50 protein-coding genes and 1 tRNA gene (1 of these 51 only partly in view) are annotated in these 55,117 nt (G+C 33.5%); 31 read left to right on the top strand and 20 right to left on the bottom strand.

The features are described 5' to 3' along the window. On the top strand, positions 1 to 688 hold a 688-nt coding region (locus tag V7P59_RS04685; RefSeq protein ID WP_333808997.1), incomplete at its 5' end, for an OmpA family protein. 54 nt (positions 689 to 742) lie between these two features. Here the strand turns inward: V7P59_RS04685 and V7P59_RS04680 are convergent. Next, the gene (locus V7P59_RS04680; RefSeq protein ID WP_333808996.1) at positions 743 to 1,942 is read right to left on the bottom strand and encodes an ABC transporter permease; all 1,200 of its coding nucleotides are present in this window, start codon (positions 1,940 to 1,942) and stop codon (positions 743 to 745) included. Between the two features lies 1 nt (position 1,943). Further along, positions 1,944 to 2,336, bottom strand: coding sequence for a 30S ribosome-binding factor RbfA (gene rbfA / locus V7P59_RS04675; protein WP_333808995.1), 393 nt, complete (start codon positions 2,334 to 2,336; stop codon positions 1,944 to 1,946). Positions 2,337 to 2,454: 118 nt separating this feature from the next. Between rbfA and mce the strand changes: the two genes are divergently transcribed. The 3 genes from mce (at position 2,455) to V7P59_RS04660 (ending at position 3,409) form a co-directional block, all read left to right on the top strand. Then, entirely contained in the window at positions 2,455 to 2,856 is a 402-nt protein-coding gene (gene mce / locus V7P59_RS04670) for a methylmalonyl-CoA epimerase (protein WP_333808994.1), read from the top strand. Between the two features lie 59 nt (positions 2,857 to 2,915). Next, positions 2,916 to 2,989 (top strand) — tRNA-Ile (locus V7P59_RS04665). Positions 2,990 to 3,205: 216 nt separating this feature from the next. Beyond that, positions 3,206 to 3,409: a hypothetical protein gene (locus V7P59_RS04660; protein ID WP_333808993.1), complete on the top strand. Its 204-nt coding sequence runs from the start codon at positions 3,206 to 3,208 to the stop codon at positions 3,407 to 3,409. 10 nt (positions 3,410 to 3,419) lie between these two features. Here V7P59_RS04660 and V7P59_RS04655 read toward each other — a convergent pair whose 3' ends face one another. Next, positions 3,420 to 4,010, bottom strand: a complete 591-nt coding sequence (locus V7P59_RS04655; RefSeq protein ID WP_333808992.1) for a riboflavin synthase — start codon at positions 4,008 to 4,010, stop codon at positions 3,420 to 3,422. 58 nt (positions 4,011 to 4,068) lie between these two features. On the opposite strand from V7P59_RS04655, the gene pdxA reads away from it, so the two are divergent. From pdxA to V7P59_RS04620, 7 genes are all read left to right on the top strand, one after another. Further along, the gene (gene pdxA, locus V7P59_RS04650; RefSeq protein WP_333808991.1) at positions 4,069 to 5,118 is read left to right on the top strand and encodes a 4-hydroxythreonine-4-phosphate dehydrogenase PdxA; all 1,050 of its coding nucleotides are present in this window, start codon (positions 4,069 to 4,071) and stop codon (positions 5,116 to 5,118) included. 81 nt (positions 5,119 to 5,199) lie between these two features. Beyond that, positions 5,200 to 5,739 carry a YceD family protein gene (locus V7P59_RS04645; protein WP_291253001.1) on the top strand — a complete coding sequence of 180 codons (540 nt, stop codon included), beginning with the start codon at positions 5,200 to 5,202 and terminating at the stop codon, positions 5,737 to 5,739. Positions 5,740 to 5,748: 9 nt separating this feature from the next. Continuing rightward, positions 5,749 to 5,943, top strand: coding sequence for a 50S ribosomal protein L32 (gene rpmF / locus V7P59_RS04640; RefSeq protein WP_231842507.1), 195 nt, complete (start codon positions 5,749 to 5,751; stop codon positions 5,941 to 5,943). 165 nt (positions 5,944 to 6,108) lie between these two features. Beyond that, a complete protein-coding gene (locus V7P59_RS04635; RefSeq protein ID WP_333808990.1) occupies positions 6,109 to 7,104 on the top strand; it encodes a beta-ketoacyl-ACP synthase III in 996 nt (331 codons plus the stop codon). Positions 7,105 to 7,131: 27 nt separating this feature from the next. Further along, complete coding sequence (accB, locus tag V7P59_RS04630) at positions 7,132 to 7,623, top strand: acetyl-CoA carboxylase biotin carboxyl carrier protein (protein WP_333808989.1); 492 nt, start codon at positions 7,132 to 7,134, stop codon at positions 7,621 to 7,623. Between the two features lie 88 nt (positions 7,624 to 7,711). Further along, entirely contained in the window at positions 7,712 to 9,061 is a 1,350-nt protein-coding gene (gene accC, locus V7P59_RS04625) for an acetyl-CoA carboxylase biotin carboxylase subunit (RefSeq protein WP_333808988.1), read from the top strand. A 143-nt stretch (positions 9,062 to 9,204) separates the two neighbouring features. Beyond that, positions 9,205 to 10,578, top strand: coding sequence for a T9SS type A sorting domain-containing protein (locus V7P59_RS04620; RefSeq protein WP_333808987.1), 1,374 nt, complete (start codon positions 9,205 to 9,207; stop codon positions 10,576 to 10,578). A gap of 119 nt (positions 10,579 to 10,697) precedes the next feature. Here the strand turns inward: V7P59_RS04620 and V7P59_RS04615 are convergent, their stop codons facing one another. After that, positions 10,698 to 12,602, bottom strand: a complete 1,905-nt coding sequence (locus tag V7P59_RS04615; RefSeq protein WP_333808986.1) for a S9 family peptidase — start codon at positions 12,600 to 12,602, stop codon at positions 10,698 to 10,700. Positions 12,603 to 12,695: 93 nt separating this feature from the next. Then, positions 12,696 to 15,911 carry a reprolysin-like metallopeptidase gene (locus V7P59_RS04610; RefSeq protein ID WP_333808985.1) on the bottom strand — a complete coding sequence of 1,072 codons (3,216 nt, stop codon included), beginning with the start codon at positions 15,909 to 15,911 and terminating at the stop codon, positions 12,696 to 12,698. A 263-nt stretch (positions 15,912 to 16,174) separates the two neighbouring features. Between V7P59_RS04610 and V7P59_RS04605 the strand changes: the two genes are divergently transcribed. The 5 genes from V7P59_RS04605 to V7P59_RS04585 all read left to right on the top strand — a co-directional run bounded on the left by V7P59_RS04605 (position 16,175) and on the right by V7P59_RS04585 (position 20,899). Then, on the top strand, positions 16,175 to 17,437 hold the full coding sequence (locus tag V7P59_RS04605) for a dicarboxylate/amino acid:cation symporter (RefSeq protein WP_333808984.1): 1,263 nt from the start codon (positions 16,175 to 16,177) through the stop codon (positions 17,435 to 17,437). A 1-nt stretch (position 17,438) separates the two neighbouring features. Next, positions 17,439 to 18,131, top strand: coding sequence for a DedA family protein (locus V7P59_RS04600; protein ID WP_333808983.1), 693 nt, complete (start codon positions 17,439 to 17,441; stop codon positions 18,129 to 18,131). After that, complete coding sequence (locus V7P59_RS04595; protein ID WP_333808982.1) at positions 18,131 to 19,243, top strand: NAD(P)/FAD-dependent oxidoreductase; 1,113 nt, start codon at positions 18,131 to 18,133, stop codon at positions 19,241 to 19,243. Before V7P59_RS04600 ends, V7P59_RS04595 begins: the two co-directional genes overlap by 1 nt. Position 19,244: 1 nt before the next feature. Continuing rightward, the gene (mtgA, locus tag V7P59_RS04590) at positions 19,245 to 19,985 is read left to right on the top strand and encodes a monofunctional biosynthetic peptidoglycan transglycosylase (RefSeq protein WP_333808981.1); all 741 of its coding nucleotides are present in this window, start codon (positions 19,245 to 19,247) and stop codon (positions 19,983 to 19,985) included. 110 nt (positions 19,986 to 20,095) lie between these two features. Next, complete coding sequence (locus V7P59_RS04585; protein ID WP_333808980.1) at positions 20,096 to 20,899, top strand: TIGR00266 family protein; 804 nt, start codon at positions 20,096 to 20,098, stop codon at positions 20,897 to 20,899. Positions 20,900 to 20,930: 31 nt separating this feature from the next. Here V7P59_RS04585 and V7P59_RS04580 read toward each other — a convergent pair whose 3' ends face one another. From V7P59_RS04580 to V7P59_RS04550, 7 genes are all read right to left on the bottom strand, one after another. Continuing rightward, a complete protein-coding gene (locus tag V7P59_RS04580) occupies positions 20,931 to 21,383 on the bottom strand; it encodes a 6-pyruvoyl trahydropterin synthase family protein (RefSeq protein WP_333808979.1) in 453 nt (150 codons plus the stop codon). Between the two features lie 6 nt (positions 21,384 to 21,389). Further along, positions 21,390 to 21,569 (bottom strand): hypothetical protein, encoded by a 180-nt coding sequence (locus tag V7P59_RS04575; RefSeq protein ID WP_333808978.1) that lies wholly within the window; start codon positions 21,567 to 21,569, stop codon positions 21,390 to 21,392. Continuing rightward, entirely contained in the window at positions 21,566 to 22,321 is a 756-nt protein-coding gene (locus V7P59_RS04570; protein WP_333808977.1) for an enoyl-CoA hydratase/isomerase family protein, read from the bottom strand. The genes V7P59_RS04575 and V7P59_RS04570 overlap by 4 nt, the downstream gene beginning before the upstream one ends. A 1-nt stretch (position 22,322) precedes the next feature. Then, positions 22,323 to 25,754: a T9SS type B sorting domain-containing protein gene (locus V7P59_RS04565; protein ID WP_333808976.1), complete on the bottom strand. Its 3,432-nt coding sequence runs from the start codon at positions 25,752 to 25,754 to the stop codon at positions 22,323 to 22,325. 67 nt (positions 25,755 to 25,821) lie between these two features. Then, complete coding sequence (locus V7P59_RS04560) at positions 25,822 to 29,226, bottom strand: hypothetical protein (protein WP_333808975.1); 3,405 nt, start codon at positions 29,224 to 29,226, stop codon at positions 25,822 to 25,824. Between the two features lie 129 nt (positions 29,227 to 29,355). Next, entirely contained in the window at positions 29,356 to 30,609 is a 1,254-nt protein-coding gene (locus V7P59_RS04555; RefSeq protein WP_333808974.1) for an aspartate kinase, read from the bottom strand. An 81-nt stretch (positions 30,610 to 30,690) separates the two neighbouring features. Next, on the bottom strand, positions 30,691 to 31,161 hold the full coding sequence (locus V7P59_RS04550; RefSeq protein WP_333808973.1) for a GNAT family N-acetyltransferase: 471 nt from the start codon (positions 31,159 to 31,161) through the stop codon (positions 30,691 to 30,693). Between the two features lie 114 nt (positions 31,162 to 31,275). Here V7P59_RS04550 and fbp point away from each other — a divergent pair, with 114 nt between their 5' ends. Next, a complete protein-coding gene (fbp, locus tag V7P59_RS04545; protein ID WP_333808972.1) occupies positions 31,276 to 32,283 on the top strand; it encodes a class 1 fructose-bisphosphatase in 1,008 nt (335 codons plus the stop codon). A 74-nt stretch (positions 32,284 to 32,357) separates the two neighbouring features. On the opposite strand, the gene V7P59_RS04540 is transcribed toward fbp, so the two are convergent. Next, positions 32,358 to 32,789: a tellurite resistance TerB family protein gene (locus V7P59_RS04540; protein WP_333808971.1), complete on the bottom strand. Its 432-nt coding sequence runs from the start codon at positions 32,787 to 32,789 to the stop codon at positions 32,358 to 32,360. 140 nt (positions 32,790 to 32,929) lie between these two features. Between V7P59_RS04540 and V7P59_RS04535 the strand changes: the two genes are divergently transcribed. The 4 genes from V7P59_RS04535 to V7P59_RS04520 are packed head-to-tail and all read left to right on the top strand — an operon-like array spanning position 32,930 to position 36,049. After that, positions 32,930 to 33,523 carry a HupE/UreJ family protein gene (locus V7P59_RS04535; RefSeq protein ID WP_333808970.1) on the top strand — a complete coding sequence of 198 codons (594 nt, stop codon included), beginning with the start codon at positions 32,930 to 32,932 and terminating at the stop codon, positions 33,521 to 33,523. Next, positions 33,523 to 33,951, top strand: a complete 429-nt coding sequence (locus V7P59_RS04530) for a deoxycytidylate deaminase (protein WP_333808969.1) — start codon at positions 33,523 to 33,525, stop codon at positions 33,949 to 33,951. Before V7P59_RS04535 ends, V7P59_RS04530 begins: the two co-directional genes overlap by 1 nt. Position 33,952: 1 nt before the next feature. Beyond that, positions 33,953 to 35,521 (top strand): S41 family peptidase, encoded by a 1,569-nt coding sequence (locus V7P59_RS04525; protein ID WP_333808968.1) that lies wholly within the window; start codon positions 33,953 to 33,955, stop codon positions 35,519 to 35,521. A 12-nt stretch (positions 35,522 to 35,533) separates the two neighbouring features. Then, the gene (locus tag V7P59_RS04520) at positions 35,534 to 36,049 is read left to right on the top strand and encodes a hypothetical protein (protein WP_297869211.1); all 516 of its coding nucleotides are present in this window, start codon (positions 35,534 to 35,536) and stop codon (positions 36,047 to 36,049) included. A gap of 3 nt (positions 36,050 to 36,052) precedes the next feature. Here the strand turns inward: V7P59_RS04520 and V7P59_RS04515 are convergent, their stop codons facing one another. From V7P59_RS04515 to V7P59_RS04505, 3 genes are read right to left on the bottom strand one after another with little or no spacing between them, the layout of a single operon-like run. Further along, positions 36,053 to 36,661 (bottom strand): FAD-dependent oxidoreductase, encoded by a 609-nt coding sequence (locus V7P59_RS04515; protein WP_333808967.1) that lies wholly within the window; start codon positions 36,659 to 36,661, stop codon positions 36,053 to 36,055. After that, on the bottom strand, positions 36,662 to 36,859 hold the full coding sequence (locus V7P59_RS04510) for a hypothetical protein (protein ID WP_231842459.1): 198 nt from the start codon (positions 36,857 to 36,859) through the stop codon (positions 36,662 to 36,664). 12 nt (positions 36,860 to 36,871) lie between these two features. Beyond that, complete coding sequence (locus tag V7P59_RS04505) at positions 36,872 to 37,453, bottom strand: MarC family protein (RefSeq protein WP_297869209.1); 582 nt, start codon at positions 37,451 to 37,453, stop codon at positions 36,872 to 36,874. A 370-nt stretch (positions 37,454 to 37,823) separates the two neighbouring features. On the opposite strand from V7P59_RS04505, the gene V7P59_RS04500 reads away from it, so the two are divergent. The 7 genes from V7P59_RS04500 (at position 37,824) to V7P59_RS04470 (ending at position 47,658) form a co-directional block, all read left to right on the top strand. Further along, on the top strand, positions 37,824 to 38,390 hold the full coding sequence (locus V7P59_RS04500) for a DUF3109 family protein (RefSeq protein WP_300095948.1): 567 nt from the start codon (positions 37,824 to 37,826) through the stop codon (positions 38,388 to 38,390). A gap of 267 nt (positions 38,391 to 38,657) precedes the next feature. Next, positions 38,658 to 39,635: a ribonucleotide-diphosphate reductase subunit beta gene (locus V7P59_RS04495; protein WP_333808966.1), complete on the top strand. Its 978-nt coding sequence runs from the start codon at positions 38,658 to 38,660 to the stop codon at positions 39,633 to 39,635. A gap of 108 nt (positions 39,636 to 39,743) precedes the next feature. After that, the gene (locus tag V7P59_RS04490) at positions 39,744 to 42,179 is read left to right on the top strand and encodes a ribonucleoside-diphosphate reductase subunit alpha (RefSeq protein WP_333808965.1); all 2,436 of its coding nucleotides are present in this window, start codon (positions 39,744 to 39,746) and stop codon (positions 42,177 to 42,179) included. 77 nt (positions 42,180 to 42,256) lie between these two features. After that, a complete protein-coding gene (locus V7P59_RS04485) occupies positions 42,257 to 42,547 on the top strand; it encodes a hypothetical protein (RefSeq protein WP_333808964.1) in 291 nt (96 codons plus the stop codon). Positions 42,548 to 42,659: 112 nt separating this feature from the next. After that, entirely contained in the window at positions 42,660 to 42,884 is a 225-nt protein-coding gene (locus V7P59_RS04480; RefSeq protein WP_250582198.1) for a hypothetical protein, read from the top strand. A gap of 42 nt (positions 42,885 to 42,926) precedes the next feature. Continuing rightward, positions 42,927 to 44,267: a dGTP triphosphohydrolase gene (gene dgt, locus V7P59_RS04475; RefSeq protein WP_333808998.1), complete on the top strand. Its 1,341-nt coding sequence runs from the start codon at positions 42,927 to 42,929 to the stop codon at positions 44,265 to 44,267. A gap of 91 nt (positions 44,268 to 44,358) precedes the next feature. Further along, entirely contained in the window at positions 44,359 to 47,658 is a 3,300-nt protein-coding gene (locus tag V7P59_RS04470) for a PA domain-containing protein (protein ID WP_333808963.1), read from the top strand. A 175-nt stretch (positions 47,659 to 47,833) separates the two neighbouring features. Here the strand turns inward: V7P59_RS04470 and V7P59_RS04465 are convergent, their stop codons facing one another. Together V7P59_RS04465 and V7P59_RS04460 are read right to left on the bottom strand one after the other, a co-directional pair. After that, positions 47,834 to 48,778, bottom strand: coding sequence for a DUF3078 domain-containing protein (locus V7P59_RS04465; RefSeq protein ID WP_333808962.1), 945 nt, complete (start codon positions 48,776 to 48,778; stop codon positions 47,834 to 47,836). A 1-nt stretch (position 48,779) separates the two neighbouring features. Continuing rightward, positions 48,780 to 50,546, bottom strand: coding sequence for a 1-deoxy-D-xylulose-5-phosphate synthase (locus V7P59_RS04460; protein WP_442902413.1), 1,767 nt, complete (start codon positions 50,544 to 50,546; stop codon positions 48,780 to 48,782). A gap of 42 nt (positions 50,547 to 50,588) precedes the next feature. Between V7P59_RS04460 and V7P59_RS04455 the strand changes: the two genes are divergently transcribed. Together V7P59_RS04455 and V7P59_RS04450 are read left to right on the top strand one after the other, a co-directional pair. Further along, on the top strand, positions 50,589 to 51,029 hold the full coding sequence (locus tag V7P59_RS04455) for a nucleoside deaminase (protein WP_333808960.1): 441 nt from the start codon (positions 50,589 to 50,591) through the stop codon (positions 51,027 to 51,029). A gap of 81 nt (positions 51,030 to 51,110) precedes the next feature. Continuing rightward, positions 51,111 to 51,872 carry an SIMPL domain-containing protein gene (locus V7P59_RS04450; protein ID WP_333808959.1) on the top strand — a complete coding sequence of 254 codons (762 nt, stop codon included), beginning with the start codon at positions 51,111 to 51,113 and terminating at the stop codon, positions 51,870 to 51,872. A gap of 57 nt (positions 51,873 to 51,929) precedes the next feature. Here V7P59_RS04450 and V7P59_RS04445 read toward each other — a convergent pair whose 3' ends face one another. Further along, the gene (locus V7P59_RS04445) at positions 51,930 to 53,471 is read right to left on the bottom strand and encodes a ribonuclease E/G (protein WP_333808958.1); all 1,542 of its coding nucleotides are present in this window, start codon (positions 53,469 to 53,471) and stop codon (positions 51,930 to 51,932) included. Positions 53,472 to 53,797: 326 nt separating this feature from the next. Further along, positions 53,798 to 54,091, bottom strand: a complete 294-nt coding sequence (locus tag V7P59_RS04440; RefSeq protein WP_231842446.1) for an HU family DNA-binding protein — start codon at positions 54,089 to 54,091, stop codon at positions 53,798 to 53,800. Between the two features lie 132 nt (positions 54,092 to 54,223). Here V7P59_RS04440 and mutY point away from each other — a divergent pair, with 132 nt between their 5' ends. Next, positions 54,224 to 55,117: the 5' portion of an A/G-specific adenine glycosylase gene (mutY, locus tag V7P59_RS04435; RefSeq protein ID WP_333808957.1), read on the top strand. Its footprint extends 156 nt past the window's final position; the window shows 894 of its 1,050 coding nt (coding positions 1-894); the start codon lies at positions 54,224 to 54,226; its stop codon lies off the right edge, out of view.

The following is a 55,117-nucleotide window of genomic DNA, read 5'->3' as shown; positions in this document are numbered from 1 at the left end:
CTCAAGTAATAGAGATGGGGTGGACAACATCTACAAAGCAGATCCAGTATGTAATTTTAGAGCAGTTACAATTGTCAGAGATGAAATAACAGGGAAAGAAATTGAAGGCGCTTTAGTTGTTTTAACCGATGAAAAACAAAATATCCTTTCAAGTTTTACAACTAATAGTTCAGGCAGAACAGAAACAATATTAAAATGCCTTCCTGCTTATATTAGTTATGCAACTAAATCAGGTTATGAAAATAGTAATGTTTATAAGGTTGATATTCCAGAAAAAGAGTTTGGAATTGATATGAAAGTTGATATGACTCTAAAACCAATTACTCCAATTATCACAGAAAGAGAAGTTATTTTGCAACCTATTTACTTTGAGTTCAACAAGAGCAATATTACGGCAGAAGGAGCAGCAGAGTTGAATAAGTTGGTTGCTGTTATGAACGAATATCCAAACATGGTTATCTTCGCAAAATCACATACAGATAATAGAGGAAGCGATAAATTCAACATGAACTTATCTGACAGAAGAGCGAAATCGACGGTTCAATACTTAATCAGCAAAGGAATATCGAAAGATAGAATTTCTGGACAAGGATTTGGAGAAAGCGAACTAAAAATAGCTTGTGCCAAATGTACCGAAGAAGAACATGCACAAAACAGGAGAAGTGAATTCTTAATTGTGAAGAAATAATAATTTATTATGAGATTAAAGCAAAGAAAGCAACTCTTATGAGTTGCTTTCTTGTTAATTGAATAATTTTTTATTAACTGTTCCAGAAGCAATCCAAGAGGAAATTAAACCAAGTATTACAATTGTCATTACTACTATTATCATGTTTTCCCATTCAAAAAGAACAGGATAGGGCATAGTGGGTGTAATCATGATGAATGAAAAATGCTGTTGAAGTAAAATAATTCCACTTGCTAAACCTAATCCAATTGTTAAGCCAAATAATGTAATAATGATTCCTTGAGTAAAAAAAATACTTCGAATAGCCGTTTGAGTTACTCCAATATTATATAGTGTTTTCAGATTGTCTCTTTTGTCTATAATAATCATTACAATCGCTCCCGCTAGGCAAAATAAAGTTAGGATTACAACTAAGGTGCTAAATAAGTAAATAAACAAATTCTCGGATTGTAACATTTTATAAAGCGAATCGTTGAGTTGCGCTCTATTTTTGATTTTAATTGCGTTTCCTAGAATAGAAATGAGCTCATTTCTAACTTCATTTTCGTTTGCGCTTGGTGTCAGTTTGATTTCAATGTTGGTAATTTCATTGTTTTTTAATCCTAAAAAATGTTGCGCTAAATCAATAGAGCAAAAAACATACTTCCCATCTAATTCTTCGTTAATAGAATAAATTCCAGTGGGAAACAATAAAATTTTATTAAAAGCTTCATTTGGATTTTCGATATTCCCTTTTCCCGGTTTTGGTACGTAAGCTTTTAGTGCATTATTATAATCGAATAATCCTAAGCCTAATTTTCTGCTGATTTCTGCACCTACAACAACATTTTCAGATGAATTTTCTATCCATTTTCCAGCATAGAGATTCTTATCAAAATCCGTTACTTGTATAAATTTATTGTCTATTCCTTTTATGTGAGCCACCAATTCTTTGTTGTCGTACATAAAATAAACACGTTCTTCAATAATTTTGCTATAAGAAGCAATGGCTTTGTTTTTTTTAAGTAATCCTTCTTGCTTTGAGCTAATGAATAATGTTTTACCAGATGTGGTTTCTATTCTTAAATCGGGATCAGAAGCATTGGCAAAATTTAAGCTAAATTCTTTCAATCCGCTGAAAACAGACAAGAAAACGAAAAGCGCCATTGTGCTAGCTATAATGCCAACAGAAGCAATTCCCGTGATAATGTTAATTGCTTTATTTTTACTGAAACTTACAGCATAACGTTTGGCTATGTAAAAGGAAAGGTTCAAATTATGATTTCTTTCTTTTTTCTAGTAAATCGGGATTTTCAATTGGATTTTCTTCTCCAGCTAAAGCCTTATCGATTTTCTCAATATAATCTAAACTATCATCAATATAAAAAATCAAATTTGGAACTTTGCGTAACTGATTTTTTACACGTAGCGCCAAATCGTGCTTGATAAGTGGAGTGTTACTTTTTACTGCTGCTAAAATTTCAGCCGCTTTTTCGGTTGGAAAAACACTTAAATGTACTTTTGCAATGGATAAATCGGAAGTTACATTTACTTTTGAAACCGAAATCACTAAATTATTGATGTTATTTTTACGGATTTCACCCTGCAAAATCGAAACTAAATCGTTTTGCAAAAGTGCACCTATTTTTTTTTGTCTATTTGTTTCCATGATGCAAAAATACATAAAAATTAATCAAGCCGTATTGTTTTATAAGGATATGTAAAAGTATATATTTACTCCCTAATGCTTTTTTGTTAACTTTGAACGCGATTAAAATTACAAAAAAATGAGAAAAATTGAACATATAGGAATAGCTGTAAAGAGTTTGGAAACTTCAAATGTTTTGTTTGAAAAATTATTTGGGCAACCACCTTATAAAGAGGAAGAAGTAGTAAGTGAAGGGGTTAAAACTTCTTTTTTTATGAATGGACCAAATAAAATCGAATTACTAGAAGCCACCAATCCAGATAGTCCAATTGCTAAATTTATAGAAAAAAAAGGAGAAGGAATTCATCATATCGCATTTGATGTAGAGGATATTTTAGCTGAAATTTCACGATTAAAAGAGGAAGGTTTTACTATTTTAAATGAAACGCCAAAAAAAGGTGCTGATAATAAATTAGTTGCATTTCTTCATCCAAAAGGCACAAATGGTGTTTTAGTTGAGCTTTGTCAGGAAATAAAATAAAGTTTTAAAAAAGATTTGTTTGCCATAAAAATTAGTCTTAATATTGCAACTTCAAAACTGGTCCTATAGCTCAGTTGGTTAGAGCACCTGACTCATAATCAGGTGGTCCCTGGTTCGAGCCCAGGTGGGACCACTTTATTTTTTAATTTATTTAAGAAAAAACCTATAAAAAGTAAAAATTAAGTTTTTTTTAAGTTTTTTTTTGAAAATAGCTTGTAAAGTATAAAAATATTTATATTTTCGTGTTTTCTAAGTTGATAGAATTAAATATTAACTTATTATTAATAATTCACTATATGCTAGTGATAAAGGATTATAAATTATACTTTTGCCCCCAACGAGAATAATTATGAATAAAATTATAGCAATTATAGCAATATTATTTAGTGTTCAAGGTGTTTTAGCTGCAGGTTCAACTCCACCACCACCAACACCGCCTCCACCTCCAGGTTTACCTATTGATGGAAGTATTATGCTATTGTTGATTTTAGCACTAGGTTCAGGTTATTATTTTTCTAAAAAATATATTTCAATAAAAAAAGGCTCTTTATAAGAGCCTTTTTTTATTTTCTCAATTCATTTAATCGAGTTACATATTTTCCAATTACATCAAATTCTAAATTTACAATTGTGCCAATTTTAAAAGTGTTAAAATTAGTGTGATCAAATGTGTAAGGAATAATGGCAACGCTAAAGGTGTTTAATCCTGAATTTACTACAGTTAAGCTAGTTCCATTTACAGTAATCGAACCTTTTTCGATGGTGATGTTGTTTAGAGATGCGTCATATTCAAAAGTAAAAACCCAACTTCCATTTGCTTCTTTAATATTTGTGCAAATTCCTGTTTGGTCAACATGTCCTTGAACAATATGTCCGTCAAGTCTGTCTCCAAGTTTCATGGCGCGTTCTAAATTTACGATATTTCCAACTTTCCAAGTTCCAATTGAAGTTTTGTCAATTGTTTCTTTAATTGCAGTTACGGTGTAATTTTTATTTTCGATTTTTACTACCGTTAAACAAATACCATTATGTGCTACACTTTGGTCTATTTTTAATTCATGGGTAATTTCAGATTCTACCGTTACATGCAGGTTTTCCTGATCTTTTTCGATTTCTTTTATAATTCCGAGGGTTTCTATAATTCCGGTAAACATAACTGATTTAATTTTACTAAATTTGCACATCAAAAGTAAGCAATAAATCACATTTGTCATGGTTAAAAAAGCAGAAAATATAATTGTAGGAATTTCGATTGGAGATTTAAATGGTATTGGAAGCGAAGTTATTTTGAAAACATTTGAAGATACTCGAATGTTGGAATTATGTACGCCAGTAATTTTTGCAAATGCTAAGATTGTTTCTTTCTTAAGAAAAGAGCTGAATATTGATATTGCCATTCATGGAATTGATAAAATCGAGCAATTGGTTATTGGAAAAATCAACGTGTTAAATGTTTGGCGTGAAGGAGTGAACCTTGAATTAGGGAAAAATGATGATGTTGTTGGAAGTTATGCCATAAAATCATTCGTTGCAGCAACAAAAGCTTTGAAGGTAGGATTGGTAGATGTTTTGGTGACAGCACCTATTAATAAGTATAATATTCAATCAGAAGAATTTAAATTTCCAGGTCATACCGATTATCTAGATAAAGAATTAGAAGGTGATGCTTTAATGTTAATGGTGCATGATGATTTACGTGTTGGTTTGCTAACGGATCATGTTCCTGTAAATGAAGTGGCCAAACATTTGAATGAAAAATTAATTTCGAGTAAAATCAAAACAATCATTCAAACTTTAAAACAAGATTTTGAAATTGAAAAACCAAAAGTGGCGGTTTTAGGATTGAATCCACATTCGGGTGATAATGGTGTAATTGGTCAAGAAGAGGAAAAAATTATCAAACCAGCCTTGAAAAAATTATTTGAAGCAGGAAATATGGTTTTCGGGCCTTTTTCAGCGGACGGTTTTTTTGGTTCGGCGCAGTATGAGAAATATGATGCAGTAATTGCAACATATCACGATCAAGGGTTAATTCCGTTTAAAACATTATCGTTTGGCAACGGAGTAAATTATACAGCTGGATTAAATAAAATTAGAACTTCTCCTGATCACGGAACTGCTTATGAAATTGCAGGCAAAGGAGTGGCTAATCACGAGTCATTTAAAGAGGCAGTTTATTTAGCGATTGATATTTTTAAGAAAAGAAATGACTATCAAGAGCTGATTAAGAACCCTTTAAAAACAAAAGAAAAACAGTTATAAACAAAAAAATGTTTACAACTAGTTTGAATTTATAAATATTTTATATCTTTGCACACCTTTTAAAAAGGTAAAACTGTTGTTATGAACAATTTAAAAGAATATTTAATTCCATTCGTGGGGTTAAAAATAGGGAAGCATCAGTTTGATTATCAAATAGATAATACGTTCTTTAAAAACTTTGATTACGACGAATTTAATGACGTTTCGGTCAAAGTTGATATTGTTTTAGAGAAGAAAAGCACTATGCTTGAACTTGATTTTAAACACAAAGGAACTGTAAATGTGCCTTGTGATGTTTCAGGTGAAGAGTTTGATTTGCCAATTAAGGGAAAATTAAAACTTTTAGTAAAGTTTGGAGATGCCTTTAATGATGAAAATGAGGAGTTGCTCATTTTGCCTCATGGCGAATTTCAAGTAAATGTAGCACAATATATTTATGAGTCCATAATATTATCAGTGCCTTTGCGAAGAATACATCCTGGTGTTAAAGATGGTTCGCTATCTGATGTAATTGAAAAATTAGAATCGCTTTCTCCAAAAGAAAACAAGAAAGAAGAACAACAAAATAATGATATTGACCCTAGATGGGAGAATTTAAAAAAACTATTAACGGATAAATAAAATAGAACAATGGCACATCCTAAGAGAAGACAGTCGTCTACAAGAAGAGATAAAAGAAGAACGCATTACAAAGCAACAGTTGCTCAAATTGCTACTTGTCCTGTAACTGGTGAAGCTCACTTATACCACAGAGCTTACTGGCATGAAGGTAAAATGTACTACAGAGGTCAAGTTGTAATTGACAAAACAGAAGCTGTAGCTTAATTGTATCAAAAAAATAGAGAAAACTCTCACGTCGTGAGAGTTTTTTTGTTAAATACCCATTCGTGTGTGCAATAATGCGCTTCGAATAGGATTCGTTTGAAATTTTTTTTGTAATTTCCACCACTTTTTGAATTTTAAAAATCCAAAAAGAAAAATTAATCGAAGATGAATAAAATAACAGCAGCAATTACGGCAGTAGGTTCTTATGTTCCTGACTATGTTTTGTCGAATCAAGTGTTAGAAACGTTAGTAGATACTAATGATGAATGGATTACCACTCGTACCGGAATTAAAGAAAGACGATTGTTAAAAGAGGAAGGAAAAGGAACTTCTTTTATGGCGATTAAAGCCGCTCAAAACTTACTAGAAAAAGCCAATTTAGATCCTAAAGAGATTGATTTGGTAATCATGTCAACAGCAACTCCCGATATGCCTGTAGCTTCAACAGGAGTTTTTGTAGCAACAGAAATTGGAGCAACTAATGCCTTTGCTTTTGACTTGCAAGCTGCTTGTTCAAGTTTTTTATACGGAATGTCAGTTGCTTCTGCATATATTGCATCAGGAAAATACAAAAAAGTTTTATTGATTGGTTCTGATAAAATGTCATCAATTATCGATTACACTGATAGAGCTACATGTATCATCTTTGGAGATGGAGCAGGAGCGGTATTGTTCGAACCAAATACAGAAGGATTAGGTCTTCAAGATGAAATCTTAAAAAGTGATGGAATCGGAAGAGAATTCTTAAAAATTGAAGCAGGTGGTTCTATTCTGCCTCCTTCAGAAGAAACTGTAAAAAACAAGCAACATTTTGTTTTCCAAGACGGAAAAACCGTTTTCAAATATGCTGTTTCTGGAATGGCCGATGTAAGTGAAAAAATCATGGAACGCAACAATTTGTCACATGATGATATCAATTGGTTAGTAGCACATCAAGCCAACAGAAGAATTATCGATGCCACTGCAAATAGAATGGGATTAGACGAATCTAAAGTCTTAATCAACATTCAAAAATACGGAAATACAACTTCAGCAACCCTACCTTTATTATTATCAGATTTCGAAAACCAATTGAAAAAAGGAGATAACATTATCTTTGCAGCTTTTGGTGGCGGATTCACATGGGGTGCTATCTATTTAAAATGGGCTTATACTAAATAATAACAAAACTAAACTAAATCAATTATTATGGATATTAGAGAGATTCAAAACCTAATCAAATTTGTGGCAAAATCAGGTGCTACAGAAGTAAAATTAGAAATGGACGATTTTAAAATCACCATAAAAACTACTGCTGAAGGTACAGAAAGTACAACCACTTATGTACAACATATGCCAATGGCAGCAGCTCCTCAGGTTGCGGCTCCACAAGTTGTAGCTAGTCCAGCAGCTTCTGTTGAGGCTCCAGTAGCGGCTCCAGCGGCAGACGACAATTCTAAATATGTAACTGTAAAATCACCAATTATTGGTACTTTCTATAGAAAACCAGCTCCAGACAAACCAATGTTTGTGGAAGTAGGTTCAACTATTAGTAAAGGAGACGTTCTTTGTGTAATTGAAGCAATGAAATTATTCAACGAAATCGAATCAGAAGTTTCTGGTAAAATTGTAAAAGTTTTAGTAGATGATTCATCTCCAGTTGAATTTGATCAACCATTATTCTTAGTTGATCCATCTTAATAAAGTTAGAAATTAGAGGTTAGAAGTAAGATTTTTTGCTTCATAATTGTCTAATTGACACATTGTCTAATTGTCTAATTAAAAGAACATGTTTAAAAAAATATTAATTGCCAATAGAGGTGAAATTGCACTACGTGTAATTAGAACTTGTAGAGAAATGGGCATTAAAACAGTTGCGGTTTATTCAACTGTTGATGCGGAAAGTTTACACGTAAAATTTGCTGATGAAGCGGTTTGTATTGGGCCTGCACCAAGTAAGGATTCTTACTTAAAAATGTCAAATATTATAGCTGCTGCCGAGATTACAAATGCAGACGCTATTCACCCTGGATACGGATTCTTATCTGAGAATGCGAAATTTTCAAAAATTTGTCAAGAGCACGGTATCAAGTTTATTGGTGCTTCTCCAGAAATGATTGAAAAAATGGGAGACAAAGCTACAGCAAAATCAACAATGATTAAAGCTGGAGTTCCTTGTGTTCCAGGTTCTGAAGGGATTCTAGAATCTCTTGAAGAAGCTAAAAAAGTAGCAAAAGAAATCGGTTACCCTGTAATGATGAAAGCTACTGCAGGTGGTGGTGGTAAAGGTATGCGTGCTATTTGGAAAGAAGAAGAACTTGAAAAAGCTTGGGAAAGTGCACGTATTGAAGCGGCTGCGGCATTCGGAAATGATGGTATGTACATGGAAAAACTGATTGAAGAGCCACGTCATATCGAAATTCAAGTTGTTGGAGATTCTTTTGGAAAAGCGTGTCACTTATCAGAAAGAGATTGTTCGGTTCAACGTCGTCACCAAAAATTAACTGAGGAAACTCCTTCGCCATTCATGACAGATGAATTGCGTGAAAAAATGGGTACAGCAGCAGTTAAAGCAGCAGAGTACATCAAATATGAAGGTGCTGGAACAGTTGAATTCTTAGTTGACAAACACAGAAATTTCTACTTTATGGAGATGAATACACGTATCCAAGTAGAGCACCCAATTACAGAGCAAGTAATTGATTACGATTTAATTCGTGAGCAAATTTTAGTTGCGGCTGGTGTGCCAATTTCTGGTAAAAACTACTATCCACAATTACACTCAATTGAATGTCGTATTAACGCTGAAGATCCTTATAACGATTTCCGTCCTTCTCCAGGTAAAATTACGGTTTTACACGCTCCAGGAGGACACGGAGTACGTTTAGATACTCACGTTTACGCTGGATATACAATTCCACCAAATTATGACTCTATGATTGCTAAGTTAATTACAACTGCTCAAACTAGAGAAGAAGCAATCAACAAAATGAAGCGTGCTTTAGATGAGTTCGTAATTGAAGGAATCAAAACCACTATTCCGTTCCACAGACAATTAATGGACGAACCAGATTATGTGGCTGGAAATTATACTACAAAATTCATGGAATCTTTTGTAATGAAAGACCCTCAAGAATAAAAAAGCAAAAAGCGATTTCAATTTGAAATCGCTTTTTTTATGCTATATAACTTTAGTTATATTAACAAGCCCTTATAAGTTTAACTTTTATTTTTAGGAATTCATTTACAAGTTTTTTAAATTGCTTAATAAAATTAACGTGAATGATGAAAAGATTTGTGACGATATTGTTTATTATTAGTTGTTTGCGACTTTTTTCCCAAACACCAGTTGTGCTTTGGGAAAGAGGCTATGATAATCCAGAATTAGCATTTGGTAGTATTCTTAAAACACTTGAAGGAGATTTTATTTTGTATGCTGGAGAACAGTTAACTATTAAAATGACAAGTGATAATCAGTTAATATGGGAAACTTCGGGTATTCATACAAATACAATTACTGCAAAAAATATTACTCTTCATGCTGATGGTAATATTTATTCAGTTAAAAATTCCAATCCGTCAATTCCTAATTCTTTGGGTTTATTCCAATATGATAATAATGGAGTTTTAACAAATCAATGGAGTTATCCTCATTCCGATGTTTTGTTTATCACAAAATTAGTGGCAACTCAAGATGGTGGTTTTTTAATTTCAGGTCATAAAACAACATCTGGAAGTGGAATATCAAGAAATGGTTGGATAGCAAAACTTAATGCATCTAAAGTAATAGAATGGGAAAGAGAAATAAGTTCTTCAGATGCAATTCAACTACAAACAGCAACCCAAACCACAGATGGTAATTTTTTAATTGCAGGTCATAAAAAATATGACAACGGAACTTCTGATTTTTACTTGGCGAAAATAGATATTCAAGGAAATTTAGTTTGGGAAAAAGAATATGGCGGGAGTGAAAATGAAGATGTATGGGCGGTAAATGAGCTTGTTACGGGAAATTATATTTTTGCTGGGGCATCAATTTCTACAGATGGCGATGTTTCTAATAATAATGGATTCTTAAATGTTTGGGTAATTGTAACTGATGCAAATGGTAATTTATTGAATGAGCAAATTATTACAGATGGATTTCTCTCGTTTACGGAATCTTCAATAATTGTTGAGTCTGATGGCGGTTATACAATTGGAGTAATTAATGACAACTGTGTTCAAGGTGCTACAAATTTTAACTTACAGCGATTTAATGCTTCCCACCAAAGAATTTGGGAGTTCTGTTCATCGGAAGGTGGTTTGTATGACCTTGTTAAAACTGATGATGATGGGTATATAGCAGTTGGTTTTGGAACAATAAATGGTGTTAGTCAAGCCAAAGCTATTAAAATAGGGATAGTGTTAGATAATGAGAGTTTCGCACTTCAAAATACTAGCTTTTATCCAAATCCTGTAAAAGATATATTGCACATAAAATCTGATATTGTTTTTAATCATATTACCATTTATACTGTTGATGGTAGAAAAGTAATGAGGGAACAAATTCAAAACAATCAAATTAATATAGAAAAATTACCTCAAAATTTATACATCGCAAAATTAGTTTCAGAGAACGAGCAAGAAGTTAATCTTAAGTTTGTAAAAAATTAGAAGTGGATTAATGTATAGAATAATTACAAAAGCAAGTTCAAATTTTTAAATCTTTTCTGAAACTTTGGGATTGTTTCAGTTTCTATTTTGTTTTTGAACTTGCTCTTGCCCTTGAACTTTTAAAGCGTTTCTTTCAACCAACCAAAAAATTCTCTTTGCCAAACCAAAGCATTTTGTGGTTTTAATACCCAATGGTTTTCATCTGGAAACAACAAGAATTTACTTTTTATTCCTTTTAATTGTGCCGCTTGAAAAGCTTCTTGTCCTTGTCCAATTGGTACGCGGTAATCTTTTCCACCTTGGATAATTAAAATCGGCGTATTCCAGTTGTTGATTAACTTAATTGGATTGAATTCGTTATATGTTTTTTGAGCAGTAGCATTGTCTTTTTCCCAATACGCGCCACCTGAATCCCAATTTGTAAAGAAAACTTCTTCCGTAGTTCCATACATACTTTCCGTATTGAAAATACCACAGTGCGAAATGAAGGTTTTGAAACGATTTTTGTGAATTCCAGCCAATTGAAATACAGAATAACCCCCGTAACTCGCACCCACAGCACCTAAGCGCGTTTTATCTACGTATGATTCTTTTGCTACATCATCAATTGCGGCTAAGTAATCATCCATAACTTGTCCGCCCCAATCGCCTGAAATTTGTTCGTTCCAAGCCGTTCCGTGTCCGGGCATTCCTCTACGATTTGGTGCCACAATTACATAACCTTGCGAAGCCATTAATTGGAAATTCCAGCGGAAAGAATACGATTGTGTCAACGCGCTTTGTGGTCCGCCTTGGCAGTATAAAAGCGCTGGATATTTTTTAGTTTTATCGAAATTTGGAGGTAAAATTACCCAAACCAACATCTTTTTACCATCAGTAGTCGTAACCCAACGTTTTTCTGTTTTACAAGAACTAATTTTAGCGTAAGCTTCATCATTAACTTTTGTAATTTGTTTCCAAGTTTTCTTAGCTAAATCATACGAATAGACTTCCGGAGCATGGTTCATATCATTTCGAGTTACTAAAACTGTAGTTCCTGAAAAACCTACAATCGCATTCACATCAAAATCGCCATCGGTTAATTGCGTTACACGAACTGCAATTTTTGTTAAACCAGGGAAATTGACTTCAAAAAGTTGTTTTGTTCCTTTAATTGGTGCAATAAAATACACTTTTTTCCCATCTTTACTCCAAGTGAAACTATCCACAGTTCCATCCCAACCCGCAGTTAAATTAATATCTAATCCTCTATGACGAACAATAATATCATTTTTATCCGCTTCATAACCATCGCGTTTCATTTGCAACCAAGACAAATCACTTTTTGGAGAAAAAATAGGATGTGTATCGTAACCTAAATTAGTTTCAGTAAGGTTTTTTGTGATTTTTGTTGCTAAATCGTATTCGTATAAATCAGTGTTCGTGCTGGTTGCATAAGCAGTTCCCGCTTTCTTTTTACAAACGTAGATAATTTTTGTTCCATCTGGTGACCAAATGTAATCTTCATCACCACCAAAGGGTTTTTGAGGCGCATCATAAGGTTCGTTTGGCATAATATCAATTCCAATGGCATCTTTTTTATTTTCTGAATAGAAAACATGGTTGTGTGTTCCATCGTTCCAAGTGTCCCAATGACGATAATCCAAACCTGTATACACTTGAGCTGTGGTTTTTGATAATTCTGGATAAAGATCTTTTCCTAATAACTTTTCTACTTTAACTTCTTTTGAAGATAGCATAAATTTTCCATCAGGAGAAACATTTTTATCAGCCAATAATGATTTATAATCTTCCACCAAAGTAGCATTTCCACCTTGAACTGGAATCGTATAGTATTTTGAGTTGATTTTATTTTCTTCTATAGAAGGAGTTCCCACTTTGTAAATCAATAGTTTTCCGTCTTTTGAAATTCCTAATGGAGTTACTCTTCCTAATTGCCATAAGGTTTCGGGAGTCATTACATTTTGTGCAGTTGCAACAGTTATACTCATAATACAAGTAATTAGTAAAGCAAATTTTTTCATGGTTGTAAATATTAATGGCATAAAAATACAAAAATATAGCCATAAAAAAACCGCTCCATTACTGAGCGGTTTTGAAATTTCTTTTTATTGGAATTATTGTTTGATGAAACGTTTCATGTTTGTTCCATTAGCGGTAGTAACTTCAATCATGTAAGTTCCAGTTGCTAAATTTCCAACATTGATAATGTTGTTTTCTACTTTTCCATTTCCTAATTCTTGACCAACAGCACTAAAGATTCTGTAAGAAGCATCGCCTTCTAAGTCAGAAATGTTTAATACATCGCCTTTAACAGGATTTGGATATAAGTTGAAAGTAAACGTTGTGGTTTCAACTTTTCTAGCAGTTGAAGTTACATTAATCGTATAATCTTCTACTTGTCCGTAAGAGAATGTTTCACAAGATGTTGGTACACCGTTATATTTCATAGAAACTCTCATTCTTTTTGCCCCTAATGTCGTAGTTGCAGGAATAGTGAAACTTCCGCTTACTGGTGTTGCAGTAGTAGCTGTTCTAGTGAAAACTGTTTCTCCAGCATCAATAAAATCACCATCGTTATTATAATCAATAAATACAGCATAACCTTCGCTATACACAGTGCTTGTCCAAGTTGGAGTTATCGTAATTGTATTTGTAGTTCCTCTTACCACATTTGTAGAAATTGATGTAAAGTTTTCGTAACCAGCAGTTCCAGTGGAAGCATTATTGATGGTTCCAAATTGTACTCGACCAATTCTCTCATCAGCAGTACTATTTCCTTGAGAAGCACAATAAGTAACAGTTGTGTTAGCTAAGGTTGTAATAGTAACAGTATTACTTGAAGCTGATACATTTCCAGCAGCGTCTTTAGCTCTAACTGTGAATGAATAAGCAGTTGAAGCGGTTAACCCTGTTACGGTATAACTTGTTCCTGTTACTGTTGTTAGTAATGTTGTTCCTCTAAAAACATCATATCCTGTTACGCCAACATTATCTGTTGAAGCAGTCCAAGATAAATTAGTACTTGTTTGTGTTGTTCCAGATGCTGATAAAGTGGGAGTAGAAGGAGCTGTAGTGTCTGAAGCTGCTAAGGTAGTTACATTCACAGTATTGCTAGCTGCAGATACATTTCCTGCCGCATCTTTAGCTCTTACTGAAAAAGAGTATGCTGTAGAAGCAGTTAATCCGGTAACAGTATAAGTTGTTCCAGTAACGGTTGTTAATAAAGTAGTTCCTCTATATACATCATATCCAGTTACAGCTACGTTGTCTGTGGAGGCAGTCCAAGATAAGTTTGTGCTTGTTTGAGTAGTTCCAGAAGCTGTTAAGTTGGTAGGTGTAGATGGAGCAGTTGTGTCAGCAGTTGAATCTGCAGTAATGGTAAAGTTTGTATTGGATACATCAAAGAAGATATGATTGGTTCCTTTAATCATAATTCTGTTTTGAGTTCCAGGTGTGTTTGGAATGGTTACCGCTTGCGTTCCATCATTTGGAGTTGCAGCTAATAAAGTTGACCAAGTAGAACCTCCATTAGTAGAGATTAAAATATCTACGTTAGCACAATTTACACCATTTGCAGTTGTTCCTGCAACATTCCAAGTGATGGTTTGTGTTGAACCACCTACATAAGAAACGGCAGTATTAGGAGCAGTTACTGTAAATGGACCCGCAGTACCGTTAACTGTTACAATCATATCATCGCTGTTATTGGCAGAACCACCAGCTCTATTATCTCTAACTGTAAATCTAAAATTCATAGTTCTTGCTACAGAAGGTAATGCTTCAACAACAATTTCAGAACCAGATGTAGTAGTAGCACCTGTTAAAACCGATTGCATTCTTGGGAAATATCGCACTGGAGAAGTAGTTGGGCTATAGGATCTGAATGTTGGTCCAGATGTTTTTGTTGCGCTTGCAGCAGAACTTGCTCCAGTTTGAGTTGAGGAAGCGTTGTCAAATTGTTCCCAAATGTAAGTCAAAGCATCGCCATTAGCATCGGTTCCCGAACCTGTTAACATAAATGGAGTGCTTTTTGGAATGGTATAATCTAATCCAGCATTTGCAGTAGGAATTGAATTTCCTGTAGCCGTAATGGTTGGACACGTTTTAGCTTTAATGTTATTAGTAACTTGTTGAATACTAATTGCATGGAAATAAGGGTCAGAATTCATTTGTACATCTTGACTTGTGATTCCTGCATATCCCATGATAGTTGAACCTGAACCTGGCTCCATGTTAGCTCCAGTGCCTTCATTAGTATGAGAGAATGTATGATTAGCTCCAAATTGGTGTCCTAATTCATGAGCTACATAATCAATATCAAAAGCATCACCAGAAGGAACACCGTTTGCAGGCGAAGTATAACCACTTCCTTTTCCTAGAGGAACTGTAGAAGTAGGATTTACACAAACACAACCAATACAACCAGCATTACCACCACCACCTGTTGCACCAAATAAGTGGCCTACATCGTAGTTTGCATTTCCAATTACATTAGTTAAAGTAGTTTGTAATTGTTGGTTCCAATTTGACATTGAGCTAGAAGCTGAATATGGGTCAGTTGATGCATTGGTATAAATTACCAAGTCAGTATTTGAGATTAAAACCATTCTAACATTGAAGTCTTTCTCAAAAACACCATTTACTCGAGTCATCGTATTGTTGATGGCAGCTAAAGCTTGTGCTTTTGTTCCTCCAAAATAAGCGGTATATTCGCCTGTAACTGACATTGCCAAACGGAAAGTTCTTAAACTTCCATCATCGGCATTTGGTCGTAGAGCATTGTTGTCTGGAGGCGTTACACGGTCTAAAACTGAACATTCAAATTTAGTGAATGCCGTTCTTTTATCTGCTTTTGTGTAAACAGTATATGTTTGCAAATCTTGTGAATAAGGTTCAACAAAAACAGCTGGTTTTCCTGGATTTAATACCATAGATTTAAATCCAAGTGGTGAAGTGCTGATATAGGCACTAGCGGTTGGATTGTCAATTCCAATTCCTATATATGACTTAATTTCAGGATATCTAGCAGCTAATTCAGGTTCCATGTTAGAATTTTCATAAATTCTGAATTGCTCCATAGAACCATCTGCATTTGGTAACGATAAAATTATACTAGATTTTTGGTTTGAAAAACGATTTGGAGCGTTTTTTAAAAAGTTTGTTGCAGCTGAAACATCTAGGTCTAAAAGTTGTTTTTCGGGAAGTTCTAATTTGCTTTCCAGTGCAACTTTACTTCTGTTTTGAGCGGTTTTCCAAAATGTTCCTTTGTCTTGAGCTTGAAGAAAACTCGTTGTGGCTAATAGCGCAATAAAGAGAAATTTTTGTTTCATAATAAATAGTTTGGGGGTTTTAATTGAAACAAATATATTTAAGTTTTTTAAAATTGCAATAGTAAATATTAAAAAAATTACAATAAAAAGTGAGTTATTAATAATATTTATTCTTTTTAATTGAACATATGTTAAAATACAAAATAAAAACACAGGAAAAGTACTGTTTGGTTTTTTATAAAAAAATAAAATAATATTACATTAATCATTTTAAGGTTTTAAAAAATATGCCTATTTTCACAATCTTAAATATTTAGTTAATAATGAAAAAACTGGCGCTACATTGGCAAATTTTACTCGGAATGGTATTTGGGGTTGTATTTGCTTTTTTACTGATTCAATTAGAATGGGGAAAAGATTTTATTGTGGATTGGGTGAAACCCTTCGGTACTATTTTCATTAATTTATTAAAATTGATTGCTGTTCCCTTGATTTTAGGCTCTTTAATCAAAGGTATTTCGGATTTAAAAGATGTTTCTAAGTTGTCTAAAATGGGTGGAAGAACCATCGGTATGTATGTGCTTACAACTATTTTAGCCGTTTCTATTGGACTAGTAATAGTGAACATTATTAAGCCGGGAAGTTATATTTCGGAACAAACAAGAACTGAATTAGTAGCCAATTATACATCTGATGCTAATTCTAAAATTGAAGCAGCAGCAAAACAAAAAGAAGTTGGACCATTACAATCTTTAGTTGATATCGTTCCAGATAATATCATCAAAGCATCAGCTGATAACGGTAATATGTTACAAGTTATTTTCTTCGCAGTGATTTTTGGTGTCGCCATGATTTTAATTCCAGAAGAAAAATCAAAACCTGTTAAAGATTTCTTTGATAGTTTTAATGAAGTCATTTTGAAAATGATTGATTTAATTATGTTGTTTTCGCCGTTTGGAGTATTTGCTTTATTAGCCGCTATTGTTGCAGAATCACCAAGTTTAGATTTGTTTAAAGCACTAGGAATGTATGGATTAACGGTTTTAATTGGATTGTTTTTGGTAATTTGTGTTTATCTGGTTTTGGTAAAAGTATTTGCTAAAAAGAGCCCGAAATTTTTCTTCAACGGAATTTCTCCAGCTCAATTGTTAGCTTTCTCAACTAGTTCAAGTGCTGCAACTTTACCGGTTACCATGGAAAGAACAGTTGATCATTTAGGAGTAGATGATGAAGTGGCAAGTTTTGTATTGCCTATTGGAGCTACTATTAATATGGATGGGACTAGTTTATATCAAGCCGTGGCTGCTGTTTTTATTGCGCAATCTTTTGGTATGGATTTATCCTTGGCTACTCAATTAGGAATTATTGTAACAGCAACTTTAGCTTCTATTGGAAGTGCTGCTGTTCCGGGTGCTGGAATGGTAATGTTAGTAATCGTTTTGGCGCAAGCTGGAATTCCAGAAGCTGGTTTAGCTTTAATTTTTGCCATTGACCGACCTTTAGATATGTGTAGAACTACTGTTAATGTTACAGGTGACGCAGCTGTTTCCATGATTGTAGCAAAATCTGTAAATAAACTAGCTTAGTATGAACGATTTCCATTGGACCAAACTTTTTAATCCTGAATTCTACATTACAATGGAAGTCGGAGGCATTCCTATTGGAATCTACATGGTTTTATTTATCGTTTTTGCTGAAACAGGTTTGTTCGCTGGATTTTTTCTACCAGGGGATAGTTTATTATTTCTTTCTGGAATTTACAGTCGCGAGTTGGTAGAAACTTTTTTCATGATTCCAAGCGATTTGTCTAATGTTACTATTTTAGCTTTATTAATTGCTTCAGCGGCTACTTTAGGAAATATCTTCGGATATTGGTTTGGTGCCAAGAGTGGCCAATTTTTATACAACAAAGAAGATAGTTTCTTTTTCAAGAAAAAATATTTATATGAGTCTCAAGCTTTCTTTGAAAAACACGGAGGAAAAGCCATTATTTTTGCTCGTTTTCTTCCTATTGTAAGAACTTTTGTGCCAATTATTGCAGGTATTGTTCACATGCAGAAAAGTAAATTTATGTTTTACAATGTGCTGAGTTCTCTGTTATGGTCGTTTACTTTGGTTTTCGCTGGACATTATTTATACGGATTTTTCAATGAAGAATTTGGTATCGATTTAAAGAAACACATTGAAACCATTATCTTAATTTTAATTGCCGTGACTTCATTTCCGCTTATAATGAAAGCGATTAAATCCAGAAGAAAGAATACAAATCCAGAAGAATAATGCAACTCAGTTATTGGGAAATAAAAAATTGGTTTTCAAAAGTTGATTTTACTATCGTTGGTAGTGGAATTGTAGGTTTACATACCGCATTAGCGTTGCGCGAAAGATTCCCTTCAGCAAAAATTTTAATTCTCGAAAAAGGCGTTTTGCCACAAGGTGCTAGTACAAAAAATGCTGGTTTTGCTTGTTTTGGAAGTATTTCCGAAATCATAGACGATTTAAAAACTCATACAGAAGAAGAAGTAATTCAATTGATTCAAAAACGATATGCAGGTTTGCAATTGCTTCGAAAAAATCTCGGCGATTCAGTAATTGATTTAAAACCTTATGGAGGTTACGAATTGTTTCTAAAAGAAGATGAATCGTTTTATAACGAGTGTATTCAGAAAATTTCGTTCATAAATGATATTATTAAACCACTTTTCAAAACCGATGTTTTTTCGAAGGAAGTCGATCGTTTTAATTTTGGAGGAATTTTCGAAAATTTGATTTTCAATCCTTTTGAAGCCCAAATCGATACCGGAAATATGATGCAAGCGTTGCTAAAAAAAGCGCATCAAAACGACATCTTGATTTTAAACAGTCAAACTGTAACAAGTTTTCAAGAATTGAATGATGGTGTTGAGGTTGAAACCAACGGAATTACTTTCAAAACTAATAAATTATTATTCACTACAAATGGTTTTGCATCACAATTAACTAATAATCAAGTAAAACCAGCTCGGGCTCAAGTTTTAATTACAAAACCAATTCCTAATTTAGATATAAAAGGAACTTTTCATTTAAATAAAGGCTATTTTTATTTCAGAAACATCAACGACAGAATTCTCTTTGGAGGCGGAAGAAACTTAGATTTCGAAGGCGAAACCACCACTTCTCACGATACCACAGAATTGATTCAAAATAAATTGGAAGCGTTATTAAAAACAGTAATTTTGCCACATCAAACGTTCGAAATTGAACATCGATGGAGCGGCACTATGGGTGTGGGAACACATAAAAAACCTATAGTTGAACAACTTTCAAATAATGTCTACTGCGGAGTTCGTATGGGCGGAATGGGAGTTGCCATAGGAAGTTTAGTTGGACAAGAATTAGCAGATTTGATATAATATGGCAAAAAAAACTACTACATTAAAAAATAAATCTCCAAAAGCACCAGTTAAAAAAAGAACCACAAGTCAAAAGATTTTACGTTTCTTTTGGTTATTGTTTTTATGGTTTAATATCATTAGTTTTTCAGTGGTGTTGCTTTTTAAATTTGTTCCTGTTCCTTTTACGCCTTTGATGGGTATTCGCGCTTTAGAACATAATGCGGCAGGAAAAGATATGGTTTGTAGTCACGAATGGGTTCCATTGGAAGAAATTTCATTAAACCTTCAAAAAGCTGTTATTGCTAGTGAAGATGGACGTTTTTTAGAGCATTGGGGTTTCGATTTTAAAGCCATGCAGAAAGCTTATGAAAATAATGAAAAAGGGAAACGTCTTAAGGGTGGAAGCACTATTTCTCAACAAACAGCAAAAAATGTTTTCCTGTGGCAAGGCAGAAGTTACGTACGAAAAGGTTTAGAAGCGTATTACACCGTTTTGATTGAACTAATTTGGGGTAAAAAACGGATTATGGAAGTCTATTTGAATAGTATCGAAATGGGAGATGGTGTTTACGGAGCAGAAGCGGCAGCAAAATATTGGTATAGAAAAGATGCGGCTAATTTAACTCGTTATGAAGCTGCCGGAATTGCTGCAATTCTTCCTAATCCAAGAAAATACAAAGCAGCCAATTCTTCGTCTTATATCAACAGAAGAAAAGCTAGAATTAGTAGAGAAATTGGTTATGTAAAATTGGATTATTAAGTTTCTCTGAATAATTATAAACAAAACCGAAAGCATTTTATTGTTTTCGGTTTTTTGTTTTTAAAGTAACATTTTAAAAATGATTTCGACTAATTAAGAAAACTAAATTTATGAGAGCTCACGAAATTGATTACCATATTTATGGTGAAGAAATGCAATACGTGGAAATTGAATTAGATCCACAAGAAGTAGTAGTTGCCGAAGCAGGAAGTTTTATGATGATGGAAAATGGCATCAAAATGGAAACTATTTTTGGTGATGGAAGTCAAGACCAACAACAAGGTATTTTTGGAAAATTATTATCTGCTGGTAAACGTGTTTTAACGGGCGAAAGTTTATTTATGACGGCTTATCAAAATCAAGATTTTGGGAAACGAAAAGTATCTTTTGCTTCTCCTTATCCAGGAAAAATTGTACCTATCGATTTACAACAATTTGGAGGTAAATTTATTTGTCAAAAAGACTCATTTTTATGCGCTGCAAAAGGTGTTTCAGTTGGAATTGAATTCACAAAAAAAATTGGTACAGGTTTGTTTGGTGGCGAAGGTTTCATTATGCAAAAAATTGAAGGAGACGGAATGGCATTTGTACATTCTGGAGGAACTTTAGCTCGAAAAGATTTACAACCAGGTGAATTGCTTCGTGTTGATACAGGATGTTTAGTAGGTTTTACAAAAAATGTAGATTACGATATTGAGTTTGTTGGCGGAATTAGAAATACCATTTTCGGTGGAGAAGGTGTATTTTTCGCCACGCTTCGCGGACCTGGAACGGTTTACATTCAATCGTTACCATTTAGTAGATTAGCAGATAGAATTATTGCATCAGCACCAAAAGCGGGAGGAAGTGGAAGAGAAGAAGGAAGTTTGCTTGGAGGTTTGGGAAGAATGTTAGATGGTGATAATCGTTTTTAATAAACAAAAAGAGCTCATATTGAGCTCTTTTTTATTCATTATCGCTTGCATACCACTCAGCGAAAGAGGTTTCTGTTTCTTGAAGGCGAAGCGAATGTAGTTTTATATTTTCCGGTAATAGGTTTTTAATTTTATTAGAAAAATCAATTACCATGTTTTCACTTGTAGGTTGATAATCTACTAAAATAACATCATGTCCTCTCGATTTTAATTCTTGAGCTAACTCGATATGTGGGGTGTTTTTATTAAAAACTGTTGCATGGTCAAAAACATCAACAATTTGCTCTTTTACAATTTTTTTTAAGTCGCCAAAATCAATTACCATTCCAAATTTTACATTGGATACATCCTCTATAGGTTTGCCAATTACTGTTACAGATAATTTGTAACTATGTCCATGAACATTTTTACATTTACCATCGTACCCATACAAAGCATGACCAGTTTCAAAGTTAAATTGTTTGGTAATTCTTATGTTTGACATGATTTATTATTTTAAATTTTGTTCTTTCTTTTTGGCTCTATAGTAAAGAGCATAAGCTAATCCGACCAAGACAATAAAAGGCACGAATGAACCTATTAAAATACCAACTTGATATTGACTATCTGGCGCATTTTTTAATTTTTGTTCTATGTTTACTTGTTGTAAAAAAAGAATTAAGCTTTTCATTTTTTAAATTTTTCTAATGCTTTTTTTGTGAAATCAGACAAGACTAATCGTCCAGAAATTGCTGCTCTTTCATACAATAAACTGTCCCAATTGTCAGTGCCTTCCCATAATACTTCCTTCATATCTGCTAGAGCTTCTTTGTTGTATTGGGCTAATTCATTTATATAATTTTCTAAACGATTATCTAATTCTTCAACAGTATCGAAAATTTCGGTAAATAATCCTTTTTCTTTAGCCCAATTAGCAGATTTCCATAAAGTAGGAGTTAAGGTCATTTCAGCTAAAGCTGTTTTTCCAATTTTTCTACTTACCGCAGGTTCAATCACAAATGGACCAATCCCAATCGCTATTTCAGATAATTTAATATCGCTTTTTTGTGTTGCAAAAGTATAATCACAAGCAGCTGCTAATCCAACACCCCCACCAACAGCTTTACCATGAATTCTTCCAATAATTAATTTAGAACATTTTCTCATGGCATTAATCACATTAGCAAAACCTGAAAAAAATTTACTTCCTTCTTGGTAGTTGGAGATAGCAACAAGTTCATCAAAAGAAGCTCCAGCGCAAAAAGCTCCAGTTCCTTCACTTTGAAGTACAATAATTGTTACATCTTCATTTTTATGTAGCGATTGTAACTCATCGGTTAATTGTTGTAATAACGAACTTGGAAATGAATTACTCGCTGGGTGCGAAAAAGTAACTTTTGCAATATTATTTGCTATTTCTGTTTTAATTGAACCTAATGTCATTTTATCTTTTTAAACTGAAATGCGATTTAAATTCTTTCTTTTGATTGTTTTCTACATATTCTACTTTAAACCAATAGTCAGTAGAAGGTAATAGATTTCCATTATATGTCCCATCCCAGCCTTCTCCATATGGACTAATTTGTTTCAATAACTTACCGTATCTATCGTAGATGTAAATAACTCCTTCATATGAAACAGGCAAATAAATGTTCCAAGTGTCGTTATAACCATCTTGGTTTGGTGTAAAATAGTTATTATAGGTAATGGTCTGAATTATTTGAGTTTGTAATAACCCGCATCCTTGTATGTCTCTAACATAAATTGAATAATTACCGTTAGGTAAATCTGTAAAAGTTGGACTGGATTGCCAATCAATACCATCTAAACTATATTCGTAAATTCCATAACCACCAACTGCAGTTACTTCAATAGTTGATAATCCAATCGAAAAAGCAGGAGTTATTAGTGTGGCAAAAACCGATTCTGGCTCAGACGAAAATGTAGCAGTAATACTATCGGTTTCCGTGCAACCTGTAACAGTATTTGTTACAATCACAGAATAAGTTCCTCCGGCAGTAATATCATATAAAGGAGAGTTTCCATTAGGATTCGCTGGAGTCCATGCATAAGAATAATTGCCTGACACAGTTGGAGTAGCGTCTACAATTTGCGAACCAAGACCTGTTCTTGGATCTAAACATAATGTAAAATCAATCCCTAAATTTATTATAGGAAGTGGATTCACAATTAATTCTAAATAAGGACCAAGTCCAACACAGGCATTGTTTAAATTACTGTCAATTCTTACCCAAATAATTTGGCTGTTTGGCGTTGTATTTCTGTAATTCGTAACATCAGTGATGGCATTTATTTCTTGTAGCGCATCATTTTGATTTTCATAATAGGTTACGGTATACGACTGCCCTGCAGGAAAAGGTTGAGTTATAAGATTGTCAATTGAGCTTAAATTAAAATAATCTATTCCATCACCATTTGGATCCGTTGCATCAATATAATCATCACATTCATAAAGTCTGTAAGGATTAGTTAAATTAATTACAGTTGTAGAAACTATTAAATTTACTTCTGCAGTTCTAAAGCAACCATTCTCATTCACAATTCTCGCCCATACTCTTCCGTTATTACCAGAAATATATTGCATAGGATTAGTAATAGGGCTATTGCCGCTTAGTGCATTTGCTGCGCTAGTATAATAAGTAAAAACTAAATTAGGTTGAGTTGATATTATAGTGTTAGCTTCTGTTAAATTAAAAGAAGTAATGGCATCGGTATCAATATCACATTGTTTTAAGGTAATAGGTGAAGCAATAATTGGTAAAGGATTTACAACTAAGTTAAATGATGTTACATTGTAACAATTCGTTGTTGTATTCGTTAATCTTACATAAATAATTCTATTTCCAGAATAAATAGAAGTAATTGAATTTGTTCCTGCAATTGCTTCACTTTGTAAATTGTGATATGTAACAACCACTCCTGATTGACCATTTAAAATTTCAGTTGTTTTAGATGTAAGGTTAAAGGTAACCATGCCATTTATGTCATTTCCATCAGCATTATTGTCACAAAGCGAATAGTTTGTGATTGGGCTTAGTGAAGGAATTAAATTATTTGTAACATTTACGCTTGCAGATATACCTGAACATGCTCCAGTTGTAGGAATTGTATAAGTATATACACCGCTAACATCTACAGCTGGATTAAAAATACTTGTACCTGAAGCTAATGCTGGTGACCAAGTCCCTCCTAAAGTTACTCCTGTACCAAGTAATGTAAATAAATCAAAAGTTGCAGCATCAGAGCAAATGGTTATAGCAGTATTTGTTCCCGCATAATTAGCTTGCTGAATGGTAACAGTAATATCTACGTCTACTATTTCACAATCACCATTATAAACGTAATTGTAAATTCCAGGAGGGTCTACATTTGGATTAAAAATATTTGTTCCGCTAGACAAAACAGGAGTCCAAGTTCCTCCAGGCTCAGGGTTCCCATCTATTAAATCGAGTAAGTCAACTGGTCCGCTTGAACACACAACAGCTTGTGTGTCACGGGGTTTGCTTCCAAATCCTGAATAATAACCACCATATCCAGCATTACCGCTATATCCAAAAACACCAACAGCTAATGGACCTGTTGATTGAATCACAGCATCACCTGTTATTCCTGCAATGGTATAAGTTACCCATTGAGTATTACCTATAACTGGTTCAAATGATTGGGTAACTGGATTTCCATTAACTGTTAATGTAGCTGATGCATATGTAAGAGCAATAATTTCTCCAAAATATTCTGTATTTCCAATAAGATTTATAGATGGAATTAAATCAACACTTTTTTGAAAAAAACAACTTAGAGGAGGAATAAAGTTCAATCCTGAAGTTGCGTCACTAATATCTCCAGCCAAAATTTGATACAAGTAAATAGGCTTGTTACTAGTAATATACATATTTTGGTTGTTAATTCCTTGATAATTTGAAGTAGGAATTAAAAAATAATCACCTGCATTTAAGGTGGTAATTGGAGTAGGACTTCCATTGACAAATACTTGTGTGTTGTTTTGAGTTGCTATTACTAATGGTTTTTCAGTTAAATCACTTCCATTTCCTTTTACAACTATATATTCACTTCCTACTTGGTCAATTGGAACAATTTGATCAAAATTAAAATCTTGTCCTTGTGTTTGATCACCCATACCTGCAAGGGCATTACCTGTATTTACTGCAATAGGTTTGTCGGAATTAATCAAAGCCCCAACAAAACCTGTTAAATTTGCTGTAACATCAGTGTAACCAGATAAAACAACTGATTCTCCTGCGTTTAAATTGTAGGTTAAAGAATTGTCAGTAATATTTCCAGATCCCGAGGCGAAAACTACATCATTGTCATAATCTGAAATTGTGACAGTTGTATTGTCCTCTGTTGCCATAAAACTGCTCACAAAGTTTCTTGTACTTCCATCATATTCTTGTGGTAAACTTCCTACTCTGAAACTTGTTCCAATACCTGCTCTTCCTTTTGATACCAAAGTTTCTGCATGATTTTGAGATCTCACTCTAAAACTAACATAAAAATCCCTTGGTCCTTCTAGGATTAATCCTTTTCTACTTCTAACATTTCCCACATCAGATAAATTGGAAAACATATTGGATCCCTGACTATTGCCAATTGTTATACGTATAGGATTTCCTTTTGATATAGTAAACGGAGATCCAATAAGAGGTGTGCCTTCTCCATTAGTAACTGTAACTTGAAAAGGAATTGGTTCTGGTGTTGATAAATAAACATAATGATCATTTACAACTCCAGCGTCTCGAGCATGCAAAGGCGGTAACCAATGCTTGTTACTCAATTGAGAAAATCCAATTGAGCTTACTAATAAAATTACAGGTATAAATAGTTTTTTAAACATAATAGATTATTGGGTAATAATAAGTTTGTAAAATTAATCAGAAATTTAGAACTTATCTAAATATTAACTAAAAAAACGCACGTAATTGAATATTTCCTGTATGAATTGTTTTGCTACTTTCACTATCTCTTCCTTGATAATTGATGTTAACATCTAAATATTGCGTAAGATTTTTTTGTAAAAGCAATCGCCAAGTTTGATTTTTTCCCGGCTGTAAACCTTCAAGCATCTGAAACGCAACCGGCGCTAAATTATTGCCTTGAAATGAGTTTTTATAGTAAGAAAACTCTCCGTTTATACTAAATCCTTTTGTGCCATTTAGTGTAAAAGACGTTCCAAAGCGATTTTGAACTAACATTTCTAACGCTCCAATTTGATTTTCTTTGTTTTGAAATTCATAAAATACATCCCAACTCGCATTTTTAGAAAACAAGTAACCAATTTTTGGCACTATTTGATAACTTTTAATTTCATAATTCCGACTTTCATAATTTTCAAATCTTGAGTTGGTTCTAGTTGTGTTTCCAGACAGATTAATGAGCCAACTTTTGCGAATTAAATGTTGATATTGAAATTGATGTGATTGATTAAAAGCCGAGATACTTCCAACTGAAAGTAAATTTTGATTTTCGTTCAATAAAAACGAATAAGTTGTGGAATGATGTTGCTTCCCTCGATTAAAAAACAAACTGTTTCTAAAATTGGTGTTCAAGCCAAACAAATTTTCTTCTTTTTGTGAAAACGGATTCAAATCAAAATTATAACCATCTCGCTTTATTTTACGCTCCATTAAAAATGAGGTTTGATTATAAAAATGAGAAATTATTTTTTTAATTCCGATGGCGTTTTGCCATTCAGAAAAATTAAGATTTAAGGTTTGAGAAAATTTATTTTGATGGGTTCTAATAAAAATTTGATTGGGTAAATATACTCTAACATATCTGGCTAAGTCAGGAAAGGGTGCCATTTCAAATTCTTGTAATTCCTGAATTCCATTACTGTTATAATCATTCCACATATAAATTCCAAAACCAGGTTCTACTTGTAAATAAGTAAACTCTTGTTGAGCAATTGTTCCCGAACTAGTCTCATATGCAGTTGTAGTTTGAATTATTTGTCCAAAATATCGATCTGAATACAAAATTCTTGAATTCAATGAAGGTTCGTCATTTTTGTTTGAATCTTCATATTTCAAGGTGCGATAATTCAAAAATACATTCAAATTATTTTTTTCGGTTTTAATCAATTGCGATTTTAAATAATACGAATTTGAATGATTTACACGTTCAATTCGGTTGTTTTGCAAACTATCATTTTGACGTTGTAAAAAACCTAATTCCACAAAAACCTTTGTCGAATCGCCTCTTCCTATAAACGAGCCATATTCTAAAAAGCGTTGACTCAAGGTCGAAAAGGAGTTGGTCGCTTTTAACTTTTCGGAATTATCTTCTAAATTCACCGTTGAACCCACCCAATTTTTGCCTAATTTATAAGAAGTTCGATTTTGACTACGAGAAAAAGAAGAAGTAGAAACTTCAGAATCACTTTTCATAATACTGGAATGGCTCCAAATCATCCAATTTTTGTTTGCATATCTTCCGGAAATTGTGTGTTTATTTCCTGAAAATAAATTACCAAATAACAAATTTTCAAACTGATAAATCGCTTTTCCTTTATTGTCGAAATTAAAATCCAATCCTGAAGTCAAAAAACTTTGATTGCCAATTAAAGGTGAGGTAATATTCCAATCACGATTAAATTCGATATTAAATAAACGCTCAATCGGTTTGAAATTTTCTTGAGTTAATTGATAATTCGCAAAGGCATCAATTTTAGTTTTTTTATCAAAAATACGTTGTTTGCCATTAAATTTTCCAGCAAAACCTTTATTGTTATTGTCGTCTAAATTCGAATATAAATTTTGGTCACTGTTGCTCAAGGCTACTTCAAAGTCTAAAAGTGTTTTCTCACTCGGATTGTATTTTCCTAAAACCGTTGCCATTTGAATTTTTGTAGGTGCAATTAAACGAACAATAGGTTCGTAATTACCTTGTGGAATTCCTCCAATGGGTGCTACATATTCATAAATTTTTCCAACAGCTTGATTACTGGCTAAAATGTAATTTCCTTGGTTGTTTCCTACTAATGAAAAACGAACATTATATAATTCGTCATCAGGATTGTTTGAATATTCAAAAACTTCTGTTCCGCCAACAGTTACTTTTTTGTACAGAATTTTATTTTCGGAATAGGTGTCTAAATACGCTGAAGGACCATTCATTAAAGAAATATTATCGCCAGCATTTTGTAAAATAGCCACTTGTTCTTGAGATAGATTTTGTTGTAAAGGTTGATTTTTTACATCACTTTCTGAATACACATAACCTCCAATTTGCCAATTTTCTCGCTCGTGCGAAATACCGCCATATGTAATAAATCGGGTGAAATTTCTATCGGTATATTGATATTCTACATTGATTCGCATTTCAGAAGTAATCGGAAATAACGAAGTAAAAATGATTTCTCCGGCATTGTAATCAATGATATAATCATTGTTTTCGCCACGAGTTTTCAAAATTCCGTTCACATAAACGCGTTCAGAACCTGAAATTACTAAAACATACAATTCGTTATTATTACCACGTAATTTATACGGCCCTTGGTTGCCTTCTTGTCCTGTAAAAGTACTTCGAGCATATTGTCCACGAACCAATGCTCCTGAAGCAATAACTTCGGTTTTTTTATCAGGAGTTCCAAAGGTAAAACGCGTAGCTAAACCTTGTACTTTTTTGTTGAAATTTAGGAAAGTAGATTTTCGATTTTCCAGAAATAAATCGCCAGCACGAATGTTCCAATTATCAGAGAATAATTCGATGAAGATTTGGTCAAACTCATCTAATTTTTGTGAGTAACCGCCTTCTTGCAAAGGAATATTACTGTCTTGAATTGAAGCACGCAAACTTACTTTGTCCGAAATTTTTCCTGTGATTTGCAAATCTAAATTTGAATTTACTACCGTGTTTTGATTGTTTCCAATGGTAACGCCACGTGTAATACTTCCAGAAGTATTTAATCCGTCGAAAGGTTTGAATTTGGTGTTTTTGTCTTTTTTGAAAACAACTAATCTTCCTGCTTCGTTTGAAACTACTCTGTCATCATCATAAATGGAATACGTTTTGGTTAAAAAGTCTGGAAATTTAGTATATCGTACGATTAACGAATCAGAAGTATTGATTTCTTTGATGAAAACTACCGTTCCTTTTTGGAAATTTACCTTGTAAAAACTTGTATCAATCACTTTTCCATTTTTGTCTTTGATTTCAAAAAAGGAATTGTTTAAACTAAATTTTTCAATCGAAATCGTGTCTTTTGAAAACGCAATTTTTTTAGTAGGATACGATTGCAACGTTTCCTGAGCAAAACCGCCCAAAAAACATAATAGTAATACCACTAAAAAAACAATTTTTTGCATAAATACTATAACTCCGAATCTTCAAAAGTAGTATTTATTGTTGGAAAAAAGGAAGTATTTTATTTGAACCGCAGATTCGCAGATTTTTTTAAATAATTATCTGCGAATCTGCGGTGATTTATTTTAAAACTACTCCTTGGTGATCACCTGCATCGTTTCTCTCGAAATCTGACGCAACAATATCGTTTTATTCGTTTCTACTACTTTTGCAGCGTTTTCGTCAAAATGTCTGATAGTATAAAGTGATACATTTTCGTTGTAGGAAACTTTGAATTTCTTAGCCAACACTTTTCTTAACTCTTCAAAAGTATTGTATTTGTCTTCAATACAAACGGAGAAACTAATTGCGGTATTTTGAATTAAATTCACTTTAATCTTGTATTTTGAGAACAAGCCAAAAATCTCACTAATGTGATTTTCCATGATAAAATCGAAATCAATAGACGATAACGATAATAACAATTGGTTTTTCTTTACGATAAAACAAGATGTTTTTGGTTCTAAATCAGCACCTTTTGAAACACTGGTTCCGGGTAAGGTTGGGTTAACAAACGATTTTACATACAACGGAATTTCCTTTTTCTGTAAAGGTTGTAACGTTTTTGGATGAATAACCGAAGCTCCGTAAAAAGCTAACTCAATTGCTTCTCTGTAGGATATTTGGTTCAACAAAATCGCATTTTCAAAATATCTTGGATCGGCATTTAAAACTCCGGGAACGTCTTTCCAAATGGTAACGCTTTCAGCACCTAAACAATACGCAAAAATCGCTGCGGTATAATCCGAACCTTCACGCCCTAAAGTAGTCGTAAAATTATTCTCGTCCGAACCTAAAAATCCTTGTGTAATGTTTAAAACTTTCTTTTTTACCCCTTTTGAAATCAATTTTTGAGTAGTTTCCCAATCTACTTGTCCGTCACGGTAATTGTTGTCAGTTTTAATCAATGGGCGAACGTCAATCCAGTGGTTTAACATGCCTTGCGAATTGAAATAATGACTTACAATTGTAGTAGAAACCAATTCTCCAATGCTTACCACTTGGTCATACACAAAGTTGTAATTTGGAGATTTATTACTGCGAATGAAATATTCTAAATCATCAAAATGAGCATTAACATCATAAAACACATCGTGATCTTCGTCTTCAAATAAGTCTAATAAAATTTGGTTGTGATACTTTCGAACTTCCTGAAGCGAAGCATTCAACTCTTTCGATTTTTCAAAATAGTTTTTGATTACGACTTCTAATGCATTCGTGGTTTTTCCCATTGCGGAAATAACCAACAAAACATCATTGTGTCCAACAGTGTTTAAAACATGTAATACGTTTTTTACGCCTTCGGCATCTTTAACCGATGCACCTCCAAATTTGAATATTTTCATCTTAAAAATGAGTTGTGTTTGTATTAGGAACACAGATTATAGAAATTCTAAAATTTTTAAAATCGGTGTTCCAAAAATGATTTATTCGTTTAAAAAATTAGTAATTCCTGTTTCATCCATATGCACCACACGCCAATCGCCTAAAACTTTGGCACCCGATTTTTCATAGAAATCGATCGCTGGTGTGTTCCAATCTAAAACGTTCCATTCGATTCTGCGGACATTTTCGGCTTTTCCTTGTTTGATAATTTCTTTGTAAAGGGCAAATCCAGCACCTGTTCCGCGTTTGCTTTCTTTTACAATTAAATCTTCTAAATGAATGGTTTTTCCTTTCCAAGTTGAATAACGATAATAGTACAAAGCCATTCCGATAATCTCATTATTAACTTCGGCAACAAAACACTGAAAAAGCGGATTTTCCGAAAAACCATCGCGAACCAAATCTTCAACTGTAACTACAACAGCATCAGGTTCTTTTTCAAAAGTGGCTAATTCCTGAATCAATTCTAAAACCGAAGGCATATCGTTTTTAGTGGCTTTTCTGATAATCATTTTTTCAAATTTTTTACAAAAATAAAATTAAGTTAAACATCTTTTCAAATTAATTCTCTGATTTCACAAATTTACCGATATTTGTGCCTTAAACACAACTACATCGTTTTCGAAATGGAAGAAAGAAATAGAACCTTAGGCGAATTTATCATTGAACACCAAAATTCGTTTCAATATTCAACAGGAGAATTATCTCGAATCATCAACTCTATCCGATTGGCCGCAAAAGTGGTAAATTATAAAGTAAACAAAGCTGGATTAGTAGATATCGTAGGTGCAGCTGGAGAACAAAATATACAAGGAGAAGACCAACAAAAATTAGACGTTTACGCTAATGAAGTTTTCATTCAAACCTTAATCAATCGTGAAATTGTATGCGGAATTGCCTCGGAAGAAAACGATGATTTTATTACCGTTGCAGGTTCAGATAACTCACACAACAATAAATATGTGGTTTTGATGGATCCTTTGGATGGTTCTTCAAATATTGATGTGAACGTTTCTGTGGGAACGATTTTCTCTGTTTTCAGAAGAATTACTCCGGTTGGAACTCCGGTAACTATTGAGGATTTTTTACAACCAGGTGTGAATCAAGTGGCGGCAGGTTATGTGATTTATGGAACTTCAACGATGTTGGTTTATACAACAGGTGATGGCGTAAACGGATTTACATTAAACCCAGCAATCGGAACGTTTTATTTGTCACACCCAAACATGAAATATTCTGAAGACGGAAAAATTTACTCAATTAACGAAGGAAATTATGTTCATTTTCCACAAGGTGTGAAAGATTACATTAAATATTGCCAGTTAGAGGAAGGAGACAGACCTTATACTTCTCGTTACATCGGAAGTTTGGTTTCTGATTTTCATAGAAATATGATTAAAGGCGGAATTTATTTATATCCAACCAGTTCAAAAGCACCAAATGGAAAATTACGTTTGTTATACGAATGCAATCCAATGGCATTCATAGCCGAACAAGCAGGCGGAAAAGCTTCAGACGGTTTCAACAGAATTATGGAAATTCAACCCACAGAATTACACCAACGCGTTCCATTCTTCTGCGGAAGCAAAAACATGGTAGAAAAAGCGGAAGAATTTATGGCGAAAGCGAAGTAAATTTCTGAAATAGATAAAATACAAAAAGCACAAACTCGTTAGAATTTGTGCTTTTGTATTTTAAAACAGGTTAATTATCTGTTCATGTGTTGCATTTCGTAAGTGAAAGTGTCTAAATCCACATTCATGTCTACTAACTTTAATGCTTTATCTACAATATAACTTACGTTTCCTGCTGTAAAACCTAAGGCTAAAGCAAAACGAGTTAATAAGTCTTGTTGTTTTTCTCCTAAAACATCATCTGCATATACCATTCGAGCTAAATCATATAAACGCTCTAAACGATGCGAATGCATTAACGGCGGATTAACAGGATATTTTAATGGATTTTCTAAAATTTCTTCATATTCTGCTTGAGAAATTTCTAATTTGATAGCTAATTTGTCTAAGAATTTTTTTTCTTCTGGAGTAATTGTTCCGTCAGACAAAGCCACTCTTACTATGGCTGAAAAATGACCTTTGTTTCTGTTTCTAAAACCGCTATCGAATAAATCTGAAATTGACATGTTGTTTATTTTTAATTCTTGCAAAATTACATAAAAAAACTATTTTTTTGAAACAATTTTATTTGCTTTTGTGATACAGAATTTGGTATCATATAAAAATAAATCGTAAGTTTGAATTTCCCCTATAAAACTTAATTGTCATGTCAGAATTTTGGATGTATTTTAATATTGGTCTTAAACATGTGTTAGATATTAACGCTTATGACCATGTGTTGTTTTTAATTGCATTAATGGTGCCTTATGCCTTTAAAGATTGGAAAAATGTTTTTGTTTTAGTCTCGCTTTTTACCATTGGTCACACCTTAGCTTTGCTGTTATCGGTTTATGGAATTGTCCAAATTCAAGCCAGTTTGGTCGAGTTTTTAATTCCTATAACTATCTTAATAACCGCTATTTTTCATCTTTTTACTGCTGGAAAGTCATCTAAAAACGAAAGTATCACTTTTGTTGCCATCGTAACGTTATTCTTTGGAATCATTCATGGACTTGGATTTTCTAATTACTTTAAAACCATTTTACCAGGAAATGCTTCTGATAAATTATTACCGTTGTTGGAATTTGCTCTAGGTATCGAAACCGCTCAAATAATTGTAGTGTTGGTAGTTTTAATTATTTCGTATATCGTGCAAACTTTTTTCCGTTTTTCAAAAAGAGATTGGGCTTTAGTTATGTCAGCATTTATAATTGGTGTAGTTTTGCCAATGATTATTCAAAGTGAAATTTGGAACCGATAATGAAGAAAGAAAAAAGAGAAAAATACGACAAAGCCTATTTGCGAATTGCTAAAGAATGGGGTAATCTGTCCTATTGCCAAAGAAAAAAAGTAGGCGCAATTATAGTAAAAGAGAAAATGATTATTTCCGATGGTTACAACGGAACGCCTTCGGGTTTTGAAAATTGTTGTGAAGATGAAAATAATGTAACCAAGTGGTACGTGCTTCACGCCGAAGCGAATGCTATTTTAAAAGTCGCTCGTTCTACACAATCGTGCGAAGATGCTACCTTGTACATAACACTTTCACCTTGTAAAGATTGTAGTAAATTAATTCATCAATCGGGTATTAAAAGGGTGGTGTATCATCAAGAATATAAAGATACTTCAGGTGTTGATTTTTTAAGAAAAGCAGGTGTTGAGGTTGAATTAATTGAAGATTTGAGCTAAAATGAGAATTAATAAAGTATATTTTCCAATAGTAATCGCAGTAGCTGTTGCGGTGGGTTTGTTATTGGGAAGTAGACTAAACTCTTCTACAGAAAATTCCTTTTTGAGTCGCAACGCTAATAAAAATAAGCTCAATAAACTCATCGATTTCATCGAAAAAGAATATGTTGATAGTTTAAATACCGATTCTATTGTCGAGTTAACGGTTAATGGAATTCTCGAAAAATTAGATCCTCATTCTGTTTATATTCCAAAAAACCAATTAGAAGCAGTTGAACAAGAAATGCGAGGGGATTTTGTAGGAATTGGAATTAATTTTTACATGTATAATGATTCGTTAGCGGTTATAAAACCTATTCCAAACGGACCTTCTGAGAAAGCGGGGTTAAAATCGGGAGACCGTATTCTTTTCGCAGATAAATTACAATTGTACAATAAAAAATTAGAAACCGATACGCTCTTTTCAATATTAAAAGGTGAACAAGGTTCTAATGTAAAATTGACGGTTTATAGAAAGTCCGAAAACAAGAAATTCGCCGTAAACGTAACCCGAGATGTTATTCCCATTAAAAGTGTTGATGCAGTACAAATGGTGGATAAAACTACGGGTTACATCAAAATCAATCGCTTTGCAGAAAAAACCTATGACGAATTTTTATCGGGTTTAACCCAATTGAAAAGTGAAGGAGCCAATCATATTATTATTGATTTACGAGATAACGGTGGTGGCTACTTAGATTCAGCAGTAAAAATTGCGGATGAATTCTTGAAAAACAAAGAATTAATCGTTAAAACCAAAAACAAAAAAGACAAAATAGAAACCACCTTAGCTACTGAAATAGGTATTTTTGAAACTGGAAAAGTCAGTATTTTAATCAACGAAAACAGTGCTTCGGCTAGTGAAATTTTAGCAGGAGCCATTCAAGATAACGACAGAGGTTTGGTTTACGGAAGGCGTTCTTTTGGAAAAGGATTAGTACAACGCGAAATGCCATTAGGAGACGGTTCGGCAGTACGATTAACGATTGCTAGATATTACACACCTTCAGGACGTTCAATTCAAAAGCCCTATGAAGACAAAGGTGAGAACTACTTTAATGAATTCGACAAACGTTTTCAAAGTGGCGAATTGTATGAAAAAGACAAAGTCAAAATTGCCGATAGTTTAAAATTCAAAACTAAAAAAGGACGCATTGTGTATGGCGGAGGTGGTATTATGCCCGATATTTTTGTGCCGTTAGAAGATTCTCACGGTTCAGAAGGTTTAACCATGTTGATGCAATCGGGATTAGTAAATTATTTTGTATTTGAACAATTAGATCAAAACCGCAAAAAGTTTGAAAAAATCTCAATGGAAGCCTTGGAAAAAGAAATTCGTGCCGGAAATTATTTCAATAACTTCAAAGTTTACATGGCAAAAGGTGGTCTGCTTTTTAATTTAGATAGCCAGAAAGAGAAAGTGTTGTTCTATCTTCAAGCTGAATTTGTACGCCAACTTTTTAATGAAAACGCCTATTACCAATTGATTTTAAAGAAAGACAACATGGTAAATAAGGTGTTGAGTAAGTAAAATGTATTTAAAATGAGTAGAAGGGATAAATTATTCGATTTGCCAATTTATAAAAAAGCCGAATTAATTTTAGATTTGGTAAACAGTCTTTTAAATACCATTAGTGAAGAAGATGAGTATTTGAATGCCACAAAATATATGATGCGAGATGATGCTGCGATAATTTGTGCTAAAATTGCGGGTGCTGAAGGCGGAGATATGTACAGCATCCGAATGCAAAATGCAGCTATCATTAGAGATCATGCGATGCATTTATATGTTCAAGTAGGAAGTTTACGATTTCACGATTCTTTTAAAGATACCGATTATGTTACGTTGATTAGAAAAGAAATCGACGAATTCAGAGAATTATTTATTAATTGGGTAGCTAGTTTTGACAAGAGTAATTATTATTGGGACGAATGGGAATTGTTTAATCCACCAGGAGCTATTCCGCCAGATCCTAATGAATATCAAGATCCAATCAATTGGGATGATTTTTTAGAAGGAATGAATTTCGATGATGAAGAAGATGATTCAGAAGAATAAAAGCTATTTTCCCAAAGCATCATGCACCTGTACAGGATTTCCGTTATTCCACAACGTTAAAATATCCGTTGCAACCGAAGCACCACTTCCAGCGGCGATACTTAATTGACTTCTATGTCCGGCTAAAACTCCAGCTACGTAAATACCTTCGGTAACTAAATGATCGGTGTTTTTTAATTGGATTCTGTTTTTCTCGGGAGCTGCCTTTTGATGTGGCATTACAAACGATTCCAAACCTTCAATGGTAAAAGGATTTCCAGCACCAATAGCAATTACAACAATTTTAGCTTGAAGCGAAGATTTGTTGGTGGTAATTGTAAAATTTCCAGCTTTTCCTGAAATGGAAATCACTTTTTCACCATGAATTTGTTGTACGTGCGGATACAAGTTGGTCAAATGTTCCAAACTTTCATCTAATAATTCACTGCCTAATTTCCCTGCAGGAATTCCGTAAGCGTTATTAAAAATGGCATTTTGTAGTGAAGACGCTTTTTGGTGCGCAACAATTGCAATTTTTTTATCCATTGCAAAGGGTTTGTTTTGGGCAGAACCCAAAATCAATGCACACGAAACGCCAGAAACTCCAGCGCCAATTATTAAAACGTCTAGCATTTATTGTTTGGTTTTTTCTTCAATCATTTTTGAAAAACGCAACAATACTAATAATAGAATCGCGCAAATACCAGCTACAACACCAATAATGGCAATTGTGCTATTTCCTTCAAACGGATTACTGTAATCAATTTGAAAAAGATTAAAAACAATTAAAACCAAAGCTATGGCAACTGCCACATAAGTGAAAATTTTCATTTTGTATATTCTCTAAATAAATAATCCTTTAACATTCGCAGCGAATAATTTTACAGCAATCGCCAATAAAACTACGCCAAATATCTTACGAATCACACCTAAACCATTGTTTCCTAAAAGGCGTTCAATTTTCCCAGACGATTTCAATACGCCATACACTACAATTACATTAATCAAAATAGCAATAATAATGTTGATTTTATCATAAGCAGCACGAAGCGACAAAATAGTTGTCATTGTTCCAGCACCCGCGATCAATGGAAACGCAATAGGAACAATAGAAGCCGTACTCGGATTGTCTTCTTTATATAATCGAATGCCTAAAATCATCTCTAAGGCAAGGAAAAACAAGACAAATGAACCAGCAACTGCAAATGAATTCGCATCAATACCAATCAATTTCAGAATTTCTTCACCTACAAATAAAAAGGCAATCATAATCACCGCTGCAACAATAGTCGCTTTTTCCGATTGAATATGACCCATTTTACTGCGTAAGTCCACAATAATTGGAATACTTCCCACAATATCAATCACAGCAAATAAAATCATGCTGATCGTAAAAATGTCTTTCCAATTGATTCCGAATTCCATAAAACGCTGAATATTTGTGCAAATATAAGGATATTGAATCAAGAACGTTTCTAATTTAACGATACATTATCATATCAAGTTCAATATCAAGTTCAAATTCAAAGCAATGTGAAGATTCAAACGCAAATCCCGAAGCTTCGGGAGCAAAGTTTTTTCGCAATCCCGAAACTTCGAGACGCCAAGAAAAAAGTAAAACGTCTCGGTGTACCTCTTTTCAACCCAATCAAAATCAAAAGAACTAGGTGTAACTCTGTGCAAAGAATTTCAGCAATTTCAGCAATTTCTCAAATCTGTGTTCCAAAACTTCTAAATGCTAACTTCTGAATTCTGATTTCAAAATCGTATCTTTGCACTTTAAAACAAACCCAATATGTTTCAGTTGAATAAAACCATCGTTTCAGAAGAAATCTTAGAAAAAGAATTCGTTTGCAATTTGTCAGCTTGTCAAGGCGCTTGTTGTGTGGATGGCGATGCGGGTGCTCCTTTAGATGAGGAAGAAACCCGAATTTTAGCTGAAATTTTTCCAAAAGTGAAACCCTTTCTTCGTCCAGAAGGAATTAAAGCCATTGAAGAACAAGGAACACACGTAGTTTCTGATTTTGGTGAATTAGAAACACCGCTTATTGATGGAAAAGACTGCGCCTACGTAATTTTTGACGGTAAAACAGCACTTTGTGGAATTGAACAAGCCTACAATCAAGGAATTGTGGATTGGAAAAAACCGGTTTCTTGTCATTTGTATCCTATCAGAATCAAAGAATATTCGGACTTTGCGGCGGTTAATTACCACAAATGGCATATTTGCGATGACGCGTGTTCGTTAGGACAAGAATTAGGAGTTCCGGTGTACCAATTTGTGAAAGAAGCACTAGTTAGAAAATTCGGACAACAATGGTTTGACGAATTAGACAAAGTGGCAAAAGAGTTGAAAAAATAGTCTCATTTTTATTGATTAAAAACACTTGTGAGTCGCTTATTTTTCAGTTGCTTACAAGGTTTTAACAGTTGTTTTATCGGTTTTTAACTTGTTGATTTTCAATATTTTAAAAACCTATATTAATTTACTGACAATTATCAGCTTTGTTAAAAACTTGGTCCAATTGTGAATAAGTTTGACTTTCATTTCTCGTTTCAAATGACAAACTTTGTAATCCCCAAATAAGTCAATTTAACCAATCATTAACATTTTTAAAATCAAATAGCTATGTCTATAGTGGAACCTATTTTGCAAGAAAACAAAGATCGATTTGTAATTTTTCCTATCAAACACCAAGATATTTGGGAATGGTACAAAAAACAAGAAGCGTGTATTTGGACAGCAGAAGAAATTGATTTGCATCAAGATTTAAACGATTGGAACAATAAATTAAACGATGACGAAAAATATTTCATCAAACATATTTTAGCATTCTTCGCGGCTTCTGACGGAATTGTAAACGAAAACTTAGCTGAAAATTTCGTTAACGAAGTGCAATATCCAGAAGCTAAATTCTTCTATGGTTTCCAAATTATGATGGAAAACATTCATAGTGAAACGTATTCATTATTAATTGATACGTATGTGAAAGATGAAGCAGAGAAAAATCAATTATTTCATGCAATTGAAGTGTTTCCAGCAATTAAAGAGAAAGCAGAATGGGCATTGCGTTGGATTCAATCGGATTCATTTGCAGAAAGATTAATTGCTTTCGCAGCAGTGGAAGGAATTTTCTTTTCGGGTTCGTTCTGTTCGATTTACTGGTTGAAAAAACGTGGATTAATGCCAGGATTAACCTTCTCAAACGAATTAATTTCTCGTGATGAAGGAATGCATTGTGATTTTGCGGTTCACTTACACACACATCATGTAGTAAATAAAGTGCCAAAAGCAAGAATCACAGAAATTATCGTAGATGCTTTAAACATCGAAAGAAAATTCATTACAGAATCATTACCAGTAAGTTTAATTGGTATGAACGCCACATTGATGACACAATATTTAGAATTTGTTACGGATAGATTATTAGTAGAATTAGGGTGTGAGAGAGTCTATAACGCATCAAATCCATTCGATTTTATGGATATGATTTCGTTACAAGGAAAAACGAATTTCTTTGAAAAACGCGTTGCTGAATATCAAAAAGCAGGCGTAATGAATTCGGATGCTGAATCAAGCAAAATTAGCTTCGACGCTGATTTCTAAAAATAAAAATATAGAGCGCTATAAAATGTCGGGAGACTTGCGCTTTAGTTCATTAATATTAACCGAAAGCAGGGAAGGGATTGTCTGTTTTCAAAAACTAAAAAGCTTATGTATGTAGTAAAAAGAGATGGCCATAAGGAGCCAGTAATGTTTGACAAAATCACGGACAGAATTAAAAAACTTTGTTATGGATTAAATGACATGGTAGACGCTGTAAAAGTGGCAATGCGTGTAATTGAAGGATTATACGATGGAGTTACCACTTCTGAATTAGATAATTTAGCAGCTGAAACCGCAGCTTCCATGACCGTAACGCACCCAGATTATGCTCAATTAGCGGCTCGTATTGCAATTTCTAACTTACACAAAAATACCAACAAATCATTCTCGGAAACGATGAGTGAAATGTATCACTATGTAAACCCAAGAACCAATCAAAAAGCACCCTTGATTTCGGATGAGGTTTATGAAGTTATTCAAGCTAATGCAGAATTTTTAAATTCTCACATTATATACAACCGTGATTTTAACTACGATTACTTTGGTTTCAAAACCTTAGAGCGTTCGTATTTATTAAGAATCAACGGAAAAATCGTAGAGCGTCCACAACACATGTTAATGCGTGTTTCTGTTGGAATTCACTTAAACGACTTAGAAGCGGTAATTGAAACTTACGAATTAATGTCGAAAAAGTTCTTTACACACGCTACACCAACATTATTCAACGCTGGAACGCCAAAACCTCAAATGTCCTCTTGTTTCTTATTAACGATGCAAGATGATAGTATTGACGGAATTTATGATACCTTAAAACAAACGGCTAAAATTTCGCAATCAGCGGGAGGAATCGGTTTAGCTATTCACAACGTTAGAGCAACAGGTTCATACATTCGTGGAACAAATGGAACTTCAAACGGAATTGTTCCAATGTTACGTGTTTTTAATGATACCGCTCGTTACGTAGATCAAGGTGGTGGAAAACGTAAAGGAAGTTTCGCTATTTATTTAGAAACTTGGCATGCTGATATTTTCGAATTCCTAGATTTGAAAAAGAATACTGGAAAAGAAGAAATGCGTGCAAGAGACTTGTTCTTCGCCATGTGGACTTCTGACTTATTCATGAAACGAGTAGAAGAAGATTCAACTTGGACGTTAATGTGTCCAAATGAATGTCCAGGTTTAGATAACGTTTATGGAGATGAATTTGAAGCACTTTATACTTCATACGAAGCACAAGGAAAAGGTAGAAAAACTATTCGAGCAAGAGAACTTTGGGAAAAAATCTTAGAATCTCAAATCGAAACGGGAACACCTTATATGTTGTACAAAGATGCAGCAAACAGAAAATCGAATCAAAAGAATTTAGGAACCATTCGTTCATCTAATTTATGTACGGAGATTTTAGAATATACTTCTCCAGATGAAATCGCGGTTTGTAACTTAGCATCGATTTCATTACCAATGTTTGTGGAAAATGGAGCGTTTAATCACGAATTACTATACAACGTAACAAAACGAGTAACTCGCAACTTAAACAGAGTAATTGATAGAAATTACTATCCAGTAAAAGAAGCAGAAAATTCAAACATGCGTCACCGTCCAGTTGGATTAGGAGTGCAAGGTTTGGCTGATGCTTTCATAATGTTGAGAATGCCTTTCACGAGTGATGAAGCTAAAAAATTAAATCAAGAAATTTTCGAAACTTTATATTTTGCTGCCGTAACCGCTTCTATGGAAATGGCTAAAGAAGAAGGACCATATTCTTCTTACGAAGGTTCGCCAATTTCTAAAGGAGAATTCCAACACAACCTTTGGGGCTTAAAAGATGAAGAACTTTCAGGTCGTTGGGATTGGGCAAGTTTAAGAAAAGAAGTAATGGCAAATGGAGTAAGAAACTCATTGTTAGTAGCGCCAATGCCAACGGCTTCAACGTCTCAAATTTTAGGAAATAACGAAGCTTTTGAACCTTACACTTCAAATATTTATACAAGAAGAGTGCTTTCTGGAGAGTTCATCGTGGTAAATAAACACTTATTGAACGATTTAGTAGAAAGAGGTTTGTGGAACGAAACATTGAAGCAAGAAATCATGCGTCACAATGGTTCGGTGCAACATATTGATAGAATTCCAGCGGATTTAAAAGAATTGTACAAAACCGTTTGGGAAATGTCAATGAAAGATATTATTGATATGAGTCGTCAAAGAGGTTATTTCATTGATCAATCGCAATCGTTGAACTTGTTTATGCAAGATGCGAATTATGCGAAATTGACTTCGATGCACTTCTACGCTTGGAAATCAGGTTTAAAAACAGGAATGTACTATTTAAGAACAAAAGCAGCAGTTGATGCGATTAAGTTTACTTTAAATAACGATAAAAAAGAAGCGCCAATTGAAGTGAAAGAACAGCAAGTTGAAGTTAAAAAAGTAGAAGCTATTGCTGTTTTAGAAGAGCCAGCAGAAATGTCAGCAGAAGAATACAGAGCCATGATTGAAAGAGCTAGAAATTCTGGCCCAGAAGAATGTGAAATGTGTGGTTCATAGTTTTTGTTGATAACTTAAATTTTTAAAATAAATTTTATCTATTATATTTGTTTTTTGAATTTTAATAATAGATGAAAATGAATGGAATACAAACACTTTTTGCATTGTCATATTTAAATGGTAAAAGAATAGCAAATTATGACAATAAAAATGACTTAATTAATGATTGTGAAGGTGTAAAAAATTTTGAGTTTAGTTCAGAAGTTTTTGAAGCTGGAAAAATTATTAATTGGAAAGGTAGTGAATTGAAAATAGATTCGATTGAAGTGGAATTTCAGTCTATATTAATTGATGAAATTAGAATTTCTGATAATTCAGAAAAAATTTCAAAAACATCTATTTTAGTAATAATTTATATTGAAGATTAATTTTTTGAAAGAATGTTTCATGTTAAACCGAAACAAAACAGTCATCATTATGATGGCTGTTTTTGTTTTAAATAATTACAAACCAATTCGTACATTTGAAAAAATTAGAATTATGTCAAAAGATAAAAAAGGAATTTACACTGGAATTATAGAAAAAGATGCAGATGGGAATTATTTCTGTGGCGAATATTTATTGGATTACCAATACACCGAGAAAAACTTCAAAGTAGGAGACGAAATCAATATCAAATCGGTAATAGTAAATCCGAGTGATAAAAGTTACAATCAATATCCAAAAAAATCGAGAAATTTCTTTTTGGCTAATGAAAAAGAATAGCTCTACAATCATAATCTATAATTATCAATCTGAAATCATATGATGCAGTGGGAACAATTATTGTCCTTAAAAAGACAAGGCGACACCAGTAAACGTTTACGAAAAGAGCAAGACGACACCCGTTTAGGCTTTGAAGTTGATTATGACCGAATTATTTTTTCTGCAGCTTTTAGAAGTCTGCAAGATAAAACGCAAGTCATTCCACTTTCTAAAACCGATTTCGTGCACAACCGATTAACACATAGTTTAGAGGTTTCGGTTGTAGGGCGTTCTCTTGGTCGTTTGGTTGGTAAGCAAATCATTGCAAAATATCCGTATTTACAAGAAGTTCACGGTTATCAAGCGAATGATTTTGGTGCGATTGTGGCTGCGGCTGCGTTATCTCATGATATCGGAAATCCTCCTTTTGGACATTCCGGAGAAAAAGCCATTGGAGAATATTTTAAAACTGGGAACGGATTACAATACAAAGACCAATTAACCGAAAAACAGTGGCAGGATTTAATTGATTTTGAAGGAAATGCTAACGGATTTTCAGTTTTGGCATCTTCTCGTGAAGGAATTGAAGGTGGTTTACGTATTTCGTATGCTACTTTGGGAGCTTTTATGAAATACCCGAAAGAAAGTTTGCCTAAAAAACCAACACAAAAAATTTGCGATAAAAAATATGGCTTCTTTCAGCAAGATAAAGAATTCTTTGCTGAGGTTGCGAAGGAATTGGGTTTGATTTCGAATAAATCTGGAAATGATATTGGTTTTGAACGTCATCCATTAGCGTATTTAGTAGAAGCGGCTGATGATATTTGTTATACCATCATCGATTTTGAAGACGGAATTAATTTAGGTTGGATTCCAGAAGAATATGCATTAGAATATCTAATCAAACTTGTCAAAAACGGAATTGATACCAAAAAATACAACGAACTCATTACTAAAGAAGATCGAATCAGCTATTTGCGCGCCCTAGCAATTGGAAGTTTAATTAATGATGCTGTATCTATTTTTATGGAAAATGAAAAAGCTATTTTGGCAGGAGAATTTCCTTTCTCTTTGATGGATAAAAGTCAGTATAAAGCGCAAATGAATGACATTATCCAAATCAGTGTTAAAAACGTATATCAAAGTAGGGAAGTCATTCAGAAAGAAGTAATGGGATACAAAATCCTCAACAGTTTGTTGGATGACTTTTGTACCGCTTACAATAAAAAAGTAAACGGAACAGCATCAAATTATGATGAATTACTATTAAAATTATTACCTGAACGTTTTCAATTCCAAAAAGAGAATCTATACGACAGATTGTTACATATTTGTCACTTTGTATCATTGTTGACGGATGGTAAAGCTTTAGAATTATATAATACAATTCAGGCAAAAAAATGAATTTAGAAAAATAAAAGGTAAAAAAATTTGAAATTATCTGTAAATTATTAATTTTGTTTAAATTATAATAATATTAACCTCACATTTAACCATGAAAAAACAATTACTATTTTTACTTAGTGCATTGTTAATTTTTTCTTTTAGTTTTGGTCAAAATACTACCAATAACAACAAAGAAAAAGAAAACAAGTCAACAAAAAATGTTGTAGCTACAAATGGTGCTTTGACAAAGAAGCAAGCCAAAGCAGCAAGAAAAATGCATGCAAAAAATTTAGCGAATTCACCGTTTAAAAAGACGATGAATATGTCTAAAACTGAAAGAAAAGCAATGGGAATCCCTCCTAATAAGTTCTACGAAATGGAATGGGAATTAACTATGGACCCTGTTACTGGTCGTCCAACCCCAGAAAAACTGATCCAAATAAGAGAACAATTAAAGAGAGAAAGAGCAGAAGCAATTTCTCAAGGGAGAACTCCTGGAGATGCATCAGATAATTCATGGGTTGAAAGAGGTCCAAATAATGTGGGTGGTCGTGTAAGAGCGGTTATGTTTGATCCAACTGACCCAACTTTTAAAAGAGTATTTGCTGGTGGAGTTAGTGGCGGTTTATGGGTTAATAATGATATCACAACAAACACGGCATGGACAAGAGTAAATATAGCAGAAAATTTATCAGTTTCATCGCTTACTTATGATCCAAACAATCCAAGTACTTTCTATATGGGTACAGGAGAGTCATATGTTGGAGGTGATGTTACTGGAGATGGTGTTTGGAAATCAACAAATGCAGGTGTAACATGGACAAAAGTTTTTGGAGGGGTTACTGGACCAACAACTTTTCAATCTGCAGCAGATTTAACAATCAATAGCCCAGCTGGTATTGCTGGAAATTATGCATGTTATCCTACAACTGCTTTTGGAACCCCTGTTACAACTCCAATCACACAAAATATTGTTTTAGTAGTTGATAATACTGCCCCAACTTCTGATGGATGTGAAACTATTACTAATGCTGCTGCATTAAATGGTAAAATAGCATTAATAAGAAGAGGTACATGTACTTTTGTTACTAAAGTTTTAGCTGCACAAAATGCTGGAGCAGTAGGTGTTATTATGATGAACAACGTTGCAGGTACTCCGGTTGCAATGGGTGGTACTGATGCATCAATTACAATACCTTCAATTATGGTGGCTAAAGAAGTTGGTGATATGCTTGAAGCCGCATTAGGTTCTGGACCTGTTGTAGGAACTTTAAATCCCGTAGTTCAAGGAGCATTTACTGGTAATTTAGTTCCAGGTCAACAACATATCAATGATATTAAAATTAGAAACAATGGTGGGGTGTCAGAAATTTATGTTGCTGTTGGAGATACATTTTATGGGTCAGCAAATCAAGCTACATACTTAGGAGGTCCAGCTTTTGGTTTATACAAATCAACAGATAATGGTGCTACATGGAATTTATTGACAATGCCTTTAACTGCTAATGGTAATAGACACTGTCCAAATGATATTGAGATAGGTCCAGATAATACAATTTGGGTTGCCACAACCAACAGTGTTGTTTATAATGACGGAGGAGGAATGATATTTTCTTCTACAGATGGTAATACGTTTGTGCAAAGACATCAAGTTAATGGTGGTCAAAGAACTCAAATTGCTGTTTCAGCTAGTAATGCTAATAAGGTATATGTTTTAGTTGAAGACGGAACTTCTGGTGAGCCAAACATTTATTTGACTACAAATGGATTTTCAACTGCACCAACAACTCTTGGTGAACCAGCATCTGATGGAGATATTTCTGCGACGGATTTTTGTAGAGGACAAGCTTTCTATGATTTAATGATTGCTGTTGATCCAACAAATGATGCTATTGTTTATATAGGCGGTATCAATTTACATAGATCAACTAACAGTGGATCTTCTTGGACAGCTATTTCTGGTTGGACAACAAGTACACCTTCAAATGTCCATTCTGATCAACATGGCATGGCTTTTAGACCTGGAAATCCGAATCAGGCAGTATTTGGAAACGATGGAGGAGTATATTATGCTTCTACATTATCAGGTGCATCATCATCGAGTTCTGCAATTGTTGCTAGAAATAATGGTTTAAATATTACTCAGTTTTATAGCGTTGGTGTGGCTCCTATGAGTGCCGTAAGTGGTTTGACTGGAAATGATTATTTTGCAGCAGGCGCACAAGATAATGGAACTCAATACTTCGGTAATGCAGCTGCTGGAGTAAATGCCAGTGTAGAATCTCAAGGTGGAGATGGTGCATTTACTCTATTTGATCAAGGAGCAGATAAGTATTATATTTCTAACTATGTTTATAACAATAATATAGTTTATAGACCAATTCCTTCTGGAGTAACCAGAACAATCGATAATGACGCCTCGTCTGCAACGAATGGTGCATTTATTGCCCCAATGGTATTGGATTCTAATTTAGATATTTTATATTCAGATTATTCTACAACTGCTCCAGTATATCAAATTAGAAGATACACTAATTTAAAATCAGGAACTGTTGGTAGAACAAATTTAACTAATGCCTTGTTGACTTCATCTCCTACAGCTTTTGCTGTTTCACCTTACACAACAACTTCTACTACTTTACTTGTTGGAACAAGATTAGGTAAGTTATTGAGAGTTACATCAGCTAACGCAACTCCTGTTTGGACTGATATTACTGGTCCTAGTTTCGTAGGTAGCATTTCTGACGTTGAGTTTGGTGCTTCAAATAACCAAATTTATGTTACAATGCATAATTATAACGTAGTAAGTATTTGGTATTCGAATGACGGTGGAGCAACATGGGTAAATAAAGAAGGAAACCTTCCTGACTTACCAGTAAAAGCAATTCTTAGAAATCCATTAAATGCTGAAGAAGTAATTGTAGGTACTGAATTAGGAGTATGGTATACTAATAATTTTAGTGCTACATCTCCAACTTGGAATCAATCTTATAACGGAATGAGTAATGTTAAAGTAATGGATTTAGATTATCAAATAACTACTGGTTTCCCTAATACATTCCCTTCTGGGGCTGCTGCTACTTATAATGTATATGCTGCAACTTATGGTAGAGGTGTTTTTTCAGGTACATTTAAAGAAGCTACTTTATCAGCAGGGGATAATACTTTAACTAAAGGAATTAAATTATATCCAAATCCTTCAAATGGCGTTGTTACTATTTCTTTACCAAATTATTCTGGTAATCTAGATATTAATGTTTTTGATTTAAATGGTAGAAAAGTTCTTTCAAATTCTGGAGACTTTACATCGGAAAAATCAATTAACTTATCGGGATTACAATCTGGAGTTTATATTGTTAAACTTGAAGGAGATAATTTATCTTACTCTGAAAAAGTTATTCTAAACTAATTATCTTAGTATTTAACAAAAGGCTTCGCAATGCGAAGCCTTTTATGTTTTCATAGTATTTTTACTTGCAAATTTATCCTTAATGTAAATTAAAAAAAATGAAAGATATTTAATGCAATTAATTTAAAATGTAAAGAAATAAAAATGTAAATTATTAGTTTAGGATGTAATTAATTTAAAACGAATAAGTTAATCCTACACCTAGTAATTGTTTCAACTGAACTTTAGGTCCTTTAATAACCTGTACGCCATTTTCCTCTTCTTTCGTTTTAATGTCATCATCGTAAATAATATGAGTACCAATATTTGCTTTTACATATTGATTTACGGTCATATCTAATTGTAATTGCCAGTCTACATCAATATTACCAAATTTATTAAGATAATCTGTGTAAAGACTTAAACGATGTTCTAACTTAATATTTTGATATATTTCTGTTTTCCATTGATTTGTTATTAAAATCCCTGTTTCATTACGAATGTTTTTTCCTTTTTTAATTAAATTTCCAAATTCGTCATATACCGCTTTATCTACTCCAAATGCACCTTGGTCTGCAAGTCTTTGATCAAAAACCATCGTAGTCTTTTGGGTTAAAGGCGATAAGTACAAGTTGAAATTAATATCCTTCCTTGCATACTCGGCACCAATTCCTAAAAAAGTATATGCTGGAGCAAAGGGCTTAGAAATAGCTAATTCAGTATTTGGATAATTATAACCATTAGCAAATTGGGTTCTAAAATTAAATTTTCCTGCATAATACCAATTTGAAACCGTATCTCTTTTATAACCAAAAGTAGAATTAAGAGCAAATTGGTCATCTGTCTTTCTTACTTCCTGACGTTCTTGCTTATTAATTCCATAACGCATAATCAATTCGTTTTTCCAACGAATGTTATCTTTTGTGTAAGTTCGTATAAATTCACCTTTTAAAAGCCCTGAAATAGAGTTGTTTCCTCCAGCATTCCAGTTCACAAATGAGATTTGAGAAACATCGAGTCCAACTTTATTTTCTTTTGACCAATAGGAAATAGTGTCTGGTAATTCTGTACGGATAATTTGGCTGTAATTGGATTGAAAAATTAAAAAAAGAAATCCGAAAAGGTAGGCTTTTTTCAGCATTTTAAAATGTATTTAATAATTGTATAATATTTTTAACGTCAATTTTACAAAGTTGTTGTAATTCAAGAACTGGTCCATGTTCTATGAAAGAATCGGGAATACCGAGATTAATGATGTTTTTATTCAAGTTATTCGTCGCAATAATTGTACAAATTTTTTCTCCAAAACCACCTGTAATTACTCCATCTTCGATAGTAATAATTTGGTCGTGAGAATTTATAATAGATTTGGTAGCTTCAATATCTAATGGTTTTACAAACGGAAAATGATAATGTGAAAATAATTTTGAACTTTCTACTTCTTTCAAAGCTTTCGTTACATTATTTCCAATAGTTCCTGTAGATAAAATGGCAACTTTGCTTCCTTTTTGAAGTGCCACAATTTTACCAATTTCAATTTTCTCAAAAGGCTGTTCCCAATGTAAATTTTCACCTCTTCCTCTTGGATAACGAATCGCAATCGAATGATTTAATCCTTCCGAAGCAGTAAACATGATGTTACGTAATTCCATTTCATCTTTTGGAGCTGCAATAATCATATTTGGAATGCAATTCAAATAGGCAATATCAAAAGCACCATGATGTGTAGCGCCGTCTTCACCGACTAATCCTGCTCTGTCCAAACAGAAAATAATAGGTAAATTCTGTAAAGCTACATCATGAATTACTTGGTCGTAAGCGCGTTGTAAAAAAGTGGAATAGATATTACAAAAAACCACCATTTCTTGTGTAGCCATTCCTGCGGCTAAGGTAACAGCGTGTTGTTCCGCTATTCCAACATCAAAAGCACGTTTTGGAAAAGCGTCCATCATATATTTCATGGAACTTCCTGTTGGCATAGCTGGAGTGATACCAATGATTTTTTCATTTTGTTTCGCTAACTCTACCAATGTATGCCCGAACACATCTTGATATTTTGGTGGTAAATGGGATTCGTCTTTTGGATGAATCTTACCTGTTTCGGCATCAAATTTTCCGGGAGCATGATATTTTACTTGATCTTCTTCAGCTAATTGTAATCCTTTACCTTTTGTAGTTATCACATGTAAGAATTTCGGACCTCTAACCAATTTTAATCGTTCTAATTCCGAAATCAGTTTTGGTAAATCATGACCGTCAATCGGACCTGAATAATTAAAATTTAAGGATTTGATGATATTATTTTGCTTTGGATTTTTCCCATCTTTAACAGCTGTCAAATAATCTTTCAAAGCACCAATACTTGGGTCAATTCCTATGGCATTATCGTTTAAAATTACCAATAAATTTGCATCGGTAACTCCTGCATGATTTAGCCCTTCAAATGCCATTCCACTAGCAATTGATGCATCACCAATTACTGCAATATGTTGTTTATCAATTTCTCCTTTTAATTGCGAAGCCAAAGCCATTCCCAAAGCTGCCGAAATCGAAGTTGAAGAATGTCCAACACCAAACGTATCATAAACACTTTCGCTTCGTTTTGGAAAACCTGAAATCCCATTTAATTCTCTGTTAGTATGGAAAATATCACGTCTTTCGGTTAGGATTTTATGCCCGTAAGCTTGATGGCCCACATCCCAAACTAATAAATCTTCAGGTGTATTGAAAACGTAATGTAGCGCAATCGTTAATTCAACAACGCCCAAGCTCGCACCCAAATGACCTTCTTTTTTTGAAACAATATCAATGATAAAGTCTCTCAATTCTTTGGCTAATTGAGGAAGTTGATTTTCAGGGAGTTTCCTTAAATCGATTGGGCTATTAATTTTTGAAAGCAAATTTTCCATCACAGCACAAAAGTAAGAATTGGTTGTTGTATTTTTGTACTTATGGAGAATATTTTTACCGATGACTATTTTATGAAGAAAGCCCTTCAAGAAGCCGAAATTGCTTTTGAGAAAGGTGAAATTCCAGTGGGTGCTGTTATTGTGATAGATAATCGTGTTATCGCAAGAACGCATAATTTAACCGAATTACTTCATGATGTTACGGCTCATGCCGAAATGCAAGCTATAACTAGTGCTGCAAACTTCCTTGGTGGGAAATATTTGAAAGATTGCACTTTGTATGTAACATTAGAACCTTGCCAAATGTGTGCTGGCGCTTTGTATTGGTCCCAAATTTCTAAAATTGTTTTTGGAGCTTCCGATGAAAATCGTGGCTTTCAAAAAATGGGAACGCAATTACACCCTAAAACCCAAGTAATTTCAGGGGTTTTAGAAAAAGAATGCGGCGATTTAATGAAAGCTTTTTTTAAAAATAAACGATAAATTCCAAGGTGTAATAATTTTCCGTAACTTGGTATTAGTTTTGATACTACATTATTTGTCACCAATTAACACTGTTTCTTTATGGAAAACAAATTAAAATCAACCTTAGTTATTGGAGTTTCAATAATTATTACCGCACTTATTTTAGGCACTGCTTTTAAAAATCGAAACGAAAATTTAGACACTATTTCCGTTGTAGGATTAGGAACTACAGATTTTGTTTCCGATGAGATTTTATGGTCGGGAAGTTTTGCAACTAAGAGTTTTGATATTAAAGAAGCGTACAACAAAATGATTTCTGATCAAAAAATTGTGGCTGATTTCTTCATGAGCAAAGGATTTAAAAAAGAAGAATTTACTTTTGGAGCTGTTCAATTCAATAAACGATTTAGAGAAGTACGAACCGAAAATCCAGAGAATGCCTATCAAACCAAATACGAACAAGTATTTGATGGTTATGAAGCTACACAAACCATAACGTTTTCTGCAAAGAAAAATCCAGATTTGATGAAACGAATAGAAGAAGTTTCAAGTAAAACATCGGAATTGATTAATTCGGGAATCGAATTGACATCAAATTCTATTCAATATACGTATTCCAATTTACCAAATTTAAAACACAGTTTAATTGAAAAAGCCTCGAAAGACGCCAGCGAAAGAGCTCAAAAAATTGTAAAAACAGCCGATGGAAGTTTAGGAAAATTAAAATTAGCTAGCATGGGAGTTTTTCAAATTACAGGTCAAGGTTCTACTGAAGAAGACAGCTATGGAGGAAATTTTGATACCTACAGCAAAAACAAAACGGCCAGAATTACGGTTCGATTAGAATATGAATTGGATTAAAAATTAATTTTATGACATAAAAAAAACCGCCAATCTTTAGAAAGGCGGTTTTTTAATTTATTTAATTTCATTTCCTTCTTTGTCAAAGAAATGGTATTCTAGATACGTGTAAGCGTCACGAGGTATGATTTTCACCCATTTCTTATGCTCGAAAAACCATTTCGAACGTAAGGATGGAAAACCTTTAGTAAGGTATGCTGCCACAAAAGGGTGTGCGTTTAGTACAACCTTTTTATGGTCTTTAATAATGCGTTCAAGATCAGACGCTATTTTGTCAATAATTAAAATAGGAGCGTCAATTTCCCCGTTTTCATTAGGGTTTTCTTCCTTCGTTTTAATGTTAACTTCTGGTCTAACTCTTTGTCTAGTAATTTGAATTAATCCAAATTTACTAGGAGGCAAGATTTTATGCTTGGCCTTATCGTCACTCATTTCTTCTCTTAAGAAATCGTACAATACTTTGCGATTTTCTGGATTTTGCATATCAATGAAATCCACTACAATAATTCCGCCCATGTCTCTAAGTCGTAACTGACGTGCAATTTCAGCTGCAGCAATCATATTTACTTCTAAAGCAGTATCTTCTTGGCTTGATGCTTTTGCCGAACGGTTTCCACTATTCACGTCAATAACGTGTAAAGCTTCAGTGTGTTCAATAATCAAATAAGCACCTTTGCTCATGGAAACTGTTTTTCCAAAAGACGTTTTTATTTGTCGCTCAATATTATATTTTTCAAAAAGAGGCAGTTCTTTAGACTGATAGTGTTTTACGATTGACACTTTATCCGGAGCTATCTCTTGCAAATACTCCTTCGTTTCAAGATACAAATCTTCGTCATCAACATGAATTCCGGTGAAGGTATCATTAAATACATCTCGTAAGATAGAAGAAGCTTTATTTAGTTCTCCTAATACTTTTGATGGATGATGAGCCGTTTGTAATCTTCTACACATAGCAGACCAGCGGTCCATCAATGTTTGTAGATCTTTGTCTAGTTCGGCTACTTTTTTGCCTTCGGCTACTGTTCGCACAATAACACCGAATCCTTTTGGTTTGATAGATTGAACCAATCGTTTTAACCGGTCTTTTTCTTCTCTCGATTCTATTTTTTGCGAAACAGAAACGCGATCTGAAAAAGGGACTAAAACTACATATCTTCCGGCTAACGAAATCTCAGAACTAATTCTAGGACCTTTAGTCGAAATAGGTTCTTTCACTACCTGAACTAAAACTGATTGATTGGCGCTTAGAATGTCGGTTATAGCACCGTCCTTATCAATTTCAGCTTCAAAAGGAAAATTTTTGAGTGAATAATCTTTTAATTTACCTGCGCTTACAAGTTTAATAAATTTCATCAAAGAAGGTAAATTAGGGCCTAAATCATGGTAATGCAAAAACGCATCTTTTTCATGGCCTAAGTTTACAAAAGCGGCATTTAAACCAGCCACAGGTTTACGGATTTTAGCAATAAAAATATCACCTACCGCAAAATTGCTTTGCTTTTCTTCTTCTTTGTGTAATTCTATTAGTTTTCCATCTTTTAATAAGGCAAAATCTACAGCGTCTGAACCAGATCTAATAATTAACTCTTTGTTCATGCAGTACATTTTTATCTGTTTGTGCTCGATGCTTGATGTCTGATGCTGGGTGTTTTAAATTCATCCAATCATCTAACATCTATCACCTAACATTTTCACAGATGGATTAAACATTTTTTACAGGCAGTTGTACCTGGGAACCAACTTAAAATTGATTCATTTCAATGAACTTTTTTTTAAAAAAGAAAAAGTAGTTTTAAACTACTTTTTCTTTTTATGACGGTTTGCTCTCGCTCTTTTTTTACGTTTGTGAGTTGCTACCTTATGTCTTTTTCTTTTTTTACCACTTGGCATAACATGTTGGTGTTTAGATTAATAAATAGTTTTTATACTGTAACTTCTGTTTTCTCTTTAACGCTTTCAACAAACACTTTAGCAGGTTTAAAAGCTGGAATGTTGTGAGCAGGAATTTTAATTGTAGTGTTTTTAGAAATGTTTCTTCCTGTTTTTTCAGCTCTTGTTTTGATGATAAAACTTCCAAAACCTCTTAAATAAACATTATCACCTGTTTCAAGCGAGTTTTTTACTTCTTCCATAAAAGACTCAATAGTTGCTTGTACATCACCTTTTTCAAGTCCTAATTTTTCTGAAATTTTCGCTACGATGTCTGCTTTCGTCATTTTCTTTCGTATTTATATTTATGTGTATTTTTTTGAGTTTGCAAATATAAGAATTAAAAAAACAATAATTCAACCTTAATTGATTAAATTTTAATTACTAAAGATTTATTTTTGTTGTCCCAATATAAAAATATGGAATTTTCTAACTCTTTAATTCATTGGTATTTACAAAATAAGCGCGACTTACCATGGCGAAATACAACCAATCCGTATTGGATTTGGCTATCAGAAATCATGCTACAACAAACGCGAGTTGCCCAAGGTTTGCCTTATTTTTTGTCTTTTACCGAAGCTTTTCCAACCATTTTTGACTTGGCTAATGCCGATGAAGAGCAAGTCTTAAAATTATGGCAAGGTTTAGGATATTATTCCAGAGCTAGAAATCTTCATACAACTGCAAAACACATCGCTTTTGAATTAAATGGTAAATTTCCATCAACTTATAAAGAGTTGTTACAATTAAAAGGTGTTGGTGAATATACAGCAGCAGCCATCGCTTCTTTTTCATTTAATGAATCTGTTGCAGTCTTAGATGGCAATGTTTTCCGAGTTTTGAGTCGATACTATAATGTGGAAAGCGATATTTCATTACCGAAAACTAAATCGGAATTTCAACAATTAGCGCAAGAAGTGTTAGATAAAAAGAATCCTGCTTTGTTCAATCAGGCAATTATGGAATTTGGTGCATTGCAATGTGTGCCGAAAAACCCAAATTGCGAAGTTTGTGTTTTAAATTCGAGTTGTGCCGGACTTCAGTATAAAAGAGTAAATGAACTTCCGGTTAAAACCAAGAAAACAAAAATAACTCCTCGTTACTTAAATTATTTAATTTTAAAAGATTCTGATTCAAATTTCATTGTTCAAAAGCGTGAAGGTAAAGGAATTTGGGAAAATTTATACGAGTTTCCTGTTCTTGAAACCGATTTGCAATTATCAGAAAATGAAATTATTGAGCAAGTTTCTAAAATGGAATTCTTCAATTTACAACCTTTTGAAGTTATTTCACTTCATAATGATGTCAAACTG

It is taken from the genome of Flavobacterium sp. (genome assembly GCF_036782315.1).
In the GTDB taxonomy this organism is placed as follows: Bacteria; Bacteroidota; Bacteroidia; order Flavobacteriales; family Flavobacteriaceae; genus Flavobacterium.
This window is presented reverse-complemented; position numbering and strand designations above follow the sequence as displayed.

Bases quoted from the DNA above. Each gene is read 5' to 3' on its own strand.
- V7P59_RS04440 (WP_231842446.1), bottom strand. From the start codon at position 54,091: ATGACGAAAGCAGACATCGTAGCGAAAATTTCAGAAAAATTAGGACTT.
- V7P59_RS04600 (WP_333808983.1), top strand. From the start codon at position 17,439: ATGAACGATTTCCATTGGACCAAACTTTTTAATCCTGAATTCTACATT.
- V7P59_RS04575 (WP_333808978.1), bottom strand. From the start codon at position 21,569: ATGAAAAGCTTAATTCTTTTTTTACAACAAGTAAACATAGAACAAAAA.
- V7P59_RS04500 (WP_300095948.1), top strand. From the start codon at position 37,824: ATGTTTCAGTTGAATAAAACCATCGTTTCAGAAGAAATCTTAGAAAAA.
- V7P59_RS04595 (WP_333808982.1), top strand. From the start codon at position 18,131: ATGCAACTCAGTTATTGGGAAATAAAAAATTGGTTTTCAAAAGTTGAT.
- V7P59_RS04485 (WP_333808964.1), top strand. From the start codon at position 42,257: ATGAATGGAATACAAACACTTTTTGCATTGTCATATTTAAATGGTAAA.
- dgt (WP_333808998.1), top strand. From the start codon at position 42,927: ATGCAGTGGGAACAATTATTGTCCTTAAAAAGACAAGGCGACACCAGT.
- mce (WP_333808994.1), top strand. From the start codon at position 2,455: ATGAGAAAAATTGAACATATAGGAATAGCTGTAAAGAGTTTGGAAACT.
- V7P59_RS04605 (WP_333808984.1), top strand. From the start codon at position 16,175: ATGAAAAAACTGGCGCTACATTGGCAAATTTTACTCGGAATGGTATTT.
- pdxA (WP_333808991.1), top strand. From the start codon at position 4,069: ATGGTTAAAAAAGCAGAAAATATAATTGTAGGAATTTCGATTGGAGAT.
- V7P59_RS04620 (WP_333808987.1), top strand. From the start codon at position 9,205: ATGATGAAAAGATTTGTGACGATATTGTTTATTATTAGTTGTTTGCGA.
- V7P59_RS04580 (WP_333808979.1), bottom strand. From the start codon at position 21,383: ATGTCAAACATAAGAATTACCAAACAATTTAACTTTGAAACTGGTCAT.
- V7P59_RS04660 (WP_333808993.1), top strand. From the start codon at position 3,206: ATGAATAAAATTATAGCAATTATAGCAATATTATTTAGTGTTCAAGGT.
- V7P59_RS04525 (WP_333808968.1), top strand. From the start codon at position 33,953: ATGAGAATTAATAAAGTATATTTTCCAATAGTAATCGCAGTAGCTGTT.
- V7P59_RS04460 (WP_442902413.1), bottom strand. From the start codon at position 50,546: ATGGAAAATTTGCTTTCAAAAATTAATAGCCCAATCGATTTAAGGAAA.
- V7P59_RS04550 (WP_333808973.1), bottom strand. From the start codon at position 31,161: ATGATTATCAGAAAAGCCACTAAAAACGATATGCCTTCGGTTTTAGAA.
- V7P59_RS04450 (WP_333808959.1), top strand. From the start codon at position 51,111: ATGGAAAACAAATTAAAATCAACCTTAGTTATTGGAGTTTCAATAATT.
- V7P59_RS04610 (WP_333808985.1), bottom strand. From the start codon at position 15,911: ATGAAACAAAAATTTCTCTTTATTGCGCTATTAGCCACAACGAGTTTT.
- V7P59_RS04540 (WP_333808971.1), bottom strand. From the start codon at position 32,789: ATGTCAATTTCAGATTTATTCGATAGCGGTTTTAGAAACAGAAACAAA.
- V7P59_RS04645 (WP_291253001.1), top strand. From the start codon at position 5,200: ATGAACAATTTAAAAGAATATTTAATTCCATTCGTGGGGTTAAAAATA.
- rbfA (WP_333808995.1), bottom strand. From the start codon at position 2,336: ATGGAAACAAATAGACAAAAAAAAATAGGTGCACTTTTGCAAAACGAT.
- V7P59_RS04655 (WP_333808992.1), bottom strand. From the start codon at position 4,010: ATGTTTACCGGAATTATAGAAACCCTCGGAATTATAAAAGAAATCGAA.
- V7P59_RS04555 (WP_333808974.1), bottom strand. From the start codon at position 30,609: ATGAAAATATTCAAATTTGGAGGTGCATCGGTTAAAGATGCCGAAGGC.
- V7P59_RS04480 (WP_250582198.1), top strand. From the start codon at position 42,660: ATGTCAAAAGATAAAAAAGGAATTTACACTGGAATTATAGAAAAAGAT.
- mtgA (WP_333808981.1), top strand. From the start codon at position 19,245: ATGGCAAAAAAAACTACTACATTAAAAAATAAATCTCCAAAAGCACCA.
- V7P59_RS04530 (WP_333808969.1), top strand. From the start codon at position 33,523: ATGAAGAAAGAAAAAAGAGAAAAATACGACAAAGCCTATTTGCGAATT.
- V7P59_RS04505 (WP_297869209.1), bottom strand. From the start codon at position 37,453: ATGGAATTCGGAATCAATTGGAAAGACATTTTTACGATCAGCATGATT.
- V7P59_RS04635 (WP_333808990.1), top strand. From the start codon at position 6,109: ATGAATAAAATAACAGCAGCAATTACGGCAGTAGGTTCTTATGTTCCT.
- V7P59_RS04445 (WP_333808958.1), bottom strand. From the start codon at position 53,471: ATGAACAAAGAGTTAATTATTAGATCTGGTTCAGACGCTGTAGATTTT.
- V7P59_RS04470 (WP_333808963.1), top strand. From the start codon at position 44,359: ATGAAAAAACAATTACTATTTTTACTTAGTGCATTGTTAATTTTTTCT.
- V7P59_RS04455 (WP_333808960.1), top strand. From the start codon at position 50,589: ATGGAGAATATTTTTACCGATGACTATTTTATGAAGAAAGCCCTTCAA.
- V7P59_RS04535 (WP_333808970.1), top strand. From the start codon at position 32,930: ATGTCAGAATTTTGGATGTATTTTAATATTGGTCTTAAACATGTGTTA.
- V7P59_RS04520 (WP_297869211.1), top strand. From the start codon at position 35,534: ATGAGTAGAAGGGATAAATTATTCGATTTGCCAATTTATAAAAAAGCC.
- V7P59_RS04465 (WP_333808962.1), bottom strand. From the start codon at position 48,778: ATGCTGAAAAAAGCCTACCTTTTCGGATTTCTTTTTTTAATTTTTCAA.
- rpmF (WP_231842507.1), top strand. From the start codon at position 5,749: ATGGCACATCCTAAGAGAAGACAGTCGTCTACAAGAAGAGATAAAAGA.
- V7P59_RS04570 (WP_333808977.1), bottom strand. From the start codon at position 22,321: ATGACATTAGGTTCAATTAAAACAGAAATAGCAAATAATATTGCAAAA.
- accC (WP_333808988.1), top strand. From the start codon at position 7,712: ATGTTTAAAAAAATATTAATTGCCAATAGAGGTGAAATTGCACTACGT.
- V7P59_RS04490 (WP_333808965.1), top strand. From the start codon at position 39,744: ATGTATGTAGTAAAAAGAGATGGCCATAAGGAGCCAGTAATGTTTGAC.
- V7P59_RS04510 (WP_231842459.1), bottom strand. From the start codon at position 36,859: ATGAAAATTTTCACTTATGTGGCAGTTGCCATAGCTTTGGTTTTAATT.
- V7P59_RS04615 (WP_333808986.1), bottom strand. From the start codon at position 12,602: ATGAAAAAATTTGCTTTACTAATTACTTGTATTATGAGTATAACTGTT.
- V7P59_RS04515 (WP_333808967.1), bottom strand. From the start codon at position 36,661: ATGCTAGACGTTTTAATAATTGGCGCTGGAGTTTCTGGCGTTTCGTGT.
- V7P59_RS04565 (WP_333808976.1), bottom strand. From the start codon at position 25,754: ATGTTTAAAAAACTATTTATACCTGTAATTTTATTAGTAAGCTCAATT.
- accB (WP_333808989.1), top strand. From the start codon at position 7,132: ATGGATATTAGAGAGATTCAAAACCTAATCAAATTTGTGGCAAAATCA.
- fbp (WP_333808972.1), top strand. From the start codon at position 31,276: ATGGAAGAAAGAAATAGAACCTTAGGCGAATTTATCATTGAACACCAA.
- V7P59_RS04560 (WP_333808975.1), bottom strand. From the start codon at position 29,226: ATGCAAAAAATTGTTTTTTTAGTGGTATTACTATTATGTTTTTTGGGC.
- V7P59_RS04495 (WP_333808966.1), top strand. From the start codon at position 38,658: ATGTCTATAGTGGAACCTATTTTGCAAGAAAACAAAGATCGATTTGTA.
- V7P59_RS04585 (WP_333808980.1), top strand. From the start codon at position 20,096: ATGAGAGCTCACGAAATTGATTACCATATTTATGGTGAAGAAATGCAA.